The following is a 57671-nucleotide window of genomic DNA, read 5'->3' on the forward strand; positions in this document are numbered from 1 at the left end:
GGCGACCGCGCATCAAGCTGCCTGTCCTGTCTTCCTCGGCCGGCAGCCCCGCTGCACCGCCTGGGCTGTCACGGCGTGGCCTGTGGAGCGGGCAGCTCGAAGGGCGGCAGGCGCTCGGCCTGGACGCAGCCAGTATCGAGCCCCTCGACCCGGCCGGCGCGCAGGAAGGCCGCGGCGATCGCGTCGACGCACTCGCTCCACGGCACGTGAGCTCCCGGCATGACGAGGTGAAGGCTGTTGGGCAACGAGCGGCGCGCCACCTCTCCCCAGCTCGGCGGCGTCACCGGGTCTATAGCGCCGGAGACGAGCAAAGCCGGCACGTCCGCCCGGAGCGGCCGGTAGTAATCGTCCCCGACGGCCCCGCGCGGCCAGCCGTCGCATGCCGCCATTTGTCCGAGCACGCGGCTGGCGCCGATGAAGCTCCCCGCCGTCTCCCGAGCCACCTCCTCGGGGCGGATCCGCCAAACATCCTCGCTGCAGGTGAATGCGAGGAGGAGGCCGAGCCGAATCGATCGTGTCATGCCTCGGCTGTGCGTCAGCGCCGTCTCCGCGAACGGCGCGAGATCGCCTGCCCGTGCGCGGCTGAGGAGAAGCGGGACGCGCCGGCCCGTCTGCGCCGAATAGAGCATGACCCGCAACGCGTCGGCGAAAGCCGCCGCGCCGAGGCTGATCCGTTCAGGAACATCCGTTACCGGATGACGAACCTCGACAGTGGCGGGAGCCTTTCGCAGCCGCTCCAGCACGGCGAGGAGGTCGCCGCGCACGTCGGGAAAAGCGGCGCGGCACGCCGGCTCGGCCGCGCACTGGTCCGCCACAAGATCGAAACCGCGCTGCGCCGCGGCGGCGTGGAAGAGCGGAGCGCGATTCTCGACCGGGACGAGGCTGGCGAGGATGGCGGCATGGACTCGCTGCGGGAACAGCCGGATGTAGACCAGAGCGGCGCGTGTCCCATAGGAGCCGCCGTCCAGGGCGATCCGCTCGTGGCCGAGGGCCTCGCGCAGCTCGTCGAGATCGCGCATCGCATTCTCGGTCGTATATTGGGTGAGGTCCGCAATCCGTTCGAGCTCGGCCCGGCATCGGGCATAAAGGGCCCCCTCGGCGAAAAGCGGCTCCAGCCAGGCCTGAAGGTCCTCGTCCGAGCCGCCGAGGCGGCAGTCGAGTCGATGGCCCTCTCCCGTTCCCCGCACGTCCATCAGCACGACGTCGCGATCGTCACGATAGCGGGCGAGCGCATAGCCTGAGGCGGATTCGCTCGCCGCCTGGCCGGGACCGCCCGCGAGGATATAGACCGGCTCTCGGGCCTGCGCGGTGCGCGACGGCAAGACGACGACGCGAAGCGGGAGCATCCTGTCCCCCTCGCCGGAACGGTTCTCCGGCACGAGAAAGGTGCCGCAGCGGGCAGGATGGCTCTCTTCCGCCGGCGCCTGTCGGTCGGGGCTTTCGGCCGCGACGAGGCAGGGAGCCAGGGTGAGCCGCTCAGCGCGCGCCGGCGTGACCGCATCGACCTCGATCGAATGCGCCGCGCCGACGAGCAAGGCAATAGCTGCAAGGACCCCTCGTTTGCTCAACGCCCTCATTATCGCCATATCCTCCCAGTCGGTTCGGATGCAGCAAGAATCATGCCCGGCCTCGGCAGAGGGAGAGACGCCCCGCGGCCGCACACCGCTGTCCGCAGCCGGACAGGCGCATGTTCATCGCCGGACAATGTTCGCGAAGAGGGCTTATGGTCGCCCCGGATCGGACGAGCGCAAGCTGGCGGAGACGGAGGGATTCGAACCCTCGGTAGGAGTAATCCCCCTACGGCGGTTTAGCAAACCGCTGGTTTCAGCCACTCACCCACGTCTCCGAGAGGCCCAAGGCTGACCGCCTATATAGGGGCGATTCCAAAGGTTCAACTGAGGAACGGCGCCCCTTGAGTCAGGCCGCCGGGAAGAAATCGGACTCGTTCCGCCTCATTATCGACTCAGGTCGCCGCCCGTTCATTGAAGGGAAAGCCCCGCATCGTCTATTCTTACCGCCGGAGCGTGTGGGGAACAGAGATGCTGAAATCATTCGTGAATCTGGCGGGGGCCGCGGCGCTCGGCCTCGCCGCGCCCGCCTTCGCGCAGATGCAGACGATCGACCCCAACCAGGCCGACAGCTACCAGGCGGCGCCCGAGGACCAATGGCTCGCCGAACCCGCGGACGGGACGGCGACGGATGTGCCGGCGACCGGATCGGAATGGGAGGCGGATTCCTCCTCCACGTCGTCGGATTCGGTCTGGGTGCCGACCGAATCCAACCAGGCCGATTCCTACGCATCGGACCCGCAGACCGCCGACCCCTATGCCGAGCGCGCCGAAACGGCTCCGACGGCTGCCGGGGCAGCGGCGCCCGCAAGCACCGTTCCGCGTGAGGACGTATTCACCGCCGCCGAGGGTCTGTTCGGCCGCGGCGCCGAGGGGCTCGCCGGCATCCTCGAGAACATCCTGCGCGAGCAGGGCGAGCCGACCGCCTATATTTCCGGGCAGGAAGCAAGCGGGGCGTTCGTCCTCGGAGTGCGCTACGGATCGGGCACCATGCGCCACCAGATCGAAGGGGACCGCGTCGTCTACTGGACCGGCCCGTCGATCGGCTTCGACGTCGGCGCGGACGCCAACAAGGTGTTCGTGCTGGTCTACAACCTGCACGACAGCCAGGACCTGTTCCGCCGCTTCCCCGGCGCCGAAGGCAATGCCTATTTCGTCGGCGGCTTCACCGCGCAATATATGCGGCACGGCGACATCGTGCTGATCCCGATCCGCCTGGGCGTCGGCCTGCGGCTCGGAATCAATGCCGGCTACATGCGCTTCTCCGAGCGCAATCGCTGGCTGCCTTTCTAACCAAGTCGCCTCGGAGGCCGGGCGGGTCGAACCGCCCAAGACGGGCAAGGCGTCGGTTCAACCTTCTGCAATACGCCAGGGCAGGGTTTCGCCGGCCTGGAACGGGATCAGCCGCGAGCCCGCGGCGGCAATCGATTCCGGCACGGTGACGGGAGCGCGCTCGAGGACGATCCGTTCCTCGTTCGGCGGCAGCCCATAGAAGCGGGGGCCGTTCTCGGACGCGAAGGCCTCGAACTTGTCGAGGGCCCCTTCCGCTTCGAAGACCGCTGCATAGCTTTCGATAGCGAAGGGCGCGTTGAAGATGCCGGCGCAGCCGCAGCCGGATTCCTTGCGCTCGATCGAATGAGGGGCGCTGTCGGTGCCGAGGAAGAATTTCGGCGAGCCTGAAACTGCGGCGCGGCGGACGGCGAGGCGATGGCGCTCGCGCTTGGCGACCGGCAGGCAATAAGCATGGGGCCGCAGGCCGCCTTCGAACAGGGCGTTGCGGTTCATCAGGAGGTGGTGCGGCGTGATCGTCGCCCCAACCCGGGCGTCCGCGGCCTCGACGAACGCCGCCGCCTCGGCGGTCGTGATATGTTCGAGGACGACCTTGAGGGCCGGGAAGTCTTGAAGCAGCGGGGCCAGGATCTTGTCGATGAACACCGCCTCGCGATCGAAGATGTCGACGGCGGGATCCGTGACCTCGCCATGGACCAGCAGCGGCATGCCGATACGCTGCATGGCCTCGAGCGCCGGATAGAGATTGCGGATGTCGGTCACGCCGAGCGCGGAATTGGTCGTCGCATTGGCCGGGTAGAGCTTGCAGGCGGCGAACACCCCCTCTTCGTGGCCGCGCGCAATCTCGGCCGGATCGGCGCGATCGGTGAGATAGCAGGTCATGAGCGGCGTGAAGCCGTTTCCCGCCGGCAGAGCGGCGAGGATGCGCCCGCGATAGGCCTGCGCCGCGGCGACATCGATGACTGGCGGGACGAGGTTGGGCATCACGATCGCCCGGGCGAAGGTGCGGGCGGTGAAGCCGGCCACCGCCTGGAGCATCTCGCCGTCGCGCAAGTGGACGTGCCAATCGTCGGGGCGACGTATTTCGAGGCGGTTGGATGAACTCACGTCTTTTCCTTGCCGGCTTTCCCTTGCGCCGGCTTTCCTTTGGACCCGCGCCTCCCTAACTGAGGACCATGGCCGGGACCACCCTCGTCGAGCGCGCGCTGATCCGCCTTTCCGGGGAGGATGTGCGCGGCTTCCTTCAGGGGCTGGTGACCAACGACGTCGCCGCCCTGACTCCGGACCGGCCGGCCTGGGCGGGCCTTCTCTCGCCGCAGGGCAAGGCGTTGTTCGATTTCATCCTCTGGGCGGACGGCGAGGACGTTCTGGTCGACTGCGAGCGTGAGGCGGCCGGGGACCTGGCCCGGCGCCTCACCCTCTACCGGTTGCGCCGGCCGATCCGGATCGAGCGCGAGACGGAGCTGTGCGTCCACTGGTCGGCCGACGCAAAGGAAGGCGTTCCCGACCCGCGCCTTTGTGCGCTCGGCCGCCGCTGGCTCGCCCCAGCCGACGGCGGGGGAGGCGCGGACGAAGCATGGCGGAGCCACCGGCTGCCGCTCGGTGTCACCGAAGGCATCGCCGAGCTCGGCTCGGACAAGACCTTGTGGCTCGAATGCAATGCGAAGGAGCTGAACGGCGTCAGCTTCGAGAAGGGCTGCTATGTCGGGCAGGAGAACACCGCCCGGATGAACTATCGCAACAAGGTCAATCGGCGGCTTGTGGTGGCGCCGACCGACACGCCGGGGGAGCGGACGCGGATCCATTATCCCGAGCTCGGTTTCGCCGTCGAGCACCGCCGCACCGACGATCTCTCCGGCGCGATCATCCCCGACTGGCTGGCGCCGGCGCTGGCGGGTTAGCCACGCTCCGCCGGTCGTCATTCCAACCAAGGCCGGCATCGAAGCGATATCGGGATCAGCTTTCGGCGCCTGACAGATTGCCCATCGGCCGCTTGGGCCCCAGCCTTCGCCGGGGCGACGGGTAAGGTCAGCGCATGACCTGGGCGAAAGCGCGGACCGGGAAGGTGCCCATTCCGACCACCTTCGGCGGTACGGCGGTGAAGGCGAAGCCCTGGTCGGGTAGGCTGCCGAGGTTGGTCATATGCTCGCAGACCAGCACACCGGCGCCGAGCAGGATCGTGTGGACAGGGCGCGAGCGGGTGCGGGTGTCATCGATATTGTAGCTGTCGATCCCGACCAGCCGGGCGCCCCGGTCCGCGAGAAGCCGTGCCGCTGCCTCGGTGAGGAAGGGATGATTCTCGAAATAGGCCGGGCTTCGCCAGTGACGGTCCCAGCCGCTATGGACGAGCACCGCCTTGCCCGCCACGTCGAGCCGCTCGAAGGCCTCGACGCCGATCGCCAGCTCCGCGGGTCCGGCGCGCACGACGAGGCCGGGCAGCGCCGCCAGCCGGTCCAGCGCCAGCCCCGCGAGGTCGTCGCCGTCGGCATATCGGTGAAACGGCGCATCGAGATAGGTGCCGGTATTGGCCACCATGTCGATCCGGCCGATCTGAAAGGTCGATCCGTCGTCAAAGAAAGCGGCGGAGTGCTCCCGCTCCCAATAATCGCAAATGTGCGGCGCCGGCAGCCCCTTGTAGGTGGTCATGCCGTTCTCGATCGAATGGCTGAGGTCGATCAGATGGGGAATGCCGTCCTCCTAGCGATCGTGCGACGATCTCGCAGGGATCAGGCCGCCGAGTTCCCGCCGGCGAGCGAGCGGAGCACGAAGTTGAGGATGCCGCCGTGCCGGAAATATTCGAGCTCGTTGGCGGTATCGATCCGCACGCGCACCGGCAGCTTGTGCCTGGTGCCGTCGGCGCGAGTGACCTCGACTTCGATCTCCTGGCGCGGCTTCAGGTCGGCAAATCCGGTGATGGTGAACGTCTCGCTCCCGTCAAATTCCGGCACCTCACCGAGGAACTGAAGCGGAAGCACGCCCATCCCGACCAGGTTCGAGCGGTGGATCCGCTCATAGGTTTCGGCGATGACAGCGCGAACGCCCAGAAGGCGAGTGCCCTTTGCCGCCCAATCGCGCGACGATCCGGTGCCATATTCCTTGCCGGCGACGACGACGAGGGGCGTGCCGGATTGCTTGTAGAGCATGGCGGCGTCGTAGATCGGCATCTGGGCGCCGCTCGGGATGTGGCGCGTAATGCCTCCCTCCACGCCCGGGACCATCTTGTTCTTGATCCGGATGTTCGCGAAGGTGCCGCGCATCATCACTTCGTGATTGCCCCGGCGGGCACCGTAGCTGTTGAACTCGGCGCGGCCGACCCGATGCTCCGTCAGATATTTGCCGGCCGGGCTGTCCAGCTTGATCGCGCCGGCGGGGCTGATGTGGTCGGTGGTGATGCTGTCGCCGAGGATGGCGAGCGGCCGGGCGTCGATCACGTCGCCCGGAGGGGTCGGAGTCATCGACATGCCTTCGAAATAGGGCGGATTGGCGATGTAGGTCGATCCTGCGGGCCAGGCATAGGTATCGCCGCCGGCCACCTCGATATTCCGCCACTTGTCGTCGCCGGCATAGACGTTGGCGTAGCGCTCGCGAAACATCTCGCCATGAACGTAGGTGTCGATCAGCCGGCGCACCTCGTCATTGCTCGGCCAGATGTCCTTGAGGAACACGTCCTCGCCATCCTTGCCGGTGCCGATCGGGCATTCGACCATGTCCTCGATCACCGTTCCCTTGATCGCATAAGCGACGACGAGAGGCGGCGAGGCCAGATAGTTGGCGCGCACGTCGGGGCTCACCCGCCCCTCGAAGTTACGGTTGCCGGAGAGGACCGAGGCGGCAACCAGGTCATTCTTGTGGATCGCCTTGCTGATCGGCTCGGGCAGCGGCCCCGAATTGCCGATGCAGGTAGTGCAGCCATAGCCGGCGAGATTGAAGCCCAGAGCGTTCAGGTCGTCCTGAAGGCCGGCCTTCACGAGATAATCGGTCACTACCTGCGAGCCAGGCGCGAGGCTGGTCTTCACCCAAGGCTTGCGCTGCAGACCCTTCTGCCTGGCCTTGCGCGCGACGAGGCCTGCGGCGATCAGCACCGCCGGGTTCGACGTGTTGGTGCAGCTCGTGATCGCGGCAATGACGACGTCGCCGTGGCCGAGCGTCTCGGTCTGCTCGAGCCCGCCATTGGCGCCTGCGTCGGCCTCGACCGGGCAGCGCCGCTTCAGACGGCCGATGTCCTGGCCATATTCCGAGGTGAAATTCGAGACGAACTCATCGTCGACCCGCGACAGCACGACCTTGTCCTGCGGCCGCTTGGGCCCGGCGAGGCTGGGCTCGACCGTCGACATGTCGAGCGCCAGCGTCTCGGTGAAGAAGGGCTCCGGCGCATCAGGCTCCAGCCACAGGCCCTGCGCCCGGCAATAGGCTTCGGTGAGGGCGATCTGCTCCTCGGTGCGGCCGGTGAGGCGCAGATAGTCGATCGCCTTGCGGTCGATCGGAAAGAAGCCGCAGGTCGCGCCATATTCCGGCGCCATGTTCCCGATGGTGGCCCGATCGGCGAGGCTCAAGGCGGACACGCCAGGCCCATAAAATTCGACGAAGCGGCCGACCACGCCATGCTTGCGAAGCATCTGCGTGACGGTCAGAACCAGGTCGGTCGCAGTGATCCCTTCCCTGAGCTCCCCGGTCAGGCGGAAACCGACAACCTCGGGAAGCAGCATGGAGACCGGCTGGCCGAGCATCGCCGCTTCCGCCTCGATACCGCCGACGCCCCAGCCGAGGACGCCGAGGCCGTTGACCATCGTCGTGTGGGAATCGGTGCCGACCAAGGTGTCCGGATAGGCCACCTCCTCGCTGCCGCCGACTTCGGGCGAAGACCAGACGCCCCGCGCGATATACTCGAGATTGACCTGGTGGCAGATGCCGGTGCCCGGCGGAACGACCTCGAAATTGCGGAACGCGCTCTGGCCCCATTTGAGGAACTGGTAACGCTCGAAGTTGCGCTCATATTCGAGCGCGACATTCTCCTCGAACGCGGTCGGAGTCCCGAAGGCGTCGACCATCACGCTGTGATCGATAACGAGATGGACGGGGACGAGCGGGTTGATGCGCTGAGGGTCGCCGCCGAGTTGCGCCATCGCGTCACGCATCGCCGCAAGGTCGACCACCGCCGGCACGCCGGTAAAGTCCTGCATCAGGACCCGCGCCGGGCGGTACTGGATCTCGCGATCCGAGCGACGACCTTTCTGCCAGTCGGCGATCGCCTGGATATCGTCGCGGGTGACGGTAACGCCGTCCTCGAAGCGGAGAAGATTTTCGAGCAGCACCTTCATCGAAAAGGGCAGCCGCGACACGTCGCCAATCTGCTCCGCGGCCTTGGCGAGCGAATAATAAGCATAGCTCTTGTCGCCGACCTTGAAGGTGCTGCGCGTGTTCAGTGAATCCTGTCCGACGGCGGTCATGGGCGGCCCTCATCATATTGGCGGTTCGATTGCCCGGGCCTCTAGCAAGGTGGCGGCGGAGGGGGAAGGCGGCTTCCTGACGGACGAGAAGCCCGCTCGATCAACCGGCCTCCCGACGGTCCGCGCGAATGCCGGCCAGGAGACGCGAGGTGAGCAGGGATGCCGACCGGAGCGCAGCGCGGTGCCGAGCCTGCTGGTGCGCCGCCGCGGCGGCAGTAAGGATCAGGCCGTCCGGTTCGGACCGGACGGGCGCGGTGAAGAAAAACATCGCTGCCAAGCGCTCCAGGCGAAAGGGAGTTCCATCCGGCAGCGGCCGGCGCGAGAGCGCCGGATTTCAATTGGTCGGAAGATCAGGCGATCGGAAGATCAAGCCGTGGCGGGCGCAGCAGCGGCTTCGACGGCCTTGCGCGCCTCGGTCTCGGCACGCATCCGTTCGGTCCGGGCGGCGCGGGCGGCCATTTCGTCCCAGGCGGCGGCGGCCCGGAGGCAGCGCTCGCGCACGTTAGATAGCGACGCCTCCTCGGCATCCCTTCGTGCAGCGGCAGCGCGCTCAAGATAGAATTCGTGATGCGTGGACATGCGTTTCTCGCTTCAGTGGGGCAGCGGCGTCGGGGGAGGCTTTGCCGCAAAGCGCCGGGAGGGGCCGAACAGACCGGGACGCTTCCTCCTTAGGCGAACCGGCCGAATTTGGCAAACGCGCGGCCCTTCGCGCGGTTGCGCCCAGCGGCAGGCTAAGGTGCCGCCAAAGGGGCTTTTTCCGGCGAGTTCGGACGAGTGCCGGTCGGGACAGGAGCGCGTAACCGGGGCCGAATCGCAACGCCTCAGCGCAGCGATTGAGCCGGAGCCGACTCGACTTCGGGGCCTGCGGCAGCGACCGCGGTGACCGCGGACGCCGATTGCGCCTTGAGCACTTCTGCCGAAACTGCGGCCGCTTCACGATTCTTCGTCGCAATCCGGTCCAGCACGGCGGGCGACGCGGGAGGCTCCTCCCGTTCCCGATTTCCAAGCGCAAGGGAAAGGGCGATCAGGAAAAGGAGCCCCACCACGGCGACCAATGGCAAGCGGAGACGATGCGCGCGTCTCACGAGCCGGGTCCGAAGGGGCAGGGTTCAGCCATCCCACGCCCAAAGCCTGGCGGTCGCCCCGGTTCCCACACGGGGCTCCGATAGACCCCGCCAGACCCTGATTCGGCCCGCTGAACGCAAATTTTTTTCAGGTGGGGGAAGCTCGCTCCGTCGCATCAGGAAAACGGCTCGTCGCTGCCGTTTTCCGGCGCTCCACACGGGTGAATCCATGGCGCATCAGGAGACCACCACCGAGCCGTTCATCCTAACGCCATGAAACTTCTCGTTCTGGCCCGGCGTTTGGCATCGCAAGTGTTTGTTGAAAAGGAGCCGGAGTATGGCGACCAATGTGCTCGAGGCCCGAGGCGGAAGCCTGGTCCCTCCCGTGGCCCAGCGTGGCTACCACATCGTCTATCGCGACCATGAGACCAATCACTGCCCGGGCTGTGGGCGAACCCACTGGTATATCGGACGGATCATGGCGGAATGCGCTTTTTGCGGCACCGCCCTTCCGCTGGAGAGCGCGCCGCTGATTGCCGGTGGACAGATCATCAGGACGATCCGCCGCTACCCCTTTTCGGACGGCCATGCCTATGCGGCCTAGCCGGTTCGGCGAGAGGATATCGCCGCGCCAGCGGTGAGCCCGCCCCGCCTGCGCTTGAAGTGCAATCAGACCAGGAGAGGCGGCCGGCGCCTGTCGGAGCGAAAGCTTCGGCGGGCGCCTCTCTTTTCGCGCCTCAACCCCCGTTAACTCAGCCTTTGCCGAAGCGCCCTAGGCTGCGTGGTCATGTCGATGGGCGGAACCCTGTTCTGGACGGCGGTCTGCGTGGCCGGAGTGGCGCTGCTCGCGCCCGCTCTCCCGACGGTGGAGGACAGGCCGGTGCCCTCGCCTCCGCCCTCGCCTGAGGCGCTCTCCGACGCCGGGCCCGGCGACGGCCGAGATCGGGACAGCAGCGGGGGCGCCTCGAAGAGGCTGGAACGCCATTCAGACGGGCATTTCTATGCGGAAGCGCGGGTGAACGGCGCCCGCATTCGCTTCCTTGTGGACACGGGCGCCAGCGTCGTGGCGCTCACCCCGCGCGATGCCCGGGCGGCGGGTATTCAGGCCGGACCGGAGCGAACGATGGCGCGCGGCGCCGGCGGTGCGGTTGAAATCGTCCCGGTGACGATCGACCATCTGGCGCTCGGCCCGATCGAGGCAAACGACGTCTCCGCCGCGATCGCCGAAACGCTTCCGATTTCCTTGCTCGGCCAGAGCTTTCTGTCCCGCGCCGACAGCGTGGAGATACGGGGCGACGAATTGAGACTGCGCTAGCTCGAACCTCTTCAGGGACGGCGGCGCACCGGCACGTTGACGTTGCACAGGTCGACCCCGCCGGCGGGAACGTCGAAGAAGGTGCCCCCACGATTGGCGCGCCCGGTCACATAAGCGGAGAAAGCCTCGGTGTCGGTCCGCATCGCCTCGAAGCGGGGCCGCTCGGCTTCGGGCAGGTCGCTCGCCAGCCGGGTCGAACGGATCGGAACCGGCCGCTCGCCCTTGGCCTCGTCGTAGAAGCCCAGATCGCCGGTGCCCCTCGGACGGGCGGAAAGCGCCGCAATGCCTTCGATGACCCGCCCGACCGTGGCAATGTTGCGATCGAGGTGCCGCGGCGCGTGGCCGATTACCGCATAAAGCTCCCCGCCGGTTCCCGTATCGGGCGCGACTTCACGCCCCACGCCCACCGAGCCGTAGCAGTGGGTCAGCCAGGCGCGCCCGCTGTCCGGATCCCAGGCAACCGGCCACCCGCCGGCATGGCCGACGACGGGCGCATAGCTGTCCGGAAAGCCGAGCGGCCGGACCGGGAGGCCGGCGAGCGCACGGTGATATTCGGCCGGCGGGGTACGGACCACGCCCGTGGGTAGCGACGCCCGGGCATCGCCATTGCCCCATTGGGCGACATAATTGTCCTGGACGCGGTAGATTGCCGCGCCGTTCCACCAGCCGCCGCGGGCGAAGGCGCGGATGTTGGCGACATGCACCGGCGCGAAATCGGGCGCGAGCTCGATGAAGACCTGGGCGCCGTCGGCCAGTTCGAGAATGAGGAGATTGTCGGGCTCGATCTGGCGCCAGTCCGCCGCGGTCGATCGGGCGACGACCTCGGACGGCTCCGCGGCGTCTTCGACCGGCGCAGGGCGCCACGGCGCATGACCGGGCGCCGCCTCCGGCACCTCGCCTGCGGTCGGCGTGCAGGCACCAAGGACGGAGGCTGCTGCGAGGATGGCGAGGTGTCGCATGTCTGTTCCCCCCTATTGGAAAGGGGCCAGACTGGGGCGCGCGGCGGCGGCCCGTCAAGCCGCCCGGGCGGCTCGCTGGGACGGGCGTCAGCCGACGCGCAGTTCCTCCGGATAGTCGCCGGCCTCCAGCGGCCCCTCTCCCGCGTCCGGGAGAAAGTCGCGGGCCCAGGCGATCGCGGCCTCGATCTGCGCGCCGTAGAGCCGATGGACGGTGCGGTCCGCCTCCTGCTGCGCTTCGGACGAATAGTCCGCGCCGGGCAGCTTGGCATTCCGGCCGGCGTTGCGGGCCACGCCCTGTGCCACCTCCCCGGCCGAGAGGTCGACGCCGAGCGCCTCGGCGGCCGCCGAGCCGGCACGATGGGGCGCACGCTCGATCGCGTCGAACGTGACGACATGCTCGCTGCCCCACCCGCCGGCGAGCAGGGTGTCGTGAAACTGGCGGATTTGGAGCCAGTGCGCGAAAGCCGCGATATGGGCCGCCTGGCCGAGCGGCTCGGAGGCCGCACCGATGGCGGCGGCGAGCAACGCCTGGCGGCTGCGGTTCCCGCTGGCGAGGTGCGACGCGACCCGAGCGGCGAAAGCCAGCCGCTCACGGCCGCCGCGGAAGACAGCGAGCAGAAAAGCCCTGCGGTCGCTGGTGACGAACACGGGCCGAATCCGCCGGCCGCAAAGACACAGCTCGGGGAGCAGGTTGTTGACCCAGTTGGACGGCTTGACGATCACCGCTTCTTCCGGCTGCCAGCGCGAGCGCAGGCTTACGCAGGTCAGCCGCACCAGCGCGGCGAGGCGCGGATCCTCCCCGGAGCGGCGATCGAGCGCGGCCTTCCAGTCGGCCAGCTCCACAAGCAGGTTCGGCTCGCGAAGGGCGAGCACCCTGCCGGGCCGGTCCAGGATGCGGGCGAGGCGGGTGGACCCGCAGAAGGCGACGTGAAAGATGAAGCGGTCGGGGGCAGCATTCTCCGCCTCTTCGAACGCCGGTGTCTCCGCGGCCTGAAGCGCCTCGTCGAGCCGGCAGGCCACTTCGGGACCGGTGGCGATCGCGGTCCGCCCGTCGAGGAAGCTCGCGCGCGAGATCAGGCGCCGAGTCGTCGGCAGGAAAATCAGCCGGTTGCCGCCAATGTCGATCCGGTGCGCCAGATAATTGGGATCGAGGAGAAGTTCCGAAGCATCACACAAGCGCATCACTCACCTGCACCCATCGTGGCAACCCGTCCCCTCGGTTCGCCGCGCCGCCCTGACGAGTGTGTTACTGCACTAAGTATGCCAGACGCCAACCAGCGCCCGAGCAAGTTTCGGCTGCCCGATCTGCCCATCCAGAAAGGAACGGCGATTCAGCTATTTGCGCTTTCGCCGAGGTTTTGGAGCGAGCGTCCGCCTAAGCAAGACGGCACATGCGGCCATTATCCGCATCGGCCGCATCTGTTCGCTTCCGCACGGCCAGTGTCCGAAATCGGGCGTCAGCGCGGCCGACGCTCGAGGTAGAGATAGGCCGGGTCGAACTCGGCGACGCGCTCGAGCCCCGGCAGGTCATGGATGGCGACGCGGCCGCCGCGGAAGGCAACCAGCCCCCGCTCGCGAAGCTCCTTCAGCGTGCGGTTCACATGGACGGGGGTGAGGCCGAGGCATTCGGCAAGATCGGTCTGGGTCAGCGGGAGATCATAGTCCGCCTCCTCCGCCCGGCCGACGAGCCGGAGGCGGAGGTGAAGCTCGCGGAAGAGGTGAGCCATACGGGACAAGGCCGAGCGCCTCCCCAGCGACACCGCCCATTCGCGGTGGATGGCGGCATCGAGATTGGTCGAGAACCAGTAGAGACGGCCGAGGTGCGGGAACGCCTCGATCATCGCCCTGATCCGATCATGCGGCACGAGGGCGACCCGGCAACGGGTCAGGCTCATGACGTTGTGGTCGAGCCGCTTGAGGGTGAAGCTGTGCAGGTCGGCGAAGTCGCCGGTCACGTGAAGCTCGGTGATCTGGCGCTGGCCGTCGCTCAGATCCTTGTACCGGCACAGCAGCCCCTCCAGCAGCAGCGTGCTGGCGTTGAGGAGGTTCCCGGCGCGGATGATCGTCCGGTCGGGTGGGTGGTCGATGACCTCGGAAACGGCGGCGCGGATCGCCCGCTCCTCTTCGGCGGACACCTCGTCCCGAGCGCGGAGCTTGCGAATATGCGCGTCGATCAAGCCGGCTCCCTTCCTTTCGCCGATGAAACGGTGCGAGCGGCGCAACGTTCCCGCGCCGTCACGCGCCTCCAGCCGTGCGGCTCAGTCGGGAAGGCCGCCGCTCATGCCGAGATGGAGATAGTTGGCGTTGAACATCGCCACCCGCTTGAGCGCCTCGAGGTCCGGAATGACCAGGCGCTTGAAGCCGAAAGTGAGCAGGCCGTCGCGGCGCATCTCCTGCAAGGTGCGGTTGACGTGGACGGAGGTGAGGCCGACGGCGCTGGCGAGATCCATCTGGGTCAGCGGAAAATAGCAGCTTTCGCCGTCGGTCAGGCCGACCGCCTTCAAGCGCAGGAAAAGCTCGCAGAACAGATGGGCGAGCCTCTCGTAGGCCGAACGCTGACCGACATTGGCGACCCATTCGCGCGCAATGGCGGCGTTGACCAGTTCGTTCCAGCGCAGCGCGCGGGCGACCACCGGGCTCTGCGCTATCAATGCCTCGAAGTCGGCGAGGCCGATCTCGGCATAACTCAAGCGGGTCACCGCGCCGATCGAATGATCCATCTCCCGGACGATGGACAGGCCCGAATCGCACAGGTCTCCGGGAATGTGGAAGCCGACGATCTGGCGCCGCCCGTCGGGGAACTGCTTGTAGCGGCACGCCCAGCCCTCGAGCATCAGCGCGACGGCGCGCGGGCGGTCGCCTTCGCGCACGAGGTCGCGACGTGGCGCGACCTCCCGAACGCTCTTGCCGGCGAGCCGCTCGATCAGGGTCCGATCCTGTGAGGATAGCTCGGCAAATGCCTCGAGGGAAAGTTTCAGAGCGCCCACCCAGCGACAAGGACTAGTCGTCCGTCCGAGCTAGCGCGGCCGCTGCCGCCGCTCGTTCAACTATGTTATTCCCTTGCGAATTCATCCCTGAAAAGAGGACGTTGCCCGGGCGGGGGAATGTCAGGGGCGGACCTCGGCAATGCGCTCACCGGTGACGAGCCAGACCCGCTGCGGCTCCCCGGTCGCGACGAGCAGGGGCCGGCCGATCAGCTGCGCCAGGAAGATGTGGATTTCCGTCGGCATCGGATCGAGCAGGTGGGTGACCCCCACAGGCGGCGCGGGCGCGCCGGCAGCCGCCGGGGGCAGCTCGACGTCCACGCAGCTGTTGGTGAAGCCGCGCGTCTCCACGATCGTGCCGTCGGGCGCGACGGTGCTGCGGAAATGACCGCCGAGCGGGAAGCTGCCGCGGCGCTCCGGCGCGCTGGTCTGGTAGACGTCGATCGGCGCGTCGGCCGAGGCCGGCGGCACGACGAGCACGTTGAAGGGCTGAGCGGTGCAGGCGCTGTGGTCCAGCCCTTCCGTCGCCGCGCGGGCGGCCGCCATTCGCACCTGGACGGGATTCAGCGCCGGCCGGTCGTCGCCCAGGAAGATGTCGCGCGACACGACGCGGCCACCATTGACCGTCGCCCTGAAGACCGCGCTCGGCGCCTCGCCATCCGTGCCGGCGGCGTAGAAGGTGACGTCCATCGCATTGCCCTGCGGCTCGGCGATCCAGCCGGTGATCCCCGCGCCCTCGGGATCGGAAATCCGGGTGAGCATGTCCTGCGTGGCCAGGATCCCGGCGCGGGCGATGGCGATGAGGAGCCGGCCGCGCTCGGCGGCGCGCTCGACCGCCGCCTGCTCGGCCCGGGTCAGCGTCGGCGCCGGCGACGAAGGTGCCTGCGGCGCGGTCCGGCCGGCCGGCCGGGCGGGTTCGACCGGTTCGGCGTCCGCTTCCGGTTCGGCCGGACGGGTGGGCTCGTCAGCCTCCGAAAGGGCGTTGCCGGGCTGCGCGGGCTCGGCTGCGGGAGCCTCCGCGGCGCCGGCGGGGCTGGTCTCCTCCTCCAGCAGTTCGTTCACCGTCGACTCAAGGTCGGAAAGGCCGCTCGACGGATCGGACGGAGCCTCATCCTGGGCGGACGCCGGGAAGGCGGCGAGACCAATCGCGGCAGCGGCGGCGAGCAGCTTGGGAAAACGCATGACATCCAGTTCCTTGCCGGTTCGCGACAGGCATGAACCGGCCGTGTGCGGCGATCAAGCCCGGCCGCGGCGGGCGGGATGGACGATGGGTTGCGTTCTTCGCCTTCATTTCGTTTCCCAGGCGGGCAGGGCGTTCGCTTCACTGTCCGTTTGGGCCCCAGCCTGCGCTGGAGTGACGAAAGGGATTGCGACGAAGGAGCGTCGGCGAGGATCGGATGATCGGCCGAACGCGCTCCGCGCGTTCGAGGCTGACGCGGGGCGTCAGCCGAGGATCATTTCACCGCCGAAGTTGAGGCCGATGCGGCCGTCGCGCCACCAGCGGACGAAGGCCGAGATGGGGCTGCAGCCGTCGAAGCGGATGACGACCGTCTCGCCCAGACGCGGCGAGATGTCGCTTTCGATCATCGTGCCGCGGCTCGAAATGTTCACGACCGGCACCCGCAGGTTCTGACCCCGGAAGACGAGCATGGCGCCTTCCACCAATCCCTGATGGCGCGGTTCCGCACGTCGGTCCGACTCCACATAGGCCCATTGACCCGTGTCGGCCGCGTTCGCGGTTTCGAAACTGCCCCCCTGATAGTCCATGGCATCGCCTCCCAGCGTCGGCGAATATGCAAGACACGGGTTACCGAATTACTATCGGGAACCGATTATTTCTGCCGGAATGGATCGATTGCCGACCGGGCCCCGGTCCGGCCGGCTCGGGGCCTGCTCTTGCCGTCGAAAATCCGGCGCCATTCCCCTCCCGCCCCGGCGTCTGCGATCGGGAGCGCGGGCGCGCCCTGCCGGGAACGGCAAGGATGGCGGACGCCGGCGCGCCCGCTCAGTCCTCCCAATAATAAGGCTGGCGCTGGCGATTGCCGGTGACCACTTCGTTGAGGGTCGCGGCCTCGTAGAGCCGGCCGTTGAGCATGACCCGCGAGATCTTGTCGCTGTTGCGGATGTCCTGCGTCGGATCGGCGTCGAGGATGAGGAGGTCGGCGAGCTTGCCGGGCTCGAGCGTGCCGATATCCTCGAAGCCATAGGCCTGGGCGCCCTCCACCGTGCCGTAGCGAAGCGCCTCGATCGGGGTCGCGCCGCCCCGGACGTGGGACCACATCTCCCAATGGGCGGCGAGGCCGGGCTGCTGGCCATGGCCGCCAAGCGCGATGAGGACTCCGCGCTCGGCGAGCCGATCGGATTCGCGCGCGCTATACTGGTCGACGAACTGCTCCTCCGGCGCGGTCACCGCGCGCACCCGGGCGGCGAGCTCGTCGGGCGGCGTGTGGCGGGTGAGCAGGGGGTGGTTCCAGACCGGCGACTCCTGCGACCAATAGGGATCGCCGGCGAGGCCGCCATAGGTGACGACCAGGGTCGGATTGTAGGCGACGCGGGTCTGCGACCAGAGGCTCAGCACGTCCTCGTAGAACCGTTCCTGCGGGACATTGTGCTCGAGGGTCGAGTTGCCGTCCTGGATGAGGCCGATGTCCATCGAGTAGAGCGAGCCGCCCTCCGGAACGACGAGGATGTCCTCGGCCCGGCCGGCGGCCGCGACCTGCTGGCGCTGATCGCGGCGGGGTTGATTGTAATTCTTGATCGAATGCGCGCCCTCGGCCTTCAGCCGGCGGACATGGGCGAGCGCGTCCTCGTAGGAATCGATCTGGGCATAGCGGCCCGGCGAGCGCGCGCCGTAGACGATCTCTCCGGACGAGAAGGTACGCGGCGCGAGGATTATTCCGGCGCGCTGCATCTCCGCGGCCGGGAAGATCTCGCTCGACGAGCTGGACGGATCGTGCACGGTGGTCACGCCGAGCGCCAGATGCGACATGGCGGACCAGTTCTGCTGCGGAATGAGATCGTCCTCGCCCTGGCTGCCATGGGCATGGGCGTCGATCAGGCCGGGGATGATCGTCTTGCCGGCGACGTCGACCTGTTGCGCGCCCGCCGGGATATCGACCTCGCCGCGGCGACCGACGGCGCGGATCCGGTTGCCTTCGATGAGGACCACGCCGTCATCGATGATGCCGCCCGATTCGTCGGCCATGCTGACGACGCGCGCCCCGACCAGGGCAACGGTGCCGGTGGGCACATCCGCGCGGGTGGTGATGGCGAGCGACGTGCCGCGCTCCGGCGGCGTGTAATCCTCGCCCCCAGGCGCCGTGCGGATGAGGTCGGCGACGTCGGCGCGGTAGAGGTTCGGCCCGAGGGTCCAGGCGAGTTGGGCGCCGTTGGCGGTCCAGCTCGGGTAGGAAGCGCCGACCTTGGTGACCCGGGTGACGGGAAGCTGATCGGCGCGCGAGCCGACCTCCACCGCCCGGGCGGCGCCGAGGAAGGGGATGACGAACAGGTTGTAATTCTCGCGGAAGGCGAGCGTGCGCCCATCCGGCGAGACCTCGTAGCCGGTGACGAGCTCGCCCGAGGCGTGGACGCGCTCATTGCCGCCGCCGAGATCGACGCTGACCAGCTGCAGCTTGCGCTCGTCGCGCTTCTCCAGGAAGACGCGGTCCGAGCCGGCCGCGAAATGGGGATTGCCGCCATCCTCCACGACCCGCGTCGATTCGCCGCCGGCGGCGGGCACGCGGAAGATGCCGGTCGCGCCCGACCATTCGGGGGAGGTCAGGCCGCCGCTGCCGCTCGCTTCGTAGACGATGGTCGACCCGTCCGGCGAGAAACGGGGGCGGCGATAATGGCCCGGCTGCTGCGTGACGGTACGCATGTCGCTGCCGTCGGCGGCGACGGTGCGGATCTCGCCCAGGCGCTGATCGTTCCAGGAGACGAAGACGATCCGGCTGCCGTCGCGCGACCAGGAAGGGAAGAGCTGGAAGTCGCCGTCCTGGCCGGTGAGCAAGCGCGGCGTTCCGCCCGCGGCCTCGGTGACGTAGAGCCGGCCCAGGGTCTCGAAGACGATCCGGCTGCCGTCCGGCGAGACGGAGGCGAAGCGCGGCATTCGGGTGGTGAAGGTGTCGGGCGCGACCTCCACCTCGGGAACCTCCGCGTCGATCACGACGCGCGTGTCCGACACCTCGAACGGGATCTCGGCGGCGGCGCTGCCGTCGGCGCCGATCCGGCGGATCTTGCCGCCGGCCCAGAAGAGGATCGCCTGGCTGTCCGGCGTCCAGTCCATCATCGGGTAGACGCCGTGAACCGCCCAGGTTTCCTGCAGGTCCTGGTCGAGATCGTCATAGATGCGCCGCTCCTCGCCCGAGCGCAGGTCCTTGACGAACAGGCGGCTGCGGCCGCCGGTGCGCTTGACGAAAGCGAGCCACCGGCCGTCCGGCGACGGGGTCGGACGCACCGCGCCGCCCGCACCGCCCGCGATCTGGACGCGCTCGCCGGTGGCAATGTCGATCCGCTCGATCGCAAACACCTGCCGGTTCGAATCTTGGGCATATTCGAAGATCGGCCCGGGCGTGGTGTCGCGGCTGAAATAGATGGCGGAGCCGTCGGCCGAGAAAGCCGGCTCGCCCAGCTCCTTCTGATGCTGCGGGTTCGGCCGCTCGACCAGCGGCACGCCCTTGCCCTCGCCGCTGGCATGATAGATCCAGATCTCGCCGGTCCCCAGCGAGCGCTCGGTGGTGAAATGCTTGCGCGCGGCGATGAAGCGGCCGTCCGGGCTCCAGGTCGGGTTGTTGAGGAGGGTGAACGTCTCCTCCGTGACCGCGCGCGGCGACGAGCCGTCGACGTTCATCACCCAGATATTGTCGCCGCCGCCGCGATCCGAGGTGAAGGCGATGAGGCGCCCGTCCGGGGAGAAGCGCGCCTGCATGTCCCAGGCGAGGCCGGACGTGATCCGCGTCGGCCGCCCGCCGCCGATCGGCATGGTGTAGATGTCGCCGAGCAGATCGAAGGCGATCGTGCGCCCGTCCGGGCTGACGTCGACGTTCATCCAGGTGCCTTCGTCCACCGAGATGGGGACCTGACGCAGCCGCGCTCCGGGAGGATTGTTGACGTCCCATTTCGGCGCCTCGCGGTCGCCGCCGCCGCGCTGGGCGAGGGCGGCGGTGGAGGCGAGCAGGAGCGATGCAAGAGCGATGCTGCGGATCATGAGATTGAGAACCCCCGGTCTTGTGGTCAGGTCAGAAATGAAGCGGACGGTGCACTATCGGGGCAAGACAGGCAAGACGGGGCCGTTACGGGGTGAGGCGAGGCCGGAGCGTGCGCCGGCGGCGGCATGCGAAAGGTCACAAAGTTTCCATCGAACGCCGAAATTTTCACGGCGACCTTCTTGCCCGATCGAGGCGGACCCGCATGCGGACGCCGGCGCGGTCGGCCTGGTCCAGGCGGCGCAGGAGCGACATCGCCGCTTTATTGTCGGGGCGGTGGACCGACCCGACGATCTGGCCGCCGCGGACGATCGGCCAGGGCGCAGCACGGATGAGCCGTGCTAGGTCGTGAACTCATAAAGCGCGAATGACCGCTTACAACTCATAGCGGACATTGGCTTTGCGCGATATGGCGGCGACATGAGAGAGCGCGTCCTTTGGCCACCGGTCATGCTCGGTATCGGTTCTTTAGCCGTTGCTACCGGTTTGGACGCCCTGGTCTACAGTCCAGACCATGCCCTAGCTGAACCCCCCACCCGTGCAGCAGCAGTGGTGATCCTAACGTTATTGTGGATGCATCGACTTCATCGGCTGTATGTCCGGTAATCCACCTATCTCGGACCTTCCCAGTTTATGAGACTGCGACCTAGTGGACATATACGCGGCCGAGTTTACGCCCGCCCGTCGGTGACGCAGCAAGCTGTCGGTCATTATCGACCGGTGTCCTTCAGCAAGCTACCGAATTTCGGTCGTGGTTCTATGGGCTAGAACGTCCAGAATCGAGTTTCCCCAGTTCGCGATTGGGGTGAAAAGGACGGCAAACCCCGATGTGACAGCGATCAACGTTGCGAATGGAACGAATGCACTGTCACCGAAAAGGCGCATTGGTCAGCCCTTAGCGGACAATAGGGACTGCCACGACGATGGGAGCGCTGAATCGCCCGACCGGTTGCAACGCGCATTCGACTGGCCGCGCGCTTGTCGCGGCATGATCGAGGCAGAACAGGAGCGAGGCAAGATTGGCCCCGATCGCCGCTCTGCCAGTGCCGCGCGCCCTTGCCGAGGCTTCGCCACCGCGCGCTCTCGCCCGAGTCACGATTTCCCTGGAGAAGATGACCTGCCCGGTGTCGAGGCGGCTCAATTCATAATGAACGGCGACCGTCGCCTCGGCGGAGAGCCCGATGCGGAACGGCAGCTCGAACGACCGCCAGGTTACCCTTAATCGGGCCTTCGCTTCAGCCGGCGTGGTGGCAAGCATGTTTCCGTCGCCGAGCGTATCGCGAACGGCCGAGTGGAACTCGCGAGCATTGGTGACGCGAATGAATGTCGATCCCACGCGCGCGGGCATCCCCTGCACTTCCTCGAGCATGATGCGCCGGAACAGCGGATGGTTGGGTCCGACCGGCTGCGGCGTCTGCGGAGCGAACTGCATGTTGGACTGAAGAGGGCGCAGCGAGACCGATTCCCGAGCGAGCGCAGGATTTGCGAAACTCATGAAAATCAGAAGCACCAGCCAGCGCATGCACTTAGCATGAGTGGCAATCATGAATAATTTGTTGTGCGGCTAACTCGATCCTGTCCTGGCGCTTGCACGAAACGGCGCTTCTAAAGATTTGGTCCTGAGAAGACCTAGCCGGTGCTGCCAGTTGCGTTGCCGGTACGCGCCGCTGGCGATCGCCGGCGGTCTAACGCCGAAAGCTCAAGAGCAGCCATTCAGAAATGGGCCCGGTCAATCTGCGCGTTCAGCCTCGCACGCGCGGTCCCGATACTGCTTGATACCTGTTCCGCTTGGCAGCGGCGTGGCAGCCAGTGAAAGGAGGAGCAATGAGCGCGCCGCACATCCTACGGCCGAAAATTGAGTGCGTCTCGAGATAAGGAGCAGCGGCGCTTGCTTGTCGTCGCGGCGCAACGCGAATACGCACAAGACCATGTCCATCAGTGAAGATCGAGCAAAGCAGACCGGTCACGGTCGTATTCATTCGTCGGGCCGAGCGACGAACCCAAGGCTGGCATCACGCCCCTTCGTCAGGTGCTTGGGCGCGCTCGTGTTGCTCTTTGCCATCCTGACCGGAGCGCCGGCCCACGCGCAACCCGCCCCCTCAACCCTATTCGTCAACGTCAATGTCGTCCCGATGGACCGGGAGCGGGTGCTTCGCGGGCAATCGGTTCTGATCAGGGACGGGCGCATCGCGGCCATCGGCCCGCGTGTTACGACGCCAGAGGGAGCCCGGGTCATCGACGGCCGCGGGGCCTATTTGCTGCCCGGCCTCGCCGACATGCATGTCCATGTCCGCGACAGGGAGACGCTGGCGATGCTGCTGGCGAGCGGCATCACCACGGCGCTCGACTTGGGCGAAGCACCGAATCCGATCGTTGGCCGCACCCGGGCGTCGATCGAGCGCGGCGACATCCCCGGCCCACGGCTCTTCGTCGCGCTTGCCGTCGATGGCTCCCCGCGATTCGGCCATCTCGTCGTGCCGTCGCCGGAGGCGGCAGGCTGGGCGGTAAGGATCGCCCATGCGAACGGCTACGATTTCATCAAGGTCTATAGCGGTCTCTCTCCGGCGGCATTCCAGGCCTTGAGCGAGGAGGGTCGGGCCATCGGGCTGCCGATCGTCGGCCACAGCGTAGAAAGCGTGGGGCTGGAGCGGCAGATCGCCGCCGGGCAGGCGATGGTGGCGCACCTTGAGGAGTTTATCTACACCTTCTTTAGGAGGCCGGAAGGCGGCGATCCGCACGCCGCGCCCGACGATGCCGAGATCGCGCGCGCCGTAGATTTCGCTCGACGCAGCGGGGTGACGATTACCGCCGATCTCGCCACCTATCAGGCGATTGCCGCACAATGGGGAAGACCCGAGCAGGTCCAGGCCTTCTTGCGGGTGCCGGAGGTGCGCTTCCTGTCGCCCGCTGACCGGATCGACTGGCGGCACAGCGGTTATCAGCGCCGAACCGGCAGCCTAGCCGCAAGGGCCGCATTCCTTGCCCGATTCGTGCGTGCGCTCGCTGCCGCCGAGGTGCCGCTGATCGCCGGCACGGACTCGCCAACCATCCCTGGGCTGGTCGCGGGTTTCGCGCTCCATCGCAATCTCGCTGCGCTCGAAGACGCGGGGCTCAGCCGCTATCAAGCGCTGGCAACGGCGACCGCCGAGCCCGGCCGGTTCATCGCCCGGTCTCACCCCCGGAGCGAGCCCTTCGGCACTGTCGCGGAGGGGATGCGGGCGGACCTGCTGCTGGTCGCGGAGAACCCGCTCGATAACCTGTCGGCGCTGCAGCGCCCGATCGGCGTGATGGCAGCTGGACGCTGGCATGATGCGGAGGCCTTGGCGGCGATGCGCCAAAGCGTCGCCCTGACCTACACAACCACCCCCTGATATCTGGATCAGAGCTACCACCGGCAGCATTGGCCCCGATCTTGTCCGGAAGCGGACCGGCTGCTTCCGGCACGCATCAGCCAAACATTCCTCACTTTAGATAGCGATTTCGACGCGCTGGTCGCGCGGCCATCCGAGGGCGGGGCGATGCTCATGGCCGGACGGTTACCGATCCAGCCGCAGGTTCGCCTGGTTCAACGATCGCTTCGGGGTGTCGTGGCAGGTCGATTGCGAGTGAGCGCAGGCGGCATGCTTGGGCGACGATAGCGGCGTTCGCTCACCTCGGAGCTGCTCCGTCCATTTGGGACTTGCCAATATACCGACCGAACGGTATGAATAGGCCATGCCACGACCCACCAAGAATGAACCCGAGCGCGGCGATGCGCGGACGCGCCTGCTCGAGGCCGCCCGCGACACGATCCGGGCCAAGGGGTTCGCCGCCACTTCGGTCGACGATCTGTGCCGCGCCGCCGCGGTGACCAAGGGCGCCTTCTTCCATCATTTCGGGAGCAAGGACGCGCTCGGCGTCGCCGCCGCGGAGCATTGGTCGGAGACGACCTCCGCCTTCTTCGCCGGCGCGCCTTATCACGCGCCGGACGATCCGCTCGACCGGGTCCTCGCCTACATCGCCTTCCGCAAGTCGATCATCACCGACGACCCGGCCGAATTTTCCTGCCTGGCGGGGACGATGGCGCAGGAAGTCCATGCGAGCTCGCCAGCCATTCGCGACGCCTGCGGCCGGAGCCTCTTCCGCCATGCCGCGACGCTGGAAGCGGACATCGAAGAGGCGATGCGCGATCGCGGCCTTTCCGGCGAATGGACGGCCGCAAGCCTGGCGCGCCATACGCAGACGGTGATCCAGGGCGCCTTCGTGATCGCCAAGGCGGGAAACGACCCGGCACTCGCGCGCGAGAGCCTCGACCATCTCGACCGATATATGCGGCTGCTCTTCGGCCGTGCGGCAGAGGATCGCGCGCAATGACCCACACGACCCAGCTCGGCTGCGCCTGCGGACAGGTCCGGATGGAGGCGGAGCGGACGCCGATCGTCACGGCCGAATGCCATTGCGACAGCTGCCGCGCGGCCGGCGAGCGGCTGCAGCGCCTCCCCGCCGCGCCGCCGGTGCTGGGGGAGAATGGAGGAACGCATTTCGTCCTCTACCGCAAGGACCGGGTCCGCTTCGTCGAGGGCCTCGACCGGCTGAGGGAGTTCCGGCTCAAGCCCGACGCGAAGACGCGGCGGGTGGTGGCGGCCTGCTGCAACACGCCCGTCTTTCTGGAATTCCAGGGCGGCCATTGGCTCAGCCTCTATGGCGGCCTGTGGCCCGAAAGCGAGCGGCCGGCGATCGAGCTTCGGACGATGACGAGCGACCTTGCCGACCCCTCCTCGCTTCCCGACGTGCCGAACGGGAAAAGGCAATCGCTCTCCTTCTTCGCCAAGCTGCTGGGCGCGTGGATCGCGATGGGGTTCCGAAGCCCGAAGATCGCTTTCGTCGATGGAGAGATCGATGCCTGAGACCGGCGCAAAGATGGTGATCGAGAATGCGGCCTCCCCGGGCCACAGCTACCGCGTCGACCGCGCCAAATATGAGGCGATGCGCGACGCCCTGATGGCCGTGCTGCCGGCGCAACCTCCCGGGATGACGGTGGCCGACGCCAAAGCGGCGCTCCTCCCGCATCTGGACGACGGACTGTTCCCGGGCGGCGCCAAGGCCGGATGGTGGCTCAAGGCCGTGCACCTCGATCTCGAGGCGAAAGGCGCGATCGGGCGATCGGCCAAGCCGGTGCGGCTGTTCCGCCTGTCGGGCGGGGCCTGAGCCCCCAGGTGCTCAGCCCTGTCTCGGGTCGGAAGCTCGGTCCCCGGACGGGCATCGCCTCTTTCCTTCCATGTCCGCTTCTCGCGTCTAGATTCCAAGAGCAGACCGGCCGCTCCCGGCCAGTTGCGGAGGATCAGACCGGCTTCGCGCAGCCCCTTCGCTGCTCGCCGTTGACCATCAGCTCCACGGCGATCGGATATCGGCTGTCCGACATGCCATCCGAGCAGCGCGGCGCCGCGCGGGTGCTCAGGACGAAGGGGCGGCCGCCGAGCGCGCCCGTCCAAGTTGCGCCGTCCGGGCGTTCGGCATAGCGGGTCCAGACGCGAGTGCCGTCCTGATCCTCCGGGTGCGAGTAAGTGATGCAGCGGCCTTCGATCCGTGCGGCCCAGAAAGGCTCGGTACCGACCGCGCGCAGCGCCGCATCGAGGCGCTCGCCTCCCTGCATCAGACAGGCGCTGGGCGAATCCGCCGGCGGCCCCGGGACCACGGCCTCGGCCGCTCCTTCGCCGCAGGCGGCGACGAAGGCACGGGAAAGGATCTGCGGCGGGGCGGGATGAGGGCCCGTCGTCTGCGCGCCATAGCTTGCCGACAAGGGACCGCCGACCAGGGCCACGAGATTGGCGGGGACGGCGCCGGCGGCGCTGACTCCGCCGCGTCGCGCATCACCGCCCGTGTCGGCGACAAGCGCGACAACCTCGCCGCCGCCGCCGAACGACAGCCGCTCCTCGCTGCCGATCGGCCGGAATGCGGGAACGTTGACGAGCAGCCGGTTTTCCCCGGTGGGACAGAAGAGGCGGATCGTCGCACGCCCGTCCAAGTACGAGAAGGCCAGCGCGACGCCTTCGCCGCTCGACTGCAGGTCCCAGCGTTGCGCCGGGCTCTGCCCGGCGTCGGGTGCCGCCGGGAGGGACGAAGAGGGGGCACCATTTTCCGTCACCTGGGGCGTCGAATCCGCCGCCTCTTCCCGGCTCCCGCAGGCAGCAAGCAGCAGGGCCAAGGCCGCTGTCAGGGCAAGGCGCATCTGAGCCAGCATTTCGATCGGCCTCCTCTGTCAAATGACGACGGCACACGACCGCGCGCCCGAGGTCAACCTCCCAGACTCCAAGTTGGGCGCGCGCCGCAGGGATTTGGCATGAAATCCGAGGCCGAACCGGCCCGAGCACCGATCGGCCGACGCGACTCGCGCGGGCGGGCATGCTGGTCGAAATTCTGACTCATGCCTTCACCGTCGGAGTGGCACGGGGCCCGGCGTTGACCGGTGGTTGTTCGGGCCCCCGTGTGCACGATCGCCTGCGCGCGCCGCGCCTGCAAACGACCGACGGCCGCCATTGCGTCCTGCGCATTTGGAGGCACGTCGTGGCGGGCGCGCTTAGGCTATCATGGGATTCGCCTTTCGCCCTCAGTCGAACCGCACCACCGTGTTCGGGGGAGGCAGGTGGTTTCCGCCGGGGCCGAGAGGCTCGTGCGGGAGCGCCTGCCATGATCCGCCCTCGTCGGCGCTCCCGATATCCGGATATCGGCCGACGATCGTGGCGCCGGTGAGGATGTACGGAACCCCCTCCGCGTCCAGCAGGGAATTGGCGTTCGCGACATGGAAATGGAGGTGCGGCCGGGAGGCCTGGCCGGTCGAACCCAGCCGTCCCACCACCTGTCCCTTTCGGACGCGATCGCCGACCGCCACTCTTAATCCGGGCGCCAGATGCTCGTAGAAGGCGACGAACCCGGCCCCTATGTCGAGCGCGACGTAATTTCCCGACGCCTCGGAAAGGGAAACCGGCGGGCGCGGCTCACCCGGATCCGGCTCCTCTACCCCGTCGCGGACCCCGACGACCGTCGAGTCGGCGACCGCCAATACTTCGGAGCCGAAGCCGCGCGGGCCTTGCGTGTCGGGCGACATCCAGTCGATCGCGAAGCGGCCGGGAATCCGAGCCCGCCCGCCTACGGCGTAGACGACGCGCCTGTGGCCGCGAGCCATGCCGGGATCGTAGACGGCGGTCCATGGCCCGCCGCGCAAGGGCGGGCCGAGCACAGGCGGATCGGCGGAGGCCACCGGGGTTTCGCCGCCGGTCACGACCGCCTCTCCATTCCCCCGATAGGTCAGCCGATGGCGCAGGCTGCGTGCCCGCGTCCGATCTGCGGGAAGGGGAATGTCGACATAGACGATGGCAACGCGGCCGGAAGCGACCCGGATCGGCGCGCCGGCCGCCTCGGCCTCACCGACCACGTCGGACGCACGCATCAGCGCCTCGCCGGCCAGGTCGGCGAGGACGGCATCGCCGTCCCCGTCGAGAATGTCGATGCGGACAAGTTCGAGCGGCGACGATGCGTGGTTGGTCAGGTAGAGCTCGTAGGCCAGCCGATCGCGCCCCGCCGCTTTGAATCGCAGCGGTGCGTGCCGGACGACGAGGTCGAATCCCTGCCGCAGCTGTGGCGCCTGCATCGCCTCCACCGCCACCGTCGCGACCGGGATTCCGATCCCCAAGAACGCTCCCGCACAAAGCCATACTAACCGCATCAACGCCTCCCCGGATGAACTGAGTGTCCGGGAGCTAGGCGGTCCAGACGCCCTCGCCAGCCTTGTCGCGACGAGCGGGACCGGGGCCTCTTCGAGCGGGAATCAGCCGGTATCGAGGGCGGCAAGGCCCTTGCGGTAGCGGCGGCTGAGCCGCACTTCGGATCCGTTGGCGAGGCGGACGATCGCATCGCCGCGCCCGACGCCGCGGACTTCCCTGACCTGGTCGACGCGAACGATCGTCCCGCGGTGGATACGCGCGAACTCGGCGGCGGGAAGCAGGCGTTCCAGCGATGCGAGGGACTGCTCGAGCAAATGACTCTCTCCCGCCGCCACCACCTCGCTATAGTCGCCCGCGGCGCGGATCAGCTCGATGCGGGCGATCGGAACGAAGCGGATCCTGCCCCGCTCCCTGATGCGCAACTGGGCCGCCGGGCCACCGCGGGTCCCCCGGGGGTCGGCCGCCGGCCGTGCGGCGCGGCGCTTCCATCGCGAAGCTGCCGCCGCGCCGACGACGATCGCCGCATAGAAGAGGAGATCGGTATCGAGATTGCGAACGAACATGCGCTCCGCCATCGCCCAGCGGTCCGGAATTCGCCCATCGTCATTGTAGAAGTTCCAGTAGAGCAGGACGAAGATCCCGACGTGGAGCGCCACCGTCACCGGAAGGCCGAGGCCGTAAAGGCCCCATCTCAGCGCCGTGGGCCGAAGCGAGGATTCGGCCTTCATCACGCAAGCGACGAGGCCGGGCGTGAGGATCGCCCAGACCGAGAAGATCGCCGCCGTGTAGGCGAAGGACGGCCACCAAGCCTGCGGCGACCCGCGAAACGCGCTGACCAGATAGGCTTGGCCCGCCAGGATCAACGCGACCGCGGCCCATATGGCGGCGCTGAGCAGGCCGAGCCTGGCCAGGCCGGAAATCGAGAACATCCTCGGGTCTCCAGAGCTTCTTCGCCGAAAGCGCGCCACACATGATAGTGCGATTCGCTCTTGAGTTCGATGCGGCCGGCAAAGGCTGCGTGGCCGTGCCGCGAGTTGTTGGGAAGGAAAGGCGGCATCGGGCCGGTGGGGCGTCTCGGCGGGCGGCAGCGTCGCTCGCCATGTCTCGCAAGGTCCGTAACGCCTATTTCAATGTTCTTGAAACATGGGAATAGCGCTTTACATGGCCCGAGCATGAGCCGGACGTTCAACCATCCTGCCGCCGGTGACATCGGCCTGGACGGGATCCTCCATGCCCTGTCCGATCCGACCCGCCGCGCGATCGTCGAGAAGCTGCTTGCGAGCGGCGGCCTGAATTGCGGGCAGGCTTGCGAAAATCTGCCCCCGTCGACCGTGTCGCATCACCATCGCGTGCTGCGCGAGGCCGGCCTGATCCGATCGGAGCGCAAGGGCGTCGAAGTGATCAACGTGGTCCGACGCGACGATCTCGACGGGCGCTTTCCCGGCCTGCTCGACGCCATCCTCACCCAGTCCGCCTAGGAGGTCACATATGGAATATCGTCGTTTCGGAGGGTCCGGCCTCATGGTGCCCGTCCTCAGCTTCGGGACCGGCACGTTCGGCGGGACCAACGAATTCTTTTCGCGCTGGGGCCAGACCGACGTGGACGAGGCCCGGCGCCTGATCGACCTGTGCCTCGATCATGGCGTGAACTTCTTCGACACCGCCGACACCTATTCGCAAGGCGCGTCGGAGGAAATCCTGGGGCAGGCGCTCAAGGGTAAGCGCCAGCAGGCCCTGATCTCGACCAAGGGAACCTTCCCGGTCGGCAGCGGCCCGAACGACGTCGGATCGTCGCGTTACCACATCGTCCGCGCCGCCGAGGCCAGCCTGAAGCGGCTGGGGACCGACCATATCGACGTCTATTTCATTCACGGCTTCGACGCGCTCACGCCGGTCGAGGAAACGCTGCGCGCGCTCGACGATCTCGTGACCAGCGGCAAGATCGGCTATATCGGCGCGTCGAACTTCTCCGGCTGGCACTTGATGAAATCGCTGGCCACGTCCGAGAAACACGGCCTCGCCCGCTACGTCGCCTATCAAGGCTATTATTCGCTGATCGGCCGCGATTACGAATGGGAGCTGATGCCGCTCGGCCTGGATCAGGGCGTCGGTCTGATGGTCTGGAGCCCGCTCGGCTGGGGCCGGCTCACCGGCAAGATCCGGCGCGGCCAGCCGCCGCGGGAGGGCCGGCTCGCCCAAGGCGGCGAGGTCGGCGGGCCCCGCGTCGACGAGGCGTATCTCCACGACGTGGTCGACCTGCTCGACGAGATCGCACAGGAGACCGGCAAGACGATCCCGCAGGTGGCGCTGAACTGGCTGCTCGCCAAGCCGACCGTTGCGAACATCGTCGTCGGCGCCCGCAACGAGGCGCAACTCAAGCAGAATCTCGGCGCCGTCGGCTGGTCGCTGACGGAGGATCAGATAGCGAGGCTGGACGCGGCGAGCCGGCGCGAGCCGGCCTATCCCTACTGGCACCAGAAGGGTTTCGACTCGCGCAATCCGAAGCCGACAGCCTGGTAGCGACCAAGCGCACCACCCGGTGCGCCGGACGCGGGCCAGCACCCGTCGCCGATCCGGGCAGGCCCGTTTCGCGGCCGAATCGCGGGTGGGAAAGCGTGCGGCGCCGCACGCAATCCGCGGCGGCAGAACGGAAAGATCGCTGATCCAGGTGAAGGCGGGGGAACGGGGCGGCGCGTGACCGGTTCGTTCCTCGTCGCTTCGAGGCGGCCGGCGAGGAGAGACGATGGCGGCCCAAGCGGAAGAGCTGGAGCTTTGGGGCGGCGTCGAATGCTCGATCGTGCGCACCCGCGACGGGTGGCGCGACCAGGTCGCGGAGACCGGACATCGCGACCGGATCGACGATATCGACCTGATCGCCGACCTGGGGATCCGCACCGTGCGCTACCCCCTCCTGTGGGAGTCGATCGCGCCGGAGCGGCTCGACCGGCCGGACTTCGGCTGGACCGACGAGCGAATGGCGAGGCTGCGCGAGCGGGGCACGAAGGTCATCGCGACGCTGCTGCATCACGGCTCGGGGCCGCATTATACGCACCTGCTGGATCCGGACTTCGCACCCAAGCTCGCGGACTTTGCCGGCCGTGTCGCCGAGCGCTATCCCTGGATCGACGCGTGGACGCCGACCAACGAGCCGCTGACCACGGCGCGCTTCTCCGGCCTGTACGGCCACTGGTACCCGCACCGCCGGGACTATCCGGCCTTCCTTGGGGCGCTGGTCAACCAGTGCCTCGGCACCGTCGCCGCGATGGCGGCCATCCGCGCACGCATTCCGGGCGCCCGGCTCGTCCAGACCGAGGATCTCGGCAAGACCTTCTCGACCGAGCCGCTGCGCTACCAGGCGGCGCACGAGAACGGACGACGCTGGCTGAGCCTGGACCTTCTGTGCGGGAGGATCGACCGCGGACATCGCTGGCGGGCGATCCTGCACGATGCCGGCGTCGCGGAGGCGTCGCTGGAGACGCTCGAGACCGGAGCCGGGCGACCCGATCTGATCGGGATCAATCATTATCTGACGAGCGAGCGCTTCCTGGACCATCGCAGCCATCTCTATCCCGGCCACGAGAAGGGCGGGAACGGCCGCGACCACTATGTCGACGCCGAAGCGGTGCGGGTGAAGCGGCTGGAAGCCGAGACCGGGCTCGGCCCGCGTCTGCGCGAAGCCTGGTCACGGTACGGATTGCCGATCGCGCTTACCGAGGTTCATCACGGCTGCACGCGCGACGAGCAGCTTCGTTGGGTCGCGGAAGCCTGGCGGACGGCAGAGAAGCTTCGCGAGCAGGGGGTCGGCATCACCGCCGTCACGCTCTGGTCGCTGTTCGGCAATGTCGACTGGCGATCGCTGCTGACCGAGCGGCTCGGCCATTATGATTGCGGCGCGTTCGACACACGGGGGGCCCGACCGCGGGCGACCGTGATCGCCACGGCTGCCGCCCGATTCGCCCGCGGCGAGGATTTCGACCATCCGGTGCTGGACGTGCCCGGCTGGTGGCGGCGCCCGTCGCGGCTCTATGCGTGGAACGCACCCGCCGTCACCGAGGCGCCCGAAGGTCGCCCGCTGCTGATCAACGGCGGGAGCGGGATCCTCGGCCAGGCCCTGGCCCGGATCTGCACCACGCGCGGGCTTCCCTTCCGCCCGATCGGCCGTGGCGAGCCCGGACTTTGCGACCATGCGGCCATCGGCGAGGCGATCGCGCGCCACCGGCCCTGGGCTGTGATCGACGCCGCGGGCCCGCTGGACATCCCCGGCCCGGAGCGCGACGGCGACAGCGGCACGGCCCGACATGTCGAAAGGGCCGTGCGGCTCGCTCGCGCGTGCGCCGAACACGCGATCCCGCTCCTCGCCTTCTCCTCCGGCCCGTGGATCTCCGCGGAGGCCAGGGCGGATGATCCCGAGGAGGATGCAGGCTCGCCGATCCGCAGCCCTGACGCCGGCAACGTCGAAGCCGAGCGGCCGGTGCCGGCCGCCCACCCGAACGCCCTGACGTTGCGGGCGGCGCCCGTCTTCGGGCCCCGGGATCGGGACAATTTCGCTTTCAGCACGCTGTCTTCCCTGGCGCGCGGGGAGACGGTCAGCGCCTGTCCGCGCACCTTCATCTCGCCCACCTATCTTCCCGACCTGTGCCATGCCGCGCTGGACCTGCTGATCGACGGAGAGCGCGGCGTCCGGCACGTCGCAAACCAGGGGCGAATCAGCTGGCACGGCTTCGCGCGCAGCCTGGCGGCGCGGACCGGCCACGACCCGGACCTGGTGATCGAGGCTTCGGGCTGTGAGGGACGCCACGGCGCGGGCGCCGACAGCCACGACCTGCTGCTTCGCCCTCTCGACCAAGCTATCGATGCCTGGATCGCCGAGTCGTACCCTGCCGAAGGCCGTGCCGAGGCGGCCTGATCGAGCTCCTCAGGCGTGCGGGCCCGAACTCACTCCGCGGCCACGGCAAGGCCGTCGTCCGCGCCGGCGGATACCGACCGGCGCCGGTCGAGCCGACGGAAGGTGGCGAGCGCCTGGCCGACCACCTGGTCCATATTGTAGTAGCGATAGGTGGCGAGCCGGCCGACGAAGGTGACGCCCTCGGCGGCGTCGGCGAGCGCCTCGTAGCGCTTGTAGAGCCGCTCGTTCTCCGGCCGGGGAATCGGATAATAGGGATCGCCCTCGGCAGACGGATATTCGTAGGTGAGGCTGGTCATCGGATGCTGCTGACCGGTCAGATGCTTGTATTCGGTGACGCGGGTATAGGGCACGTTCGGATCGGGATGATTGACCACCGCAACCGGCTGAAAGCGCTCACGGTTCACCACCTTGTGCTCGAAGCGGAGGCTGCGATAGGGCAGCTTGCCGAAGCGAAATCCGAAATATTCGTCGATCGGGCCGGTATAGATGACGTGCCCCGCGTCGATCTCGTCCCTGACATCGTCGTGGCTCGTTGAGAGCAGGATATCGATGTTCGGATGGTCGAGCATTCGGTTGAACATGGCGGTGTAGCCGTCGCGCGGCATGATCTGGTGCCGATCCCCGAAATAGCGGTCGTCGGTGCTGGTGCGGGTCGGGATGCGCGCGGTCACCGACTTGTCGAGATCGGAAGGGTCGATGCCCCATTGCTTGCGCGTGTAGCCGCGGAAGAAAAGCTCGTAGAGCTCGCGCCCGACCGCCGCGATGACGACGTCCTCGGAACTACGGATCTCCGCCACCGGCTCGGCGCGCGCGGCCAGCCAGGCGGCCGCGTCGTCGTCGCTCGCGAGATCGGCGCCGAACAAGTCGTTGATCGTGGTGCGATTGATCGGAATGGGTACGAGCCGATCCCGCACATGCGCCAAGACCCGATGCTCATAGGGACGCCAAGCCGTGAACCGGGACAGGTAGTCGACGATCTCGTCGGAATTGGTGTGGAAGATGTGCGGCCCATATTGGTGGATGAGCAGACCGGACTGGTCGATCCGGTCGTAAGCGTTGCCGCCGACATGCGGCCTCTTGTCGATGACCAGCACCCGCGCATTGTGCCGGGACGCCAGCCGCTCCGCGAGCACAGACCCGGCAAAGCCGGCGCCGACGACGAGATAATCGTAGCGCTTGCGCGCGCGCGTACCGGCCACGGCCGGGCCGGAGGCGGGCAATATCCTGGTCGCTTCCCGCACCAGGCCGGCCATCCGCGCCTGGGTTATGTCCCAGCTGAGACTGGACAGCTTGAGATCGGCCGCGTGGAGCCAGTCGCGGTCCTCCGAGCGGGCGAGGTCCAGGGCCGCCTCGCAGGCGCGCACATAGGCCTCGGGGCCGTCGGCGATGAACACCGCCTCCAGATCGGAATAATGGCGAACCACGTCGGCGATCGGCGTCGATACGACCGGCCGGCCGCCGGCGAGATATTCCGGGGTCTTGGTGGGCGAGATGAACCGCGTGGCCTCGTTGACCGCGAAGGGCATCAAAGCGACGTCCCAGCGGCCGAGATGGGCCGGAAGCTCGGCATAGGTGCGGCCGCCGAGATAGTGGAGGTTGGCACGCACCGGCAGCTCGGCCGGATCGATCTTCACGACGGGCCCGACGATCTCGATCGACCATTCGGGATGCGTGTCGGCCAGCGCGGCGAGGAGGCCGAGGTCCATCCGCTCGTCGACGACGCCGAAGAAACCCAGGCGGGGCTGGCCCGTGCGCCGATCGTCGTCGTCAATCGATCGGGCGCGGGCGAAATGGACCCGGTCGACGCTGGACGGAAAGGGATGGATGTTGGAGTGGCGGTCCTTCTTCGCCTCGAACAGGCTGTAGCCGCCGGTGAAGACCAGTTCGGCCGTATCGAAGAGCTCCTGCTCGAGACTGACGAGCTGCGGCGGCGCGAAACGGAAATTGGCCAGCTCGTCCATGCAGTCATAGACCGTGCAGCCCGCGTCGAGGTGGCGCGAGAATGGCAGCATCATCGGCGTGTAGTACCAGCGGACCAGCGGTCGGGATTCGCCGGCGAGGAAAGCATCGAGCAGCGCCTTCAGCGCGAGCCGCTGCGCTTCTTCATCCAGACCTTCGGGAAGGGCGGGCGTCGCCACGATGACACCGCTGTCGGGGCATTCGCGGACGGACAGGCCCGGCTCTCCGTCCCGTGAGGCGACCTCGGGCTCCTCCCAAAAGACCACGCGGCGCGCGGCGGCGAAGCGGCTCATCAGATGCTGCGGGCGCTGAAAGACGAAATTCCACCGCAAGTGAGAAAAGCAGATCAGCGTGCCGTCCGGCGGCAGGCGCGAAGCGTCCGCCCCCGACGAGGCGCCCGTGTTGATGACCAATTGAGGAACCCCTGAAAGATTTAGCTTTTTCAACAACGTACCGGGCCGATGCCGGGTTCCCTTCGGCAGCGGCTACATTCTCGCTAACCCAGATCAGCCCCCGGATCGAACGCGCGCTTGAGCTCGTCGAGCCAGGGCGCTGCCGTTCCATCGCTGGGGGCGCGCCAATCGCCTCTCGGGCTGAGCGCGCCGCCGGCAGAGACCTTGGGCGAGTTGGGAATGGCGGAGCGCTTGAACTGGCTGATCTGGAAGAAGCGGAACAGGAAGACCTCGAGCCACTTGCAAATCGTCTCCAGGTCATATTCGCGCTTGAGGCTTTCCGGATACTCGATCGGCCACAGGCCGGCGTTCGCATCCTTCCACGCCTGCCATGCCATGAAGGCCACCTTGGACGGCGGCTGCCCCGTCCGAAGGATGTGGAACAGGAAGAAATCGTGCAGCTCGTAGGGGCCGATCCGCTCCTCCGTGCTCTGCATGCCGCCCTTTTCGTCGGCGGGCACGAGTTCGGGCGAGATCTTGGTGTCGAGGATCGCCTTGAGAATCCGGTCGGTCCGCTCGTCGAACTGCCCCGAAGAGATCGCCCAGCGGATGAGATACTGGATCAGGGTCTTGGGCACGCCGGCATTGACGCCGTAGTGGCTCATCTGGTCGCCGACCCCGTAGGTCGACCAGCCGAGCGCGATCTCGGAGAGGTCGCCCGTGCCGACGACGAAGCCCCGCCGCTGATTGGCCAGGCGGAACAGATAATCGGTGCGAAGGCCCGCCTGCACGTTTTCGAACGTGACGTCATAGACCGGCTCTCCCGACGCGAAGGGATGGCCGATGTCCGCGAGCATCTGCCGGGCGGCGGGCTTGATGTCGATCTCCTCGCCCTCGATCCCGAGCGCCTCCATCAACGCCCAGGCATTGGCCTTGGTCGCCTCTCCGGTCGCGAAACCGGGCATGGTGAAGCCGAGGATCGTCGAGCGCGGCAGGCCGAGATAGTCACAGGTCTTGGCAGCGACGATCAGCGCGTGAGTCGAATCGAGGCCGCCGGAGACGCCGATGACGAGATGATTGCCGCTCGTGGCCTCGAAGCGGCGGGCCAGCCCCTGCACCTGAATGTTGAACGCCTCGTAGCAGTCATGATCGAGCTGCTCGGCCCGGTTGGGGACGTAGGGGAACCGGCGCAGCTTCCGTTCGAATCCGATGTCAGCGAAGGCCGGGCGGTGATCGAAGGCGATTCGGCGCACCCGCTTCTCGGGGTGGCCGATGGCCAGCGCGTTGTCGTTGAAGGTCGCGTTGCGCATCCGCTCGAGCCGGAGCCGCTCCACATCCACATCCGCGACGCACAGCTCAGGCTCGCGCGAGAAGCGCGAGGATTCGGCGAGCAGTTCACCGAGCTCGTAGATCGAGCCCTGGCCGTCCCAGGCGAGATCGGTGGTGCTCTCGCCCGGGCCGGCGGCCGAGAAGATGTAGGCGGCGAGGCAGCGGCTGGCCTGGCTCGCGCAGAGCAATTTGCGCTCGTCCGCCTTGCCGATGGTGATGTTGGAGGCGGAGAGATTGCACAGGATCGTCGCGCCGGCGAGCGCGCCGATGGTGGAGGGCGGCTGCGGCGCCCAATAATCCTCGCATATCTCCACGTGGAAGACGAAGTCGGCGAGATCGCCGGCGGCGAAGATCAGGTCCGGCCCGAAGGGCGCCGATTGGCCGGCTAGCTCGACCGTCATGCCTTCGAGGCCGATGCCCGAGGCAAACCAGCGCTTCTCATAATATTCGCGGTAATTGGGCAGGAAGCTCTTGGGCACGATACCGAGGATGCGCCCGCGCGACACGGCGATGCCGCAATTGTAGAGCCGGCCGTTGCGGCGGACGGGCGCCCCGACCACCAGCACCGGAGACAAGCCCGCCGTCTCGGCGCAAAGGCGGGCGATCCCGAGCTCTACCGCGTCGAGGAAGGCGTCCTGGAGATGGAGGTCGTCGACCGCGTAGGAGCTGATGTTGAGCTCCGGAAAGACGATGAGGTCCACGCCGCGATCATGGCCCTGCCTCGCCAGAGCGAGGGTCTGGTCCACGTTGAAGACGACGTCGCCCGAGGAAGCGAGCGGAGTCGCGGCGGCGACCCGAACATAGCCGTGGCGGTGAATCGCTGCGAAAGGCGACGCCCCCTTCCCATCCCTGTCGTCCGTCACAGCATCTCCGTCATCATCTCGACCGCGACCCGCATGCATTGGACCCGGGTGGCGCCGCGGCCGATCGCGCCGAAATGCTCCTCCCGGTGCGCCGTCTTACGCCCGGCGCGGGCGCAGGCAAAGTGGACCAGCCCCGGCTCGTCGCCGCTGTCGGCAAAGCCGGTAACGGCCAGGGCAATGTTGGCGTCGGACCGCCGGAGCGCGCCTTCGGCCATGGCGATCGCCACCTCGCGCGACACCGCCCCCTTCTCGGCGATCATTTCGGCGGGAACTTCGAGCATCTCGATTTTCGCCACCTCGCTGTACGTGACGAAGCCCCGATCGAAGGCGTGGGCGACACCCTGCACGTCGGTCAGCAACGAGGCGAGCATGCCGCCGGTGCAGCTCTCGGCCGTGGCGAGGCTGAGGTCGCGCTCGCAGGCCTTGGCGAGCAGACGCCGGGTCGCTTCCTCGACGGCGTCGGGAAGCACCGGCCAGAGCGTCTCCGTATCGTTCAACTTCCTGACCTCGCTCAACTTCGCGTCGGGAACCTCGGCATTGCTCCGAATGTTCCACCAGCGCAATCAGGAGACATCATCCATGCCTACCGAAGACAAGCCCAAGGACGGCCTCAAACTGCTCGCGGAAGATCACCGCAAGGTGGAGGCCCTGTTCGAGCAGTTCGAGAAGGCAGGCACCGCCGCAGCGAAGGAAAAGATCGTCAAGGAGATCTGCACCGAGCTCAAGGTCCACACGATGATCGAGGAGGAAATCTATTATCCTGCCGTGCGCGGCAAGGTGGAGAGTTCCGATCTCGACGAAGCCTATGTCGAGCACGACAGCGCCAAGCTGCTGGTCAACGAGCTCGAGGCGGCCGAGCCCGACGAGAGCTTCTACGATGCGAAGGTGAAGGTGCTGAAGGAACTGATCGAGCACCATGTGAAAGAGGAAGAGAAGCAGCGCGACAACCTGTTCCAGCAGACCCGCGCCGCCGACATCGACCTGGAGGCGCTGGGCGAGCAGCTCGCGGCCCGCAAGGCCGAGCTGATGGCGCTGGCGACAAGCGAAGGTCTGCCACCGGCCGAGCCGGCGGCTCTGAAGCACGAAGAGGTATGACCATGGGCTGGAACCGCAACCGTACCATCATGGCCGCCGGCGGCGCCGCGATTGCGGGACTGGCGGCAGCGCTGTTCACCCGCCGACGGTGGAGCAGCGACGAGGAGCCCCGGGCGGCCGCGCACCGCCACGGAAGGACCGCACCGGGACCGGTCGGCCAATCGGGAAGCGCCAGGTCGGCCGGGCCGGAGGCGATGCGGGACCCGCCCAAGGAATGGGATTCGGTCGACGAGGCGATGGACGAGAGCTTCCCCGCCAGCGACCCGCCGGCGGTCAGCCCGAAGGTGGATTGAGCGGCGCGGCAGAACCGTCGCGTCACCCGGCGGGAAGGGGTGACGTGGGCGCGAGCTGCGCGCGAATTCTCGCCGGCCTTCAGCCGCCCGGCGCATCCTTGTCCGGACCTGCGGCGAAGATCGTCTCGCGCGCTTCGGCGAGCTCGCTGATCGCCTTGGCGGTGGCGGCGCCCCAGACCAGGTGGACCCAGATCATCAGCGCGTTGCGGCGGGCCGGGTGATCGACCGCCGGCCGGAGCAGGTTCAGAGCAGGGATCCACCCCATATAGCTGCCCAGCCACACGGCCGCGCCGGCAGCAGCCCCGGCCGCCGGGCCCGGGCGGGTGCCGGCCGCCGCGAGCAAGGCCCCGCAGCCGGCGCCATAAGCGAAATGAGCGGCGATCGTGGTGTCCTTCGCCGCCTCGTCCGACAGGGCCGCGGCCGAATCAACGATCTCCCGCGGCGTGAGGGGGTAGCGCTCCTTCGCGGGCAGGCGCCGGTGAAGACGGCGCATCGCCGAGGTCATCGCCATGGTGCCGACCAGACCAGCCACGGCGCCGACGAAGAGGCGGGAGCCGAGCCTCACAAGGCGATGTCCGGCCGGGCGATCATCAGCCAGAAGATCGCGAGCACGGCGAAGAAAGCCGGAAAGCCGAAGGCGAACCACAGCCGGTAGAGCCGGTGATATCGTTCGGGCAGAGGCTCCCCCGCCGCCGCCGCCTCCCTCGCCAGATCGCGCATCTTCGCCTGCATCCAAACCACCGGCAGCCAGAAAGCCCCGGTGAACAGATAGAGCGCGATCGAGGCGATAATCCAGCCTTCGTCGAGATCGTAGCCGAGCGTGCGGACGAGCAGCAGCCCGGTGACCGGCTGAGCGACGACGGCGGTCGCGGTGAAGACATAGTCGGCGATGACGACGATCCGTGCGGTCGCCGCGACCGTCGCCGGGTTGCCGGTGCGGTGCGCCATCAGCATGAAGAAGGCGATACCCGCGCCGGTGCCGAGCAGGACGGTCGAGCCGATCACGTGGAGATATTTGAGGATCAGATAGGTCATCGTTCGTCCAGGATGGCGAGGCAGACAAGGTTGAGCGCGAGGATCGGCCACACCTTCATCATCGGACCGAGCGAATCCGCCCACAGCGCCGGCAGGAGCAAGGTTCCGAGCAGGAGATAGGCAAGAGAGACGAGCAAAGCGGCGATCAGGCCGAGCCGGGCAGTCGGCCGCCAGAGAATGAGCGCGCCGACGGCGAGATCGACCAGAGCGCCGCCGGCCACCGCCAGCTCCGCAAGGCGCGCGGCCGCCGTCATCTCCATCACGTCGACGGCGTGGTTCCAGCCGGGGCCGAGCGAGACCAGCCCGGTCATCAGCCAGAACAAGGCGAAGACCCCGATCGCCACCGGCTTCAGCAGATAAAGACGGGCAAACCAGCGCTCCTGGACCGAGGCGGGATTGGCGGCCAAGGCGGCCTCGAGCGACTGCGGACGGATCCCCGTCGCCGCCGTCCAGCCGCTGCTGTCGCCGACGGCCCCGCGGACGATCTCGGCCCCGGCGGTACTGCGGATCGGCGGCCGCCAGCCAAGCCGCGCGGCGAGGTCGCCCGCTTTCCAGGCCGCGGCGAGGAGAAAGGCGGGGACGTGGATCCGGCGTGCCGGACGCCAGCCGAGCCAGCGGCGATAGGCGGCGACCACATCCTCGAAGGCGAGCCGATCCGGCCCGGCCAGCTCGAGCGCGACCTGTGACGGAGCCGTTCGCCCTTCCATGTGCGTGGGCCGGTCAAGCAGCCGCGAGACAGTCTCGGCGACATCATCGAGCTGAACGATGTCGATCGGCCCGGCGTTCGGGATGCAGGGAAGCAGGGGCAGAGCGGCGAGCCCGCGGAACAGGGCGCTGCCGCCATAAGCCGGCCGGCCCACGACGACGGACGGGCGAAGGATCACCCAATCGAGGCCGCTCGCTTCAAGGGCGGAATCGCCTTCTTGCTTGCTGCGGGAAAAATCGCTGAGACCGCCGCGATCAACGCCCATGGCGGAGAAATGGACGACCCGGCGGACGCCGGCCTGGACGCAGGCCTGCCATAGCGCCCGCGGCGCCGCATCGTGCACCCGCGAAGGGGAATCGCGCGGGCTGTCCTGAAGCACGCCAACGCAGTTCACGACGGCATCCACGCCTTCGAGCAAAGGGAGCCAGTCCCCCGGTGCCAGTGCGGAGCGAAGGTCGAGCCGCCGCCAGCGTGCGACCGGCACCCGGCGCGCCACGGAATCGAGGCTGCGCGCGACACCGACGACCTCGTGCCCATCCGCGGCGAGGCGCGCCGCCACCGCCGAGCCGATCAGTCCGGTCGCACCGAGCAGCAGGACCCGCAACCATGCCTCCTCGCATCAGGACAAAGCAGAACCGGCCGCATCGGCCTCCGTTCCGTACCCTGCAACACGGGCGGCAGGAAGGACGACCCGTGGCGTCCATCTCGCAATGGCGGGGCGGCAGGTGGATCCGGTTTCGCGCGGAAAGGCGCGAGTCGATGCAGGCACCCGCCACGGAATTGGAGAAGGATCGGACCTACAGCTCGACGCCGCTGGCTATGGCTTCGAGCTTCTTTAGCCGTTCCTTCACGTCAGCCAGTTCGATTCGAACGCCGACGTCGCCCTCGGACTCGTCCGTCGACCGGGCGAGCTCGAGCCGCTTGACATCGAGCCATCCGCGCCAGGCGCGGTAAGCGGTGAACGAGAGAATGAAGGTGACGCCGAGCGCGGTGGCGGCGGGGGTGAGGATTTCGACCATGTCCAAGACCTATTCGTAGCGAAGGGCGTTGATCGGGTTGGTGCGCGAGACACGCAGCGCGTGGCCCGAAACGGTGCCGATCGCGATCGCGAGAGCGATCAGGCCGGCGATGAGAAAGGGGCCGGGCCCAAGGTCGATCCGGACGTCGAAGCTGTTGAGCCAGTCGCGCATCACCCACCAGGCGGCCGGCCAGGCGACCAGATTGGCGACGATCACCGGCTTCGAGAACTGCCACGCGAGCAGACGGACGATGTCGCGCGAGCGGGCGCCGAATACCTTTCGGATCCCGATTTCCCGGGTTCGCCGCTCGGCAGTGAAGGCGGCAAGGCCGAACAGGCCGAGGCAGGCGATCACGACCGCGAGCCCCGCAAATCCGGCGAACGCCTGACCCCGGGCCGCATCGGTGGCGTAAAGCTCGGCGAGTTGATCGTCTGCATATTCCCCTTCGAACGGCACGTCTGCGACAAGCCGCTTCCAGACCTGAGCGACATTCTGCCGAACGGCCTCCGGGTTCGACGAACGATAGCGTATGGCAAGGCTGCGATAGATTCCGCGGTCGAAGAACAGGCTCGGCTCGACCGATTCGCGCAGCGAGCGAAAGCGACTGTTCTCGACGACGCCGACGATCGTTGCCGGAAGCAGGCCGACCTCCTCCGGAAAGACGTTCAGCCTGACCTGGCGGCCGATCGCCGCCTGCGGGTCTGCATAGCCCATCTGCTCGGCGGCCAGCCGGTTGACGACGATGTTGAGCCCGCGCTGGACAAGCTCCCGCATTGCCGGCTCTGGATCCTCGCCCGTGCCCCAAGGCAGCCACAGCCGATCGCGGGCCTGATCGAGCGAGAGGGTCCGCCCGGCGAGCAAGGGCACGCGCATCGTCTGGAAGAAATCCGGATGGACGCTGTAATTGCCCAGGAGGAGCGGCTCGGCGCGGCCGGGCACCAGAGCGTTGGTGTTGGTAACGTTGCCGGTGGCGACGGTGATGCTGGTGCCGGCGACACCCTCCACACCCTCGATCCGGCCGATCTCGCGCATCAGGGTTTCGGTCTGCGGGATGACCTCGGCCCGATTCATATTGGCGACCTGGATCAGCCCTTCGCGCTCGAAACCCAGATCCGTGGTCTGGGCGAAGCGGGTCTGGGCGTAGACCACGATGGTGCAGATGATGAGCCCGATCGACACGGCGAACTGGCCGACGACGAGCAGGTTGCGCAGCCGCCCGGTGCCGAGCGGCTCGGCGGTCGACTTGTTCGCCTTGAGCACCGCCGCCGGCTGGAAGCGGGACAGATAGAAGGCCGGATAGAGGCCGCCGGCGAAACCGACGACGAGGAACAGCCCGGCAACCGGCAGCAGGATTCCGCCGACACCGAGATATTGGATTTCGAGGTCGGAATCGAGAAAGGCCGCCAGATAGGGCAGGCCGAGCTCGACCATGGCAAGCGCGATCAGCATGGCGAGACCGGTGATCAGCAGCGACTCGCCGAGAAACTGGAAGACGAGCTGGCGCCGATTGGCGCCGAGCACCTTGCGCAGCGCCACCTCCCTGGCGCGCTGGCTGGCGCGGGCGGTGGCGAGGTTGACGAAGTTGATCGACGCCATCGCCAGGATCAGCAGGGCGACGATGGCGAAGGTGACGATCGTGCGCCGGTCGTTGCCGGGACGGTCGAGCTCGCCCTCGGCGCCGCTCAGATGGACGTCGCGGACGTTGACCAGGTGCCAGTCGAACAGGTCCCCTTCGCTGACCTGCTGCCCGCCGACAATCACGGGCGGGATGTTGCGCCGCTCCCAGGCCTGGAGCTGGTCGTTGATCGCTTCGGCGTCGGCGCCCGGCCGCAGCTTCAGATAGACGAATCCGTTGACGCAGCCCCAGCCGCAATCGGCCTTCTCCTGCTCGCTGATCCGGCCGAGGGCGCGGAACGGCATGTGGCTGTTGCGGGGAATATCCTCGAAGATGCCGGTGACGCGCAGGCTGTACTGCTCCCCGCCACGCATCGAGGTCACCGTCCGGCCGATGATGTCGAGGCTGCCGAAGCGGTTCATCGCCTCGCTGCGGCTCAGCACCAGCGCGTCCATGCCGGAGAGCGCCGTCGCCGGATCGCCGCGCAGGAAGGGCAGTTGCAGGATTCGAAAGAAATTCTCGTCGGTCAGGTACATCTCGACGAAAACCGGCTCGCCTTCCTGGAGGAAGACCGGGTTGAAACCTTCGACGCGGGCGATTTCCTCGATCTGCGGGAAGTCCGCGGCGAGACTCTCGGTGATGACGCCGTGAGTGCCCTGCTGGGGCACGCGGTTCGGATTGTCCTCCGATACGTTGATCGACTGGACCTGAAAGACCCGCTCGGAGTCGGGCAGCCAGCGATCGTAGCTCGTCTCGTAGCGGACGTAGATCAGGATCATCAGGCAGGCGGCGAGGCCGAGCGCCAGGCCGAAGACGTTGATGAAGGCGTAGGTCCGGTTGCGGGTCAGTGCCCGAAATCCGACGGTGAGATAATTGCGCCACATCGGCCGTCTCCTCATTCGTAGCGCAAGGCGTGGATGGGATTGGTGCGTGCGACGCGGATGGCATGGCCGGCGATCGTGCCTATCGCGATCCCGAGCGCAAGCAGACCGGCGAGCGCGAAGGGCGTGAGCCCGAGGTCGATGCGCACGTCGAACGTGTTGAGCCAGTCACGCATCACCCACCAGGCGACCGGCCAGGCGATCAGGTTCGCGATCACCACCGGCTTGGTGAACTGCCAGACGAGCAGCTTGACGATATCCGCGACGCGCGCGCCGAGGACCTTGCGGATGCCGATCTCCTTCGTCCGCCGCGCGGCCGTGAACGCCGCGAGACCGAAGAGGCCGAGGCAGGAGATGATCACGGCGAGAATGGCGAAGCCGCCGAATACGGCCGCGCGCGTGCGGTCGCGCTGATAAAGCTCGGCGACCAGATCCTCGGCGAAGGCGGCATCGAAGGGAATGTCGGGCAGGAACTCCAGCCAGGCATTCCGGAGCCCTTCCATTACCTCGCCTGGCCGGTCGGAGCGGTAGCGGACGATCAACTGCGTGATCTCGTCGGGGTCGAAGGTGAAGATGAGCGGCTCGATCTCGTCGCGCGCGCTGCGGACGCGCGTATCCTCGACCACGCCGACGATCGTGCAAGGCACCATCTCCGCTCCGTCGACGCTCGTGCGCACCTGCTGCCCGAGCGCGGCCGAAGGGTCGCGAAATCCGAACATCTGTGCGGCGCGGCGGTTGACGATGATGTTCAGCCCGCGCGCGGAGAGATTTCCGATCGGCGTGCCCTCCGGAGAGCGGATGAGACGATCATTGGCGAAGCGCTCCCCGAGCATCCGGCCAGCGAGCAGGCGCATTCCCATCGCCGAGAAGAAGTCGGGATCGGCACGATAGACGCCGACATTGAGACCCTGGATCCCGCCCGGAGCGCTGACCGCCTGGATCGACTTGTTGATCGCGGCGATGCCGAGGTTGGTCCTGCCGACAGCGACGATTCCGGGGACGGATTCCAGCCGCCGCTTCGCCGCCTCGTAGCTGCCCGTTTCCTGCAGCCGCCAGGCACCGCCGACCTGGATCAGCCCGTCCCGCTCGTATCCGGGATCGACGGTGGTGACGAAGCGGGTCTGCGAATAGACGACCCAGGTGCAGATGATCAGGCCGATCGAAATGGCGAACTGCGCGACCACCAGCAGGTTGCGCAGCCGGCCGGTACCGTGCGGCTCGGCCGAGGACTTGTTCGCCCGCAGCACATGAGCGGGCTGAAAGCGAGCAAGGAAGAAAGCGGGGTAGAGGCCGCCAAGCGCGCCCACCAGCGCGATCAGGACGACGGCCATGAGGCCGATGCCCCCGCCGCCGAAGTAGCGAAGCTGGAAGTCGGCATCGAGATAGTTGCCGAGCATCGGTGCGAACAGCTCGATCAGCGTCAGCGCGATCAGCATCGACAGCGTCGCGAGCAGAACCGACTCGCCGAGGAACTGGAGGACCAGCTGCTTCCGGCTCGCCCCGAGCACCTTTCGCAGCGCGACCTCTCGGGCGCGCTGGCCGGCGCGCGCGGTCGACAGATTGATGAAGTTGATGCAGGCCATGGCGAGGATCAGTGCCGCGACGATGGCGAAAGTCGCGACGGTGCGGTGGTCGTTGCCGGGAGTCATCGACAGCTGCTGCGCCTCGCCGAGGTGGACGCCGCGCACCGGAACCAGTTCCAGGTCCATGATGTCGGCCTGCGAGGCGGTGCGGCCGTCGATGACCTGCGGCGGGATGACCCTCTTTTCCCAGTCGGGAAGCGCCGCATTGATGGCTTCGGCCTCCGCTTCGGGCCGCAGCTTCACGTAGTGATACTGGCCCATGGCGCCCCAGCTCCGAAAGATTTCGGGCCTGCCCGCATATAGAGCGGGATCGAAGCGCAGCAGGGCATCGAAGGCCATGTGGCTGTTGTTCGGCATGTCGGCGACGACACCCGTCACGATATAGTCGCGTCTCTCAGCGCCGCCGCTCGTGGTGATCGTCTGTCCGATGACGTCGATCGAGCCGAACTGCCGAATCGCCTCGGTTTCGGTCAGAACGATCGAAGTCACGTTCGGAAGGGCCTGCCCGGCCGAGCCGCGCAGGAAGCGGAGCTGGAATATGTCGAAGAAGGCCGGATCGACGCGAAGCCCCTCGACGGTGATCGGCCGACCCTGGTGAAGCACGGCCGGACGACTCGGAACGGCGATGGTGATGGCTTCGATCTGCGGAAAGCCGCCGACCAGCGTGTCGTGCACCGGCATCGGGCTGGACTGCGTAGCCGAGACCGGCTGCCCCGGCTCGTGCCAGGTCGCCTGCACCTGATAGATTCGCTCACTGTCCGGGAGCCAGGCGTCGTAGCTCGTTTCGTAGCGGACATAGAGGATGAGCAGCAGGCTCGCGGCGAGCCCGATCGCGAGGCCGAATATGTTGATGAAAGCGTAGGTCCGGCTCCTGACGAGCGAGCGGAAACCGACGGTCAGATAGTTGCGCCACATGCCGGCCTCCCTCCCCTCACTCGTATCTCAGCGCCTGGATCGGGTTGGCGCGCGCAACTTTGAAGGCGTGGCCGGCGATGGTCCCGATGGCGATCGCCAGAGCCAGGAGCCCGGCGAGCACGAACGGCGCCGGGCCGAGGTCGATGCGCGCGTCGAAATTGTTCAGCCAGTCGCGCATCACCCACCAGGCGACGGGCCAGGCGATCAGGTTGGCGACGATGATCGGCTTGGAAAATTGCCAGGCGAGCAGCTGGACGATGTCGCGGGTGCGGGCGCCGAGCACCTTCCTGATGCCGATTTCCTTGGTCCGCCGCTCGGCGGTGAAGGCAGCGAGGCCGAACAGGCCGAGGCAGGCCACGATGATCGCGAGGATTGCGAAGGCGGCGAACGCCTGCGCCCTGGCATCCTCGGCATCGTACAATTCCCCGATGATCGAGTCGCTATATTCGGCCTCGAACGGCACCTCGGTCGTGACGCCCTTCCAGACCCGCTCGATGGCGGCACGGACCTCGGCGGGATTGCCGTCGAACCGAGCGATGACGTGGGTGTGGCCGCTGTTCACGTTCTGGAACATGATCGGATCCATCGGCAGCTTGACCGAGCGGAAGCGCGCATCGCGCACGACGCCGATCACCGTGGCGGGAACGAGCCCGAATTCGCTTTGCACCAAACCGGCGCGGATGGTGCGGCCGACCGCATCGGCGGGGTTGCGGAACCCCAGCCGCCGCGCCGCCAGCTCGTTGATGACGATATTGCCGCCCCGGGCCGCGAGCGCGCGCTGCGCCGCGCCGTCGGGCGGATAAGGTACTGTCATATCGTCCATCGGCCGCTGCGGATCGAACCAGCGGCCGGCGACGAGCTGCATGCCCATCGCCTCGAGGAAGGCCTCGTCGACCTGATAAATGCCGATAAGGACCGGATCGGGGCGGCCGGGGATCATGACGTTCGTGTTGCTGTTATTGTCGGTCGCGACGCCGATATTCGTGCGGCCGGCGGTGACGACGCCCGGGACGCGCTTGATCCGATCGACCAGCATCTCGCCCTTTTCGAGCAGCTGGTAACGGCTGAGACCATCGATCTGGAGAATGTTGCTGCGGTCGTATCCCGGATCGACGGTGCGAGCGAAGACGGTCTGGCCGTAGATGACGGCGGTGCAGATGATGAGCGCGATCGAAACGGCGAACTGGGCGACGACCAGGATGCTGCGCAGACGCCCCGATCCTGGCGTCTCCGACGAGGATTTGTTCGCCTTGAGCACCGTCGCAGGCTCGAACCTGGAGATGAAGAAGGCCGGGTAGAGACCTCCCAGGACGCCGACCACGACCACCAGCCCCAGGACCGGCAGCATGATCCCCCCGGCGCCAAAATAGCGCACGTCGAGATTGGCGCCGAGAAAGGCGGTGAATGACGGCATCAGCAGCTCGATCAAAGCGAGCGCGATGAGCATCGCGCCGACGGCGACGATGATCGATTCGCCCACGAACTGCACGATCAACTGCCTTCGAGTGGCGCCGAGCGCCTTGCGCAAGGCGACCTCGCGCGCCCGCTGGCTGGCACGCGCAGTGGCGAGATTGGTGAAGTTCACCACCGCCATGCCCAGGATCAGCAGAGCTACGATCGAGAAGGTGATGATGGTGGTGCGGTCGTTCCCCGGCGCCATCGCCGCAGCCTGGGCCTCGCCCAGATGGACGTCGGTCAGGTTGACGATGTGCCAATCCTGGTCGTCGCCGGCGTTGTAGCGCGCCTCGCCCGTATTGTCGTCGGGAATGACCCGGTCCTCCCAGGCCTGGAGGCTCGAGCGGATCGCCTGAACGTCCGCACCCGGCCGCAGCTTCACATAGACCCAGCCGTTCTGGCAGCCCCAGCATTGGAGCGCCTGGGGAAAGTCGGCATTGTAGGCGATCAGATCGATCCGGATCAGACTGTTGATCCTGAGGTGCGAGTTGGTCGGCAGGTCGCGAAGCACGCCGGTGATCCGGAAGTCCCTCGTGACGCCGCGCGTGATGAGGGTCATCGTCTCGCCGACCACCCGATCGGTGCCGAACCGCCGCCGGGCCTCAGACTGGGTGATCACCGCGGAATTGGCCTGCGACAGCGCATTGTGGTCGCCATGCACCAGCGGCAGCGGCACGACGTCGAGGAAGTTGCCGTCGACCCAAAGGTAATCCTCGGTGGAGGTCGCCTCGCCGTTCCGGAAGAAGACCGGCTCGTTGTCGGTGACGTAGACCTCCTGCTCGATCTGCGGGAAATTGTCCTTGAGCGACTTGCCCGCAGTGTAAGGCGTCATCTGGAGCTTGGCTTCGTTCCCGGTATCGCGGGCCTTGTACCAGCTCTGCACCTGGTAGATGCGATCCGCCTCGGGGATCCAGCGATCGTAGCTGAGCTCGTAGCGGACGTAGAGCAGGATCATCAGGCAGGCGGCCATGCCGATCGCGAGGCCGAAGATGTTGATGAAGGCGTAGGTCCGGCTCTTGGCGAGCGCGCGGACGCCGACCGTCAGATAGTTGCGCCACATGGAACGCCTCCCCTCCTTCGCTGTCCCGCCACGCTCATTCGTATCTCAGCGCATGGATAGGGTTGGCGCGCGCCACCCGGACAGCGTGGCCGGCAATGGTGCCGAGCGCGATCGCCAGCGCCAGCAGGCCGGCCAGCAGGAACGGCGCCGGCCCCAGGTCTATCCGGGCTTCAAACGTGTTGAGCCAGTCGCGCATGGCCCACCAGGCGACCGGCCAGGCGATCAGGTTGGCGAGGATGATCGGCTTGGAGAATTGCCACGCCAGCAGCCGGACGATGTCTCCAGTGCGCGCGCCAAGCACCTTGCGAATGCCGATCTCCTTGGTCCGTCGCTCGGCGGTGAAGGCAGCGAGGCCGAACAGGCCGAGGCAGGCCACGATGATCGCGAGCAGCGCGAACCCGGCGAAGACCTGCGCGCGCGCCGCCTCGGGACCGTACAGCCTGGCGAGTATCTCTTCGGTGAAATATGCCTCGAACGGTACGTCGGGGACGACCCGGCGCCAGACTTCACCGATATGCTCGCGCACCGCGCCGGGATCGGCGGAATCGTAGCGCACCGCCAGATAGCCGGCATAATCGCTTCCGAGCCGGTACATGATGGGCTCGACCGGCAGGCGGATGGAGCGCCAGCGCGTGTCCCTGACGACGCCGACGATGGTGACCGGCGTCAGGCCGATCTCCGGGTTGAACGGCGACAAGGAGACCCGCACCTGCTTGCCGACCGCGTCCTCGGGCGTGCGGAAGCCCAGCTGCCGCGCCGCCAGCGCGTTCACGATCACGTTGCCGCCGCGCCGCGCCAAGGCGCGCTCCGCCTCGGCGTCGCCGTCGACCGGAACGTGCAGCCGGTCCATCGGACGGTCCGGGTCGAACAGGCGGCCCGCGAGCCGGTCGATGCCCATCGTGGCGAAGAAATGCTCGTCCACCGCATAATTGCCGAGATTCACCGGTTCATCGCGGCCGGGCAGATAGACGGCGCGGCCCATCGTATTGTGCGTGTCGACGCCGATGCTCGTTCGCGAAACAGAGACGACGCCGTCGATCCGGCCGATCTCGCGCGCCAGCGTTTCGGCGACCGGCTGGAGCTGTCGGCGATTGAGATTGTCGATCTGGAGGATGCCTTCGCGACGGAAGCCGGGATCGGCGGTGCGGGCGTGTACCGTCTGGGCGTAGACGATCGCCGTGCAGATGATGAGGCCGATCGACACGGCGAACTGGGCGACGACCAAGGCGCTGCGCAGCCGGCCGGTGCCGGCGGCCTCGGCGGCGGATTTGTTGGCCTTGAGCACCTCGGCCGGCTGAAAGCGGGAAAGCTGAAATGCCGGATACAGACCTCCGACCGCGCCCACCAGCAACACGAGGAGGACGATCGGCAGGACAAGGCCGTCTGCGCCGAAATAGGTCATTTCGAGGTCGGCCTCGAGAAAGCCCGACAGGAACGGAAGCAGCAGTTCGGCCGCAGCCAGTGCGATCAGCATCGCGATCGTCGTCAGCAGCAGGGATTCACCGAGAAACTGGGCGATCAGCTGGCGGCGATTAGCACCAAGCACCTTGCGCAACGCCACTTCTCGGGCGCGCTGACTGGCGCGGGCGGTGGCGAGGTTGGTGAAGTTCACACAGGCCATGAACAGGATCAGGAAGGCGACAACGGTGAAGGTGACGATGGTGCGCTCGTCATTGCCGGGGGCGAAGCCGCCGAGCTGCGCCTCGCCGAGATGCACGTCGCGGACGTTGACCAAGCGCCAATCCTGGGCCTTGCCGCGGTCGATCGTGCCCCGGCCGAAATCTTCGGGCGGGATGTTGCGTCGCTCCCATTGGGGCATTGCGGCGTGGATCCGCTCGACATCCGTCCCGGGGCGCAGGCGCAGGTAGTTCCAGCCCGATATCTGTCCCCAGCTGGTGAGAAATTCGGGGAAGGTGGCAAAGGTGGTGGCCGGATCGATCCGGTAGATCATGCTGAGGCGCATGTGGGAATTGGGCGGCAGATCGCGGATCACGCCGGTGACGCGATGATCGACATGCTCGCGCTGCACGAGCGTCAGCGTTCTGCCGATCGGGTCCTCGTCGCCGAACAGCCGCTGCGCCACCGTTTCCGTCAGGACGACGTTGCCGGGCCGGGCCAGAGCCGTGGCCGGGTCGCCGCGGACGAAGGGCAGGGGCAGCACGTCGAACACCGGTCCGGCGGCGGCGGCGGCGTTCTCGATGGATATCGCCTCTCCGTCCTTCAGCGCGATGGCGAAGGTCCCGTACATGAAGAGCCGGCGCTCGACCTCGGGGAAATCCTGCTCCAGCGCCGTGCCGGCCGCATATTGGGACATCTGCATGCGATAGACCTCGCCGGTCTCGTCGTCGGTGCTGATGTTCTGGAGCTGGTAGAGATTCTCGGCGTTGGGCAGCCATTCGTCGTAGCTGCGCTCGTAGCGCACGTAGAGCAGCAGCATCAGGCAGGCGGCGAGGCCCACGGCGAGGCCGAAGATGTTGATGAAGGCGTAGGTCCGGCTCCGCAGCAGCGATCTCAAGCCGACGGTCAGATAATTGCGCCACATCGTCGGCGGCTCCCTTCCGTGGTCCAGCGCGAGCCTGCGCCCCTCATTCGTACCGGAGGGCGATGATCGGGTTCGATCGTGCCACCCGGAAGGCGTGCCCCGAGATCGTGCCGATCGCGATCGCCAAGGCGAGCAGGCCGGCCAGCACGAATGGTGCCGGACCCAGGTCGATGCGCGCGTCGAACGTGTTCAGCCACTCGCGCATCGCCCACCAGGCGGCCGGCCAGGCGATCAGATTGGCGACGATCACCGGCTTGGAGAATTGCCAGGCGAGCAGCCGGACGATGTCTCGGGTGCGCGCGCCGAGCACCTTCCTGATCCCGATCTCCTTGGTCCGGCGTTCGGCGGTGAAGGCGGCCAGGCCGAACAGGCCGAGGCAAGCGACGATCACCGCCAGAGCGGCGAAGCCGGCAAAAACCTGGGCGCGGGCCTGCTCCGCTTCGTAGAGCTCGGCGACTCGCTCCTCGCTGAATTCTCCGTCGAACGGGACGTCCGGGGCGAGACGCTTCCATGCCTGCTCGACGCGGTTGCGAACGGCCTGCGGTTCCGAAGTGTCGTAGCGCAGCAGCAGGTTGTTGGCGAAGGTCCGGTCGAAACGGAACATGATCGGCTCGATCGGCGTGCGGATCGACCGGAATCGGCTGTTGCGGACGACGCCGATGATCCGGGTCGGCACCAGTCCGTCCTCCGGATCGAAGAAGGTGACCATCACCGTCTTGCCGACGGCGTCGGCCGGATCCTGCCAGCCCATACGTTGTGCCGCGAGCTCGTTGATGACGACGTTGATGCCGCGCGCGACCAATGGTCGCTCCATCTCATCGGTAGACGGGAAGGGCAGCGTCGAATCGTCGGCGGGGCGGCCTTCCTCGAACAGGCGGCCGGCGACGCGCTCGATCCCGAGCGTTTCGAAAAAGCCGAGATCGATCGAATAGCTGCCTATGCCGATCGGCTCGGCCTGGCCCGGCACCTGCACGCCGGTCGTGCTCGTGCTGCCGGTGGCGACGCCGATGCCCGATCGGCCGACCGAGACGATTCCGGGAATGCGCTCCATCTCGTCGACGATCGTCTCGGACCGTTCCATCAGCTCACGACGGCCGAAATTGCCGATCTGGATAACCCCGTCGCGGCGGAATCCCGGGTCGGCGGTCCGGGCGAAGACGGTCTGAGCGTAGACCACGGCCGTGCAGATGATGAGGCCGATCGACACGGCGAACTGCGCGACGACGAGTATGTTGCGCAGGCGGCCGGAGCCGGCGGCCTCGGCGGTCGACTTGTTCGCCTTGAGCACCTGGGCCGGCTGGAAACGCGACAGATAGAAAGCGGGGTAGACGCCGCCCGCGGCGCCGACGACGAGGGTCAGTGCCAGGATCGGCAGCAGCATCCCGTCCATGCCGAAATAGGTCATGGCGAGATCGGCATCGAGAAAGGCGGACATAGCGGGCAGCAACAGCTCGACCATCGCCAAAGCGATGACCATCGAGATGGCGGCGATCAGCACCGATTCCAGCAGGAATTGGGTGACGAGCTGCTGGCGGTTGGCGCCGAGCACCTTCCTCAAGGCCACCTCGCGGGCGCGCTGACTGGCCCGGGCCGTCGCGAGGTTCGTGAAGTTCACGCAGGCCATGCCCAGGATCAGAAAGGCGATGACGGCAAAGGTAACGATTGTCTGCCGATCGTTGCCGGGCGTCATCGACGCCCGCTGCGCGTCGCCGAGATGAACGTCGCGGATATTGGCGACCTTCCAGTCCTGCTCTTCGCCTGCGTTGAAGGTCTCGGTCCCGAACTGCTGGTCGGGGATGTTGCGCCGCTCCCAGGCGGGGAGTTGCGCCTCGATCGCCGCGGGATCGCTGCCCGGACGCAAGCTGAAATAGTACCAGCCCGACTGCCAACCCCAGCTGGTCAGAAAATCCGGCGTGTCGGTGAAATAGCTCGCGGGATCGAATCGCGCGATCAGACTGAAACGCATGTGGCTGTTGCGCGGCACGTCGCGCGCGATGCCGGTCACGCGAAAGTCCGTGGGGACGCCGCGAGCCACCAAGGTGACGGTCTTGCCCATCGGATTCTCGTCGCCGAATATCCGACGCCCTTCGGTTTCGGTGAGCACGATCGATCCGACCTGCGAAAGCGCGGTGCGCGGATCGCCCTGGACGAGCGGAAAGCGCAGCACGTCGAAAAAGCGATTGTCGACCAGCAAGGCGTCCTCGGTCGGCAGCGCCTCGCCGCCGCGCATGATCACCGGACTGCTGGACAGCACGTAGACGCTGCTTTCGACCTGCGGAAAATCCTGCCGCAGGCGCTGGCCTGCGACATAGGAAGTCATCTGCAGCCGGTCATCCTGGCCGGTCTGGCGCGAGCGGAAATGGCTCTGAAACTGGTAGGTGTTCTCGGCATTGGGAAGCCACTCGTCGTAGGTGGTCTCGTAACGGACGTAGAGGAGCAGCATGAGGCAGGCGGCAAGGCCGATGGCCAAACCGACGATGTTGATGAAGGCATAGGTGCGATTCTTGGCCAGGGCACGGATGCCGACGGTGAGATAGTTGCGCCACATAGTCTTCTGCTCCGCATTTGCCTCGCCGCTTCGGCAGAGGCACGAGCCGCCGGGGCGGCGAAGGGAAAGGGGCGCTCGTCCGGCTTGGGGACGTGGGCGACCGCCTCTCCCCACCTCCCCCTTTCGGGAGAGGGGATTCGATCGTCAGGCCGCGCGCCGGTGCTCGATCAGGATTCGGCCGTCGAGCATGTTGACGACGCGGCCGGCATAATCGGCGTGGCTCGGCGAGTGGGTCACCATGACGATGGTGGATCCTTCGGCATTGAGCGCCTGCAGCATCTTCATCACTTCCTCGCCATGGGCCGTGTCGAGATTGCCGGTCGGCTCGTCGGCGAGGATCAGCTTGGGGTTGGCGACGAGTGCCCGGGCGACGGCGACACGCTGCTGCTGGCCGCCCGACAGCTGACTCGGGCGGTGCTTGGCGCGATGGGCGATACCCACCTTGTCCATCACCTCGTCGACCCGGGCGCGCCGCTCTGCCGCGGGGACATTGTGGTAGAGCAGCGCAAGCTCGATATTCTCGCGGACGCTAAGCTCGTCGACGAGATTGAAGCTCTGAAAGATGAACCCGATGTTCCGCTTCCGGAAGTCGGCGAGCTTCGATTCAGACAGGCCCGCCACCTCGGTGCCGTTGAAGACGTAGGACCCGCTCGTCGGGCTGTCGAGCATCCCGATCACATTGAGCAGGGTCGACTTGCCGCAGCCCGAAGGACCCATCACCGCGACGAACTCGCCGTCGGCCACGTCGAGGAAAATCCCGTCGAGGGCGGTCGTTTCGACCATGTCGGTGCGGTAGACCCGCGACAGTTCACGCATGCTCAGCATCGGTCTTTCCCTTCTTGCCCACTCTCATTGTCCACTAAGGTCGAGCCGGTCGCGTTCGGCGAAACCGGTATAAGGCGAGGTGATGACGCGCTCGCCCGGGTCGAGGCCTTCGAGCACCTCGATATGATCGGCGTTGCGGCGGCCGAGGCGGACCTGGCGCTTGACCGCGCTGCCCCCGTCGGGCGCCACGACGAACACCCAGTTGCCGCCAGTTTCGTTGTAGAAGGCGCCGTTCGGGATCAGCAGAGCCGGCGCCGGATCGCCCAGCGTCAGGCGGATCTGCACGGTCTGTCCGCGTTGAAGGTCGGCCGGCTCCTGGCCGATGAAATTGAGGTCGATCTCGAATGCGCCGTTGCGCACCTGCGGGTAGATCTTCCCGACCCGCATCCGATAGGGCCGGCCCGCGACCTCGGCGGTGGCCACCTGACCCTCGGCCACGCGGCCGAGATAGAATTCGTCGACCTGGGCGCGCAGCTTGTTGCGCCCGGCGCTGTCGATCTGGCCGAGGCGCTCGCCCCGGTTGAACGACTGGCCCACCTGTATCGAGAAAGCGGTAAGCTGCCCGGCGACCGGCGCGCGCAGGTTCAGTGCGTCCAGGCTGGCGCGAGCCAGGTCGAGGCTCTGGTTGAGCGCGTTGGTCGAGGCGCGAAGCTGGGCAAGCTGGCTGGACTGCAGCCGCTCGTCGGTCGACTGCGTGCGGCGCAGCACGGCTAGGCGATCGCGTGCGGCCTCATAGGCGTCGCGGCTGTCCGCGAACTGACGCGCCGGAACATAGCCACGCTCGGCCAGCGGCCGCTGCATCTCATATTGGCGCTGGGCGGTCTGGACGGCGAGCTCGGCCTCGATAACCGCGCGCTCGTTTGCGAGCCGGTTCTGCGAGAGAGCCAGTTCCTGGCTGCGCATCGAGTTGATCTGCTGCGTCACCTCGGTCTGGCGCGCGAGAACATTGAGTTGAAGGTCCGAGTTGGAAAGGACGGCGAGCAACTGGCCCGCCTGGACCATCGCACCGTCCTCGACCATCACCTGCTCGACGCGGCCGCCCTCGACGGCATCGAGGAAAACGGTCACGAGGGGCTCGACCCGAGCGCGCAGCGGCAGGAAATCATCGAATCGGCCGCGCTCGACCGTCGAGATGGTCAGCCGCGAAGTTTCGACAGTCTGGCTGTTGGCGCTGGGCGCGAACCAGTAGAAGAGGAAGGCGGCCAGAAGGACGCCTGCTGCGGCAATGCCGATCTTGACCCGGTTGGACAGGCCGCCTCGCGCGACGACGCGGTCCATGCCGCCGCCGCTCTCGGGCCGTCCTTCAGGCTTCTCAATCCGCACTACGCTCATTCACGCACACTCCAATGCTCATGCCAACGGCGGGCAGCCGCTGTCCGAATCCGGACAGAAGCTGTCCGCCGCCGCACACCACCGGTCCTGGACCCACGTCTCACGCTGCAAGCGGCAGCGCCACGAACGTGAGGAGGCCGGTCATGAGAAAGCCGACCGTGAAAGCCAGCGCTTCGAATCTTGCCATGTTCATGCTCCCTGAAGCGGTTTGCCCCTGCACCGGAAGTTCAGCAGGAGCCGTGCCAAATGAAAAAAGCGGCGGATTTCCGCCATTTTCCGACGGCGGCCGTCACCTCGAGCCACGGCCGGGACTGTCCGCTTCCGAACAGGAATGTCCGAGGCCGGACGACACTGGCACGCTTATTGATTGGAGCTTATCGATCAGCTTGGGAGGGCTCAGTGACCGAATCGAAGCGCTTCGGGCGCTGCATCATCATCGACGACGATCCCGACATCCTGCTGTCGGCGCGGCTTCTGTTGCGCGACATGTTCCGCGAAGTCGCCGATTTCCGGTCACCCGAGGCCGCGCTGGCGGCGATGGAGCCGGAGCTGCCCGACGTGATCCTGCTAGATGCCAATTTCGGGCGCGGCGCGACCGACGCGGCAGAGGGATTCCACTGGCTCGCGGAGATATTGAAGCGCGATCCGCAGGCGGTGGTGGTGATGATTACCGCCCATGCCGGCGTGCAGATCGCCGTCGAGGCGATGAAGCGCGGCGCAACCGACTTCGTCTCGAAGCCCTGGTCGAACGAACGGCTGCTGGCGACGGTTCGCACCGCGGCGGCGTTGCGCACCTCGCGCGAGGAAGCCTCAACGGAGCGCAAGCGCGCCGCCGCCGTATCGGCGCCGGCGGCCGGCGGCGAGATGCCGTTGATCGGCCGGTCGCCGGCGATGGCGCGGGTCTGGTCCCTGATCGAGCGGGCAGCGCCGACGGAAGCGAACGTGCTGATCCTGGGAGAGAATGGCACCGGCAAGGAACTGGTGGCGCGCGAACTCCACCGTCGTTCGCGCCGGGCCGATCAGGTGCTGGTCTCGGTCGATCTCGGCGCGGTCGCGGAGAATTTGTTCGAAGCGGAGCTGTTCGGTCATGTGAAAGGGGCCTTCACCGACGCGCGGGGGGACCGGATCGGCCGCATGCCGGCGGCGAACGGCGGCACCTTGTTCCTCGACGAGATCGGCAATCTGCCTCTTCACCTGCAGCCCAAGCTGCTGACGGCGCTCGAGCAAAGACAGGTGATCCCGGTCGGCGCCAACAAGCCCGTACCGATCGACGTGCGCGTGATCGCCGCGACCAACTGCCCGCTCGAGCTGCTGGGCGACGAAGGACGGTTCCGGCAGGACCTGCTGTTCCGCCTGAACACGGTGGAGATCGAGCTGCCTCCCTTGCGTGAACGACGACAGGACGTGATGTCGCTCGTCGACCATTTCATCGCGCTGTACGCGAAGAAATATGCCAAGCCGGCGCGGGAGATCCCCGAAGAGGTCGTCGCGGCGCTGGAGGCTTATGACTGGCCGGGCAATGTGCGCGCGCTTCGCCATGCCGCCGAACGCGCGGTGATCCTCGCGGAGGGCGAGCATTATACGGTCGAGGACTTTTCGCTTTCACGCGGTGCCGCGGCGCGCGCCTCGGCGCCGGCACCGGCCCCGGCCCCGGTCGGCCGCGACGACCTCAACCTCGAGCGGGCCGAGAAGCAGATGGTCGAGGAAGCCCTGAAGAAGCACAGCTACAACATCTCGCTGGCCGCCGCCGAGCTCGGCCTGACCCGCGCTTCGCTCTATCGGCGGAT

45 protein-coding genes and 1 tRNA gene (1 of these 46 only partly in view) are annotated in these 57671 nt (G+C 67.3%); 14 read left to right on the forward strand and 32 right to left on the reverse strand.

Annotated elements, in window-relative coordinates; genetic code table 11:
* Positions 1–68 precede the first annotated feature (68 nt).
* Positions 69–1568, reverse strand: coding sequence for an alpha/beta fold hydrolase (locus EKM57_RS07810; protein ID WP_165357265.1), 1500 nt, complete (start codon positions 1566–1568; stop codon positions 69–71).
* Between the two features lie 185 nt (positions 1569–1753).
* Positions 1754–1846, reverse strand: a tRNA-Ser gene (locus EKM57_RS07815).
* A gap of 193 nt (positions 1847–2039) precedes the next feature.
* Here EKM57_RS07815 and EKM57_RS07820 point away from each other — a divergent pair.
* Positions 2040–2861, forward strand: a complete 822-nt coding sequence (locus EKM57_RS07820; protein WP_129791937.1) for a DUF1134 domain-containing protein — start codon at positions 2040–2042, stop codon at positions 2859–2861.
* A gap of 57 nt (positions 2862–2918) precedes the next feature.
* Here EKM57_RS07820 and pyrC read toward each other — a convergent pair whose 3' ends face one another.
* Positions 2919–3965 carry a dihydroorotase gene (pyrC, locus tag EKM57_RS07825; RefSeq protein WP_129791938.1) on the reverse strand — a complete coding sequence of 349 codons (1047 nt, stop codon included), beginning with the start codon at positions 3963–3965 and terminating at the stop codon, positions 2919–2921.
* 68 nt (positions 3966–4033) lie between these two features.
* On the opposite strand from pyrC, the gene EKM57_RS07830 reads away from it, so the two are divergent.
* Positions 4034–4759, forward strand: coding sequence for a folate-binding protein YgfZ (locus EKM57_RS07830; protein WP_129791939.1), 726 nt, complete (start codon positions 4034–4036; stop codon positions 4757–4759).
* 127 nt (positions 4760–4886) lie between these two features.
* Here the strand turns inward: EKM57_RS07830 and EKM57_RS07835 are convergent, their stop codons facing one another.
* The 4 genes from EKM57_RS07835 to EKM57_RS07845 form a co-directional block, all read right to left on the reverse strand.
* Positions 4887–5546, reverse strand: coding sequence for a cyclase family protein (locus tag EKM57_RS07835; protein WP_129791940.1), 660 nt, complete (start codon positions 5544–5546; stop codon positions 4887–4889).
* 38 nt (positions 5547–5584) lie between these two features.
* A complete protein-coding gene (acnA, locus tag EKM57_RS07840) occupies positions 5585–8305 on the reverse strand; it encodes an aconitate hydratase AcnA (protein WP_129791941.1) in 2721 nt (906 codons plus the stop codon).
* A 100-nt stretch (positions 8306–8405) separates the two neighbouring features.
* Positions 8406–8573, reverse strand: coding sequence for a hypothetical protein (locus tag EKM57_RS22210; protein ID WP_206185343.1), 168 nt, complete (start codon positions 8571–8573; stop codon positions 8406–8408).
* A 98-nt stretch (positions 8574–8671) separates the two neighbouring features.
* Entirely contained in the window at positions 8672–8884 is a 213-nt protein-coding gene (locus tag EKM57_RS07845; RefSeq protein ID WP_129791942.1) for a hypothetical protein, read from the reverse strand.
* Between the two features lie 822 nt (positions 8885–9706).
* Between EKM57_RS07845 and EKM57_RS07850 the strand changes: the two genes are divergently transcribed.
* Both EKM57_RS07850 and EKM57_RS07855 read left to right on the forward strand, forming a co-directional pair.
* Positions 9707–9973: a hypothetical protein gene (locus EKM57_RS07850; protein WP_206185344.1), complete on the forward strand. Its 267-nt coding sequence runs from the start codon at positions 9707–9709 to the stop codon at positions 9971–9973.
* A 189-nt stretch (positions 9974–10162) separates the two neighbouring features.
* Complete coding sequence (locus tag EKM57_RS07855) at positions 10163–10684, forward strand: TIGR02281 family clan AA aspartic protease (protein ID WP_206185345.1); 522 nt, start codon at positions 10163–10165, stop codon at positions 10682–10684.
* A gap of 11 nt (positions 10685–10695) precedes the next feature.
* Here EKM57_RS07855 and EKM57_RS07860 read toward each other — a convergent pair whose 3' ends face one another.
* From EKM57_RS07860 to EKM57_RS07895, 8 genes are all read right to left on the reverse strand, one after another.
* On the reverse strand, positions 10696–11643 hold the full coding sequence (locus tag EKM57_RS07860; protein WP_129791944.1) for a peptidylprolyl isomerase: 948 nt from the start codon (positions 11641–11643) through the stop codon (positions 10696–10698).
* 87 nt (positions 11644–11730) lie between these two features.
* Positions 11731–12828 (reverse strand): hypothetical protein, encoded by a 1098-nt coding sequence (locus EKM57_RS07865; RefSeq protein WP_129791945.1) that lies wholly within the window; start codon positions 12826–12828, stop codon positions 11731–11733.
* A 272-nt stretch (positions 12829–13100) separates the two neighbouring features.
* On the reverse strand, positions 13101–13820 hold the full coding sequence (locus EKM57_RS07870) for a Crp/Fnr family transcriptional regulator (RefSeq protein WP_129791946.1): 720 nt from the start codon (positions 13818–13820) through the stop codon (positions 13101–13103).
* An 81-nt stretch (positions 13821–13901) separates the two neighbouring features.
* The gene (locus EKM57_RS07875) at positions 13902–14630 is read right to left on the reverse strand and encodes a Crp/Fnr family transcriptional regulator (protein ID WP_206185346.1); all 729 of its coding nucleotides are present in this window, start codon (positions 14628–14630) and stop codon (positions 13902–13904) included.
* Positions 14631–14750: 120 nt separating this feature from the next.
* Positions 14751–15809: a hypothetical protein gene (locus tag EKM57_RS07880; protein WP_129791947.1), complete on the reverse strand. Its 1059-nt coding sequence runs from the start codon at positions 15807–15809 to the stop codon at positions 14751–14753.
* Between the two features lie 261 nt (positions 15810–16070).
* A complete protein-coding gene (locus EKM57_RS07885) occupies positions 16071–16394 on the reverse strand; it encodes a PilZ domain-containing protein (protein WP_129791948.1) in 324 nt (107 codons plus the stop codon).
* 238 nt (positions 16395–16632) lie between these two features.
* On the reverse strand, positions 16633–19833 hold the full coding sequence (locus EKM57_RS07890; RefSeq protein ID WP_129791949.1) for an amidohydrolase family protein: 3201 nt from the start codon (positions 19831–19833) through the stop codon (positions 16633–16635).
* Positions 19834–20726: 893 nt separating this feature from the next.
* Positions 20727–21326 (reverse strand): hypothetical protein, encoded by a 600-nt coding sequence (locus EKM57_RS07895; protein WP_129791950.1) that lies wholly within the window; start codon positions 21324–21326, stop codon positions 20727–20729.
* A gap of 550 nt (positions 21327–21876) precedes the next feature.
* On the opposite strand from EKM57_RS07895, the gene EKM57_RS07900 reads away from it, so the two are divergent.
* The 4 genes from EKM57_RS07900 (at position 21877) to EKM57_RS07920 (ending at position 25018) form a co-directional block, all read left to right on the forward strand.
* Complete coding sequence (locus tag EKM57_RS07900) at positions 21877–23202, forward strand: amidohydrolase family protein (RefSeq protein WP_243450943.1); 1326 nt, start codon at positions 21877–21879, stop codon at positions 23200–23202.
* 343 nt (positions 23203–23545) lie between these two features.
* A complete protein-coding gene (locus EKM57_RS07910) occupies positions 23546–24184 on the forward strand; it encodes a TetR/AcrR family transcriptional regulator (RefSeq protein WP_129791952.1) in 639 nt (212 codons plus the stop codon).
* Positions 24181–24717, forward strand: a complete 537-nt coding sequence (locus tag EKM57_RS07915) for a GFA family protein (protein ID WP_129791953.1) — start codon at positions 24181–24183, stop codon at positions 24715–24717. Before EKM57_RS07910 ends, EKM57_RS07915 begins: the two co-directional genes overlap by 4 nt.
* Positions 24710–25018 carry a hypothetical protein gene (locus EKM57_RS07920; protein ID WP_129791954.1) on the forward strand — a complete coding sequence of 103 codons (309 nt, stop codon included), beginning with the start codon at positions 24710–24712 and terminating at the stop codon, positions 25016–25018. Before EKM57_RS07915 ends, EKM57_RS07920 begins: the two co-directional genes overlap by 8 nt.
* 133 nt (positions 25019–25151) lie before the next feature.
* Here EKM57_RS07920 and EKM57_RS07925 read toward each other — a convergent pair whose 3' ends face one another.
* The 3 genes from EKM57_RS07925 to EKM57_RS07935 all read right to left on the reverse strand — a co-directional run bounded on the left by EKM57_RS07925 (position 25152) and on the right by EKM57_RS07935 (position 28460).
* Positions 25152–26051: a hypothetical protein gene (locus tag EKM57_RS07925; RefSeq protein ID WP_129791955.1), complete on the reverse strand. Its 900-nt coding sequence runs from the start codon at positions 26049–26051 to the stop codon at positions 25152–25154.
* Between the two features lie 366 nt (positions 26052–26417).
* Entirely contained in the window at positions 26418–27500 is a 1083-nt protein-coding gene (locus EKM57_RS07930; RefSeq protein ID WP_129791956.1) for a M23 family metallopeptidase, read from the reverse strand.
* 135 nt (positions 27501–27635) lie between these two features.
* Entirely contained in the window at positions 27636–28460 is an 825-nt protein-coding gene (locus tag EKM57_RS07935; protein WP_129791957.1) for a LytTR family DNA-binding domain-containing protein, read from the reverse strand.
* A 243-nt stretch (positions 28461–28703) separates the two neighbouring features.
* Here EKM57_RS07935 and EKM57_RS07940 point away from each other — a divergent pair, with 243 nt between their 5' ends.
* The 3 genes from EKM57_RS07940 to EKM57_RS07950 all read left to right on the forward strand — a co-directional run bounded on the left by EKM57_RS07940 (position 28704) and on the right by EKM57_RS07950 (position 32437).
* Positions 28704–29009, forward strand: coding sequence for a helix-turn-helix transcriptional regulator (locus EKM57_RS07940; protein WP_129791958.1), 306 nt, complete (start codon positions 28704–28706; stop codon positions 29007–29009).
* Positions 29010–29019: 10 nt separating this feature from the next.
* Entirely contained in the window at positions 29020–30051 is a 1032-nt protein-coding gene (locus tag EKM57_RS07945) for an aldo/keto reductase (RefSeq protein ID WP_129791959.1), read from the forward strand.
* 223 nt (positions 30052–30274) lie between these two features.
* Positions 30275–32437, forward strand: a complete 2163-nt coding sequence (locus EKM57_RS07950) for a family 1 glycosylhydrolase (protein WP_129791960.1) — start codon at positions 30275–30277, stop codon at positions 32435–32437.
* A gap of 29 nt (positions 32438–32466) precedes the next feature.
* Here the strand turns inward: EKM57_RS07950 and glf are convergent, their stop codons facing one another.
* The 3 genes from glf to EKM57_RS07965 all read right to left on the reverse strand — a co-directional run bounded on the left by glf (position 32467) and on the right by EKM57_RS07965 (position 37495).
* Entirely contained in the window at positions 32467–34809 is a 2343-nt protein-coding gene (gene glf / locus EKM57_RS07955) for a UDP-galactopyranose mutase (RefSeq protein WP_243450944.1), read from the reverse strand.
* Positions 34810–34892: 83 nt separating this feature from the next.
* On the reverse strand, positions 34893–37019 hold the full coding sequence (locus EKM57_RS07960) for an NAD(+) synthase (protein WP_129791961.1): 2127 nt from the start codon (positions 37017–37019) through the stop codon (positions 34893–34895).
* Positions 36977–37495 carry a CinA family protein gene (locus EKM57_RS07965; RefSeq protein ID WP_129791962.1) on the reverse strand — a complete coding sequence of 173 codons (519 nt, stop codon included), beginning with the start codon at positions 37493–37495 and terminating at the stop codon, positions 36977–36979. The genes EKM57_RS07960 and EKM57_RS07965 overlap by 43 nt, the downstream gene beginning before the upstream one ends.
* A 64-nt stretch (positions 37496–37559) precedes the next feature.
* Between EKM57_RS07965 and EKM57_RS07970 the strand changes: the two genes are divergently transcribed.
* Complete coding sequence (locus EKM57_RS07970; RefSeq protein ID WP_129791963.1) at positions 37560–38075, forward strand: hemerythrin domain-containing protein; 516 nt, start codon at positions 37560–37562, stop codon at positions 38073–38075.
* Positions 38072–38368: a hypothetical protein gene (locus EKM57_RS07975; protein WP_129791964.1), complete on the forward strand. Its 297-nt coding sequence runs from the start codon at positions 38072–38074 to the stop codon at positions 38366–38368. The genes EKM57_RS07970 and EKM57_RS07975 overlap by 4 nt, the downstream gene beginning before the upstream one ends.
* Positions 38369–38447: 79 nt before the next feature.
* On the opposite strand, the gene EKM57_RS07980 is transcribed toward EKM57_RS07975, so the two are convergent.
* From EKM57_RS07980 to EKM57_RS08030, 11 genes are all read right to left on the reverse strand, one after another.
* Positions 38448–38933 carry a hypothetical protein gene (locus EKM57_RS07980; RefSeq protein WP_129791965.1) on the reverse strand — a complete coding sequence of 162 codons (486 nt, stop codon included), beginning with the start codon at positions 38931–38933 and terminating at the stop codon, positions 38448–38450.
* Complete coding sequence (locus tag EKM57_RS07985) at positions 38930–39403, reverse strand: DUF2269 domain-containing protein (RefSeq protein ID WP_129791966.1); 474 nt, start codon at positions 39401–39403, stop codon at positions 38930–38932. The genes EKM57_RS07980 and EKM57_RS07985 overlap by 4 nt, the downstream gene beginning before the upstream one ends.
* Positions 39400–40713 (reverse strand): NAD(P)H-binding protein, encoded by a 1314-nt coding sequence (locus tag EKM57_RS07990; RefSeq protein WP_129791967.1) that lies wholly within the window; start codon positions 40711–40713, stop codon positions 39400–39402. The genes EKM57_RS07985 and EKM57_RS07990 overlap by 4 nt, the downstream gene beginning before the upstream one ends.
* A gap of 193 nt (positions 40714–40906) precedes the next feature.
* Positions 40907–41128 (reverse strand): hypothetical protein, encoded by a 222-nt coding sequence (locus tag EKM57_RS07995; RefSeq protein ID WP_129792117.1) that lies wholly within the window; start codon positions 41126–41128, stop codon positions 40907–40909.
* 9 nt (positions 41129–41137) lie between these two features.
* Positions 41138–43627 (reverse strand): ABC transporter permease, encoded by a 2490-nt coding sequence (locus EKM57_RS08000; RefSeq protein WP_129791968.1) that lies wholly within the window; start codon positions 43625–43627, stop codon positions 41138–41140.
* Positions 43628–43638: 11 nt separating this feature from the next.
* Positions 43639–46122 (reverse strand): ABC transporter permease, encoded by a 2484-nt coding sequence (locus tag EKM57_RS08005; protein ID WP_129791969.1) that lies wholly within the window; start codon positions 46120–46122, stop codon positions 43639–43641.
* Positions 46123–46138: 16 nt separating this feature from the next.
* Positions 46139–48637 carry an ABC transporter permease gene (locus EKM57_RS08010; RefSeq protein WP_129791970.1) on the reverse strand — a complete coding sequence of 833 codons (2499 nt, stop codon included), beginning with the start codon at positions 48635–48637 and terminating at the stop codon, positions 46139–46141.
* 34 nt (positions 48638–48671) lie between these two features.
* A complete protein-coding gene (locus tag EKM57_RS08015) occupies positions 48672–51179 on the reverse strand; it encodes an ABC transporter permease (RefSeq protein WP_129791971.1) in 2508 nt (835 codons plus the stop codon).
* A 43-nt stretch (positions 51180–51222) separates the two neighbouring features.
* Entirely contained in the window at positions 51223–53727 is a 2505-nt protein-coding gene (locus EKM57_RS08020) for an ABC transporter permease (RefSeq protein WP_129791972.1), read from the reverse strand.
* Positions 53728–53871: 144 nt separating this feature from the next.
* On the reverse strand, positions 53872–54552 hold the full coding sequence (locus EKM57_RS08025; protein WP_129791973.1) for an ABC transporter ATP-binding protein: 681 nt from the start codon (positions 54550–54552) through the stop codon (positions 53872–53874).
* Positions 54553–54576: 24 nt separating this feature from the next.
* Entirely contained in the window at positions 54577–55884 is a 1308-nt protein-coding gene (locus tag EKM57_RS08030; protein ID WP_243450946.1) for an efflux RND transporter periplasmic adaptor subunit, read from the reverse strand.
* A 399-nt stretch (positions 55885–56283) separates the two neighbouring features.
* Here EKM57_RS08030 and EKM57_RS08035 point away from each other — a divergent pair, with 399 nt between their 5' ends.
* A protein-coding gene (locus EKM57_RS08035) for a sigma-54 dependent transcriptional regulator (protein ID WP_243450947.1) crosses the window boundary here: on the forward strand, positions 56284–57671 show its 5' portion. 19 nt of this gene lie beyond the right edge of the window; 1388 of the gene's 1407 nt are visible here — the first part of the coding sequence; its start codon is at positions 56284–56286; its stop codon lies beyond the right edge, outside the window.

This window comes from Sphingosinicella sp. CPCC 101087 (assembly GCF_004151485.1).
Classification (GTDB): domain Bacteria; phylum Pseudomonadota; class Alphaproteobacteria; order Sphingomonadales; family Sphingomonadaceae; genus Allosphingosinicella.

What these genes read in the sequence shown, in the direction of transcription:
- EKM57_RS08020 (WP_129791972.1), bottom strand. Translation starts at nt 53,727, where the DNA reads ATGTGGCGCAACTATCTCACCGTCGGCATCCGTGCCCTGGCCAAGAAT.
- EKM57_RS07945 (WP_129791959.1), top strand. Translation starts at nt 29,020, where the DNA reads ATGGAATATCGTCGTTTCGGAGGGTCCGGCCTCATGGTGCCCGTCCTC.
- EKM57_RS07860 (WP_129791944.1), bottom strand. Translation starts at nt 11,643, where the DNA reads ATGCGACACCTCGCCATCCTCGCAGCAGCCTCCGTCCTTGGTGCCTGC.
- EKM57_RS07995 (WP_129792117.1), bottom strand. Translation starts at nt 41,128, where the DNA reads ATGGTCGAAATCCTCACCCCCGCCGCCACCGCGCTCGGCGTCACCTTC.
- EKM57_RS08000 (WP_129791968.1), bottom strand. Translation starts at nt 43,627, where the DNA reads ATGTGGCGCAATTATCTCACCGTCGGATTTCGGGCACTGACCCGCAAC.
- EKM57_RS08015 (WP_129791971.1), bottom strand. Translation starts at nt 51,179, where the DNA reads ATGTGGCGCAATTATCTGACCGTCGGCTTGAGATCGCTGCTGCGGAGC.
- EKM57_RS07920 (WP_129791954.1), top strand. Translation starts at nt 24,710, where the DNA reads ATGCCTGAGACCGGCGCAAAGATGGTGATCGAGAATGCGGCCTCCCCG.
- EKM57_RS07950 (WP_129791960.1), top strand. Translation starts at nt 30,275, where the DNA reads ATGGCGGCCCAAGCGGAAGAGCTGGAGCTTTGGGGCGGCGTCGAATGC.
- EKM57_RS22210 (WP_206185343.1), bottom strand. Translation starts at nt 8,573, where the DNA reads ATGTTTTTCTTCACCGCGCCCGTCCGGTCCGAACCGGACGGCCTGATC.
- EKM57_RS07985 (WP_129791966.1), bottom strand. Translation starts at nt 39,403, where the DNA reads ATGACCTATCTGATCCTCAAATATCTCCACGTGATCGGCTCGACCGTC.
- EKM57_RS07890 (WP_129791949.1), bottom strand. Translation starts at nt 19,833, where the DNA reads ATGATCCGCAGCATCGCTCTTGCATCGCTCCTGCTCGCCTCCACCGCC.
- EKM57_RS07895 (WP_129791950.1), bottom strand. Translation starts at nt 21,326, where the DNA reads ATGAGTTTCGCAAATCCTGCGCTCGCTCGGGAATCGGTCTCGCTGCGC.
- EKM57_RS07915 (WP_129791953.1), top strand. Translation starts at nt 24,181, where the DNA reads ATGACCCACACGACCCAGCTCGGCTGCGCCTGCGGACAGGTCCGGATG.
- EKM57_RS07940 (WP_129791958.1), top strand. Translation starts at nt 28,704, where the DNA reads ATGAGCCGGACGTTCAACCATCCTGCCGCCGGTGACATCGGCCTGGAC.
- EKM57_RS07855 (WP_206185345.1), top strand. Translation starts at nt 10,163, where the DNA reads ATGGGCGGAACCCTGTTCTGGACGGCGGTCTGCGTGGCCGGAGTGGCG.
- EKM57_RS07910 (WP_129791952.1), top strand. Translation starts at nt 23,546, where the DNA reads ATGCCACGACCCACCAAGAATGAACCCGAGCGCGGCGATGCGCGGACG.
- EKM57_RS08010 (WP_129791970.1), bottom strand. Translation starts at nt 48,637, where the DNA reads ATGTGGCGCAACTATCTGACGGTCGGCGTCCGCGCGCTCGCCAAGAGC.
- EKM57_RS07830 (WP_129791939.1), top strand. Translation starts at nt 4,034, where the DNA reads ATGGCCGGGACCACCCTCGTCGAGCGCGCGCTGATCCGCCTTTCCGGG.
- EKM57_RS08030 (WP_243450946.1), bottom strand. Translation starts at nt 55,884, where the DNA reads ATGAGCGTAGTGCGGATTGAGAAGCCTGAAGGACGGCCCGAGAGCGGC.
- EKM57_RS07885 (WP_129791948.1), bottom strand. Translation starts at nt 16,394, where the DNA reads ATGGACTATCAGGGGGGCAGTTTCGAAACCGCGAACGCGGCCGACACG.
- EKM57_RS07925 (WP_129791955.1), bottom strand. Translation starts at nt 26,051, where the DNA reads ATGCTGGCTCAGATGCGCCTTGCCCTGACAGCGGCCTTGGCCCTGCTG.
- EKM57_RS07845 (WP_129791942.1), bottom strand. Translation starts at nt 8,884, where the DNA reads ATGTCCACGCATCACGAATTCTATCTTGAGCGCGCTGCCGCTGCACGA.
- EKM57_RS07970 (WP_129791963.1), top strand. Translation starts at nt 37,560, where the DNA reads ATGCCTACCGAAGACAAGCCCAAGGACGGCCTCAAACTGCTCGCGGAA.
- EKM57_RS07975 (WP_129791964.1), top strand. Translation starts at nt 38,072, where the DNA reads ATGACCATGGGCTGGAACCGCAACCGTACCATCATGGCCGCCGGCGGC.
- EKM57_RS08005 (WP_129791969.1), bottom strand. Translation starts at nt 46,122, where the DNA reads ATGTGGCGCAACTATCTGACCGTCGGTTTCCGCTCGCTCGTCAGGAGC.
- EKM57_RS07935 (WP_129791957.1), bottom strand. Translation starts at nt 28,460, where the DNA reads ATGTTCTCGATTTCCGGCCTGGCCAGGCTCGGCCTGCTCAGCGCCGCC.
- EKM57_RS07880 (WP_129791947.1), bottom strand. Translation starts at nt 15,809, where the DNA reads ATGCGTTTTCCCAAGCTGCTCGCCGCCGCTGCCGCGATTGGTCTCGCC.
- EKM57_RS08025 (WP_129791973.1), bottom strand. Translation starts at nt 54,552, where the DNA reads ATGCTGAGCATGCGTGAACTGTCGCGGGTCTACCGCACCGACATGGTC.
- EKM57_RS07960 (WP_129791961.1), bottom strand. Translation starts at nt 37,019, where the DNA reads ATGCATGCGGGTCGCGGTCGAGATGATGACGGAGATGCTGTGACGGAC.
- EKM57_RS07850 (WP_206185344.1), top strand. Translation starts at nt 9,707, where the DNA reads ATGGCGACCAATGTGCTCGAGGCCCGAGGCGGAAGCCTGGTCCCTCCC.
- acnA (WP_129791941.1), bottom strand. Translation starts at nt 8,305, where the DNA reads ATGACCGCCGTCGGACAGGATTCACTGAACACGCGCAGCACCTTCAAG.
- EKM57_RS07820 (WP_129791937.1), top strand. Translation starts at nt 2,040, where the DNA reads ATGCTGAAATCATTCGTGAATCTGGCGGGGGCCGCGGCGCTCGGCCTC.